General features: G+C 27.3%; 47 protein-coding genes and 3 tRNA genes (1 of these 50 running past the window's edge). 26 read left to right on the forward strand and 24 right to left on the reverse strand.

Going from position 1 to position 57,671, the window contains the following annotated elements; all coding sequences use genetic code 11:
* From U880_RS0103600 to trxB, 4 genes are all read left to right on the forward strand, one after another.
* Positions 1 to 3,055 (forward strand): SpiroCoCo family coiled-coil protein (locus tag U880_RS0103600; protein WP_024654785.1); only part of this gene is annotated, 3,055 nt, incomplete at its 5' end.
* Between the two features lie 10 nt (positions 3,056 to 3,065).
* Positions 3,066 to 4,613 carry a phenylalanine--tRNA ligase subunit alpha gene (pheS, locus tag U880_RS0103605; RefSeq protein WP_024654786.1) on the forward strand — a complete coding sequence of 516 codons (1,548 nt, stop codon included), beginning with the start codon at positions 3,066 to 3,068 and terminating at the stop codon, positions 4,611 to 4,613.
* Entirely contained in the window at positions 4,606 to 6,300 is a 1,695-nt protein-coding gene (pheT, locus tag U880_RS0103610) for a phenylalanine--tRNA ligase subunit beta (protein WP_024654787.1), read from the forward strand. The genes pheS and pheT overlap by 8 nt, the downstream gene beginning before the upstream one ends.
* An 89-nt stretch (positions 6,301 to 6,389) precedes the next feature.
* Entirely contained in the window at positions 6,390 to 7,367 is a 978-nt protein-coding gene (trxB, locus tag U880_RS0103615; RefSeq protein WP_024654788.1) for a thioredoxin-disulfide reductase, read from the forward strand.
* A 28-nt stretch (positions 7,368 to 7,395) separates the two neighbouring features.
* Here the strand turns inward: trxB and rlmB are convergent, their stop codons facing one another.
* The 4 genes from rlmB to grpE are packed head-to-tail and all read right to left on the reverse strand — an operon-like array spanning position 7,396 to position 11,719.
* The gene (gene rlmB / locus U880_RS0103620) at positions 7,396 to 8,130 is read right to left on the reverse strand and encodes a 23S rRNA (guanosine(2251)-2'-O)-methyltransferase RlmB (protein WP_024654789.1); all 735 of its coding nucleotides are present in this window, start codon (positions 8,128 to 8,130) and stop codon (positions 7,396 to 7,398) included.
* Position 8,131: 1 nt separating this feature from the next.
* Positions 8,132 to 9,232: a molecular chaperone DnaJ gene (dnaJ, locus tag U880_RS0103625; RefSeq protein WP_024654790.1), complete on the reverse strand. Its 1,101-nt coding sequence runs from the start codon at positions 9,230 to 9,232 to the stop codon at positions 8,132 to 8,134.
* On the reverse strand, positions 9,232 to 11,130 hold the full coding sequence (gene dnaK / locus U880_RS0103630; protein ID WP_024654791.1) for a molecular chaperone DnaK: 1,899 nt from the start codon (positions 11,128 to 11,130) through the stop codon (positions 9,232 to 9,234). Before dnaK ends, dnaJ begins: the two co-directional genes overlap by 1 nt.
* 34 nt (positions 11,131 to 11,164) lie before the next feature.
* Entirely contained in the window at positions 11,165 to 11,719 is a 555-nt protein-coding gene (gene grpE, locus U880_RS0103635; RefSeq protein WP_024654792.1) for a nucleotide exchange factor GrpE, read from the reverse strand.
* Between the two features lie 382 nt (positions 11,720 to 12,101).
* Here grpE and nadE point away from each other — a divergent pair, with 382 nt between their 5' ends.
* Together nadE and U880_RS0103645 are read left to right on the forward strand one after the other, a co-directional pair.
* Positions 12,102 to 13,652 (forward strand): NAD(+) synthase, encoded by a 1,551-nt coding sequence (nadE, locus tag U880_RS0103640; protein WP_024654793.1) that lies wholly within the window; start codon positions 12,102 to 12,104, stop codon positions 13,650 to 13,652.
* Positions 13,645 to 15,228: a SpoIIE family protein phosphatase gene (locus tag U880_RS0103645; RefSeq protein ID WP_024654794.1), complete on the forward strand. Its 1,584-nt coding sequence runs from the start codon at positions 13,645 to 13,647 to the stop codon at positions 15,226 to 15,228. The genes nadE and U880_RS0103645 overlap by 8 nt, the downstream gene beginning before the upstream one ends.
* Before the next feature lie 150 nt (positions 15,229 to 15,378).
* On the opposite strand, the gene U880_RS0103650 is transcribed toward U880_RS0103645, so the two are convergent.
* Positions 15,379 to 15,834: a hypothetical protein gene (locus U880_RS0103650; RefSeq protein WP_024654795.1), complete on the reverse strand. Its 456-nt coding sequence runs from the start codon at positions 15,832 to 15,834 to the stop codon at positions 15,379 to 15,381.
* Between the two features lie 116 nt (positions 15,835 to 15,950).
* On the opposite strand from U880_RS0103650, the gene U880_RS0103655 reads away from it, so the two are divergent.
* On the forward strand, positions 15,951 to 17,750 hold the full coding sequence (locus U880_RS0103655) for a hypothetical protein (RefSeq protein WP_024654796.1): 1,800 nt from the start codon (positions 15,951 to 15,953) through the stop codon (positions 17,748 to 17,750).
* The gene (locus U880_RS0103660) at positions 17,743 to 18,534 is read left to right on the forward strand and encodes a type III pantothenate kinase (protein WP_024654797.1); all 792 of its coding nucleotides are present in this window, start codon (positions 17,743 to 17,745) and stop codon (positions 18,532 to 18,534) included. The genes U880_RS0103655 and U880_RS0103660 overlap by 8 nt, the downstream gene beginning before the upstream one ends.
* Here U880_RS0103660 and U880_RS0103665 read toward each other — a convergent pair.
* From U880_RS0103665 to U880_RS0103675, 3 genes are read right to left on the reverse strand one after another with little or no spacing between them, the layout of a single operon-like run.
* Positions 18,512 to 19,342, reverse strand: coding sequence for a TIGR02757 family protein (locus U880_RS0103665; RefSeq protein WP_024654798.1), 831 nt, complete (start codon positions 19,340 to 19,342; stop codon positions 18,512 to 18,514). The genes U880_RS0103660 and U880_RS0103665 overlap by 23 nt on opposite strands.
* The gene (locus U880_RS0103670) at positions 19,323 to 19,934 is read right to left on the reverse strand and encodes a glucosaminidase domain-containing protein (RefSeq protein ID WP_024654799.1); all 612 of its coding nucleotides are present in this window, start codon (positions 19,932 to 19,934) and stop codon (positions 19,323 to 19,325) included. The genes U880_RS0103665 and U880_RS0103670 overlap by 20 nt, the downstream gene beginning before the upstream one ends.
* A gap of 2 nt (positions 19,935 to 19,936) precedes the next feature.
* A complete protein-coding gene (locus U880_RS0103675) occupies positions 19,937 to 21,226 on the reverse strand; it encodes a hypothetical protein (protein WP_024654800.1) in 1,290 nt (429 codons plus the stop codon).
* A 160-nt stretch (positions 21,227 to 21,386) separates the two neighbouring features.
* Between U880_RS0103675 and U880_RS0103680 the strand changes: the two genes are divergently transcribed.
* Genes U880_RS0103680 through U880_RS0103695 form a run of 4 tightly spaced genes read left to right on the forward strand, consistent with a single transcriptional unit; the run spans position 21,387 to position 26,528 of the window.
* Positions 21,387 to 22,145, forward strand: a complete 759-nt coding sequence (locus U880_RS0103680; protein ID WP_024654801.1) for an MBL fold metallo-hydrolase — start codon at positions 21,387 to 21,389, stop codon at positions 22,143 to 22,145.
* 14 nt (positions 22,146 to 22,159) lie between these two features.
* Entirely contained in the window at positions 22,160 to 22,921 is a 762-nt protein-coding gene (gene xth, locus U880_RS0103685) for an exodeoxyribonuclease III (RefSeq protein WP_024654802.1), read from the forward strand.
* Between the two features lie 23 nt (positions 22,922 to 22,944).
* Positions 22,945 to 23,706 carry a hypothetical protein gene (locus tag U880_RS0103690; protein WP_024654803.1) on the forward strand — a complete coding sequence of 254 codons (762 nt, stop codon included), beginning with the start codon at positions 22,945 to 22,947 and terminating at the stop codon, positions 23,704 to 23,706.
* A complete protein-coding gene (locus tag U880_RS0103695; protein WP_024654804.1) occupies positions 23,703 to 26,528 on the forward strand; it encodes a M16 family metallopeptidase in 2,826 nt (941 codons plus the stop codon). Before U880_RS0103690 ends, U880_RS0103695 begins: the two co-directional genes overlap by 4 nt.
* A 22-nt stretch (positions 26,529 to 26,550) precedes the next feature.
* Here the strand turns inward: U880_RS0103695 and U880_RS0103700 are convergent, their stop codons facing one another.
* From U880_RS0103700 to fusA, 8 genes are all read right to left on the reverse strand, one after another.
* Complete coding sequence (locus U880_RS0103700; protein WP_024654805.1) at positions 26,551 to 27,987, reverse strand: hypothetical protein; 1,437 nt, start codon at positions 27,985 to 27,987, stop codon at positions 26,551 to 26,553.
* A gap of 58 nt (positions 27,988 to 28,045) precedes the next feature.
* Positions 28,046 to 28,118, reverse strand: a tRNA-Glu gene (locus tag U880_RS0103705).
* Positions 28,119 to 28,125: 7 nt separating this feature from the next.
* Positions 28,126 to 28,198: transfer RNA gene (locus U880_RS0103710), tRNA-Lys, on the reverse strand.
* A 92-nt stretch (positions 28,199 to 28,290) separates the two neighbouring features.
* Positions 28,291 to 28,364, reverse strand: a tRNA-Lys gene (locus tag U880_RS0103715).
* Between the two features lie 48 nt (positions 28,365 to 28,412).
* The gene (locus U880_RS0103720) at positions 28,413 to 29,060 is read right to left on the reverse strand and encodes a tetratricopeptide repeat protein (protein ID WP_024654806.1); all 648 of its coding nucleotides are present in this window, start codon (positions 29,058 to 29,060) and stop codon (positions 28,413 to 28,415) included.
* Complete coding sequence (locus U880_RS0103725; RefSeq protein ID WP_024654807.1) at positions 29,050 to 29,415, reverse strand: bactofilin family protein; 366 nt, start codon at positions 29,413 to 29,415, stop codon at positions 29,050 to 29,052. The genes U880_RS0103720 and U880_RS0103725 overlap by 11 nt, the downstream gene beginning before the upstream one ends.
* Positions 29,416 to 29,503: 88 nt before the next feature.
* On the reverse strand, positions 29,504 to 30,199 hold the full coding sequence (locus tag U880_RS0103730; RefSeq protein ID WP_012538287.1) for a Bax inhibitor-1/YccA family protein: 696 nt from the start codon (positions 30,197 to 30,199) through the stop codon (positions 29,504 to 29,506).
* Between the two features lie 12 nt (positions 30,200 to 30,211).
* Positions 30,212 to 32,293, reverse strand: a complete 2,082-nt coding sequence (gene fusA / locus U880_RS0103735) for an elongation factor G (RefSeq protein ID WP_024654808.1) — start codon at positions 32,291 to 32,293, stop codon at positions 30,212 to 30,214.
* Between the two features lie 558 nt (positions 32,294 to 32,851).
* Between fusA and U880_RS0103740 the strand changes: the two genes are divergently transcribed.
* From U880_RS0103740 to U880_RS0103765, 6 genes are all read left to right on the forward strand, one after another.
* Positions 32,852 to 33,079, forward strand: a complete 228-nt coding sequence (locus U880_RS0103740; protein ID WP_014696373.1) for a KTSC domain-containing protein — start codon at positions 32,852 to 32,854, stop codon at positions 33,077 to 33,079.
* Between the two features lie 204 nt (positions 33,080 to 33,283).
* Positions 33,284 to 34,372, forward strand: a complete 1,089-nt coding sequence (locus U880_RS0103745; RefSeq protein ID WP_024654809.1) for a hypothetical protein — start codon at positions 33,284 to 33,286, stop codon at positions 34,370 to 34,372.
* 124 nt (positions 34,373 to 34,496) lie between these two features.
* Positions 34,497 to 35,030 carry a hypothetical protein gene (locus tag U880_RS0103750; protein WP_024654810.1) on the forward strand — a complete coding sequence of 178 codons (534 nt, stop codon included), beginning with the start codon at positions 34,497 to 34,499 and terminating at the stop codon, positions 35,028 to 35,030.
* Positions 35,031 to 35,115: 85 nt separating this feature from the next.
* Positions 35,116 to 35,751 (forward strand): hypothetical protein, encoded by a 636-nt coding sequence (locus U880_RS0103755; RefSeq protein WP_024654811.1) that lies wholly within the window; start codon positions 35,116 to 35,118, stop codon positions 35,749 to 35,751.
* A 168-nt stretch (positions 35,752 to 35,919) separates the two neighbouring features.
* Complete coding sequence (locus U880_RS0103760) at positions 35,920 to 37,140, forward strand: ribose-phosphate pyrophosphokinase (protein WP_024654812.1); 1,221 nt, start codon at positions 35,920 to 35,922, stop codon at positions 37,138 to 37,140.
* A gap of 4 nt (positions 37,141 to 37,144) precedes the next feature.
* Entirely contained in the window at positions 37,145 to 38,509 is a 1,365-nt protein-coding gene (locus tag U880_RS0103765) for an FGGY-family carbohydrate kinase (protein ID WP_024654813.1), read from the forward strand.
* On the opposite strand, the gene U880_RS0103770 is transcribed toward U880_RS0103765, so the two are convergent.
* Genes U880_RS0103770 through U880_RS0103795 form a run of 6 tightly spaced genes read right to left on the reverse strand, consistent with a single transcriptional unit; the run spans position 38,492 to position 43,749 of the window.
* On the reverse strand, positions 38,492 to 39,196 hold the full coding sequence (locus U880_RS0103770) for an SPOR domain-containing protein (RefSeq protein ID WP_024654814.1): 705 nt from the start codon (positions 39,194 to 39,196) through the stop codon (positions 38,492 to 38,494). The two genes, U880_RS0103765 and U880_RS0103770, sit on opposite strands and share 18 nt — an antisense overlap.
* Positions 39,196 to 39,792 carry a dephospho-CoA kinase gene (coaE, locus tag U880_RS0103775; RefSeq protein WP_024654815.1) on the reverse strand — a complete coding sequence of 199 codons (597 nt, stop codon included), beginning with the start codon at positions 39,790 to 39,792 and terminating at the stop codon, positions 39,196 to 39,198. The genes U880_RS0103770 and coaE overlap by 1 nt, the downstream gene beginning before the upstream one ends.
* Positions 39,771 to 42,539, reverse strand: coding sequence for a DNA polymerase I (gene polA, locus U880_RS0103780; RefSeq protein ID WP_024654816.1), 2,769 nt, complete (start codon positions 42,537 to 42,539; stop codon positions 39,771 to 39,773). The genes coaE and polA overlap by 22 nt, the downstream gene beginning before the upstream one ends.
* Positions 42,536 to 42,940, reverse strand: coding sequence for a hypothetical protein (locus tag U880_RS0103785; protein ID WP_024654817.1), 405 nt, complete (start codon positions 42,938 to 42,940; stop codon positions 42,536 to 42,538). The genes polA and U880_RS0103785 overlap by 4 nt, the downstream gene beginning before the upstream one ends.
* Positions 42,930 to 43,358 (reverse strand): flagellar export chaperone FliS, encoded by a 429-nt coding sequence (gene fliS / locus U880_RS0103790; RefSeq protein WP_024654818.1) that lies wholly within the window; start codon positions 43,356 to 43,358, stop codon positions 42,930 to 42,932. The genes U880_RS0103785 and fliS overlap by 11 nt, the downstream gene beginning before the upstream one ends.
* Positions 43,359 to 43,368: 10 nt before the next feature.
* Positions 43,369 to 43,749: a response regulator gene (locus tag U880_RS0103795; protein ID WP_024654819.1), complete on the reverse strand. Its 381-nt coding sequence runs from the start codon at positions 43,747 to 43,749 to the stop codon at positions 43,369 to 43,371.
* Between the two features lie 191 nt (positions 43,750 to 43,940).
* On the opposite strand from U880_RS0103795, the gene ligA reads away from it, so the two are divergent.
* Positions 43,941 to 45,956: an NAD-dependent DNA ligase LigA gene (ligA, locus tag U880_RS0103800; protein ID WP_024654820.1), complete on the forward strand. Its 2,016-nt coding sequence runs from the start codon at positions 43,941 to 43,943 to the stop codon at positions 45,954 to 45,956.
* 2 nt (positions 45,957 to 45,958) lie between these two features.
* Here ligA and U880_RS0103805 read toward each other — a convergent pair whose 3' ends face one another.
* Positions 45,959 to 48,370, reverse strand: coding sequence for a hypothetical protein (locus tag U880_RS0103805; protein ID WP_024654821.1), 2,412 nt, complete (start codon positions 48,368 to 48,370; stop codon positions 45,959 to 45,961).
* 304 nt (positions 48,371 to 48,674) lie between these two features.
* On the opposite strand from U880_RS0103805, the gene U880_RS0103810 reads away from it, so the two are divergent.
* From U880_RS0103810 to crr, 6 genes are all read left to right on the forward strand, one after another.
* Positions 48,675 to 50,543, forward strand: coding sequence for a hypothetical protein (locus tag U880_RS0103810; RefSeq protein WP_024654822.1), 1,869 nt, complete (start codon positions 48,675 to 48,677; stop codon positions 50,541 to 50,543).
* Complete coding sequence (locus U880_RS0103815) at positions 50,530 to 50,994, forward strand: hypothetical protein (protein ID WP_024654823.1); 465 nt, start codon at positions 50,530 to 50,532, stop codon at positions 50,992 to 50,994. The genes U880_RS0103810 and U880_RS0103815 overlap by 14 nt, the downstream gene beginning before the upstream one ends.
* Complete coding sequence (locus U880_RS0103820; RefSeq protein ID WP_024654824.1) at positions 50,987 to 51,847, forward strand: FAD binding domain-containing protein; 861 nt, start codon at positions 50,987 to 50,989, stop codon at positions 51,845 to 51,847. Before U880_RS0103815 ends, U880_RS0103820 begins: the two co-directional genes overlap by 8 nt.
* A gap of 159 nt (positions 51,848 to 52,006) precedes the next feature.
* Positions 52,007 to 52,267, forward strand: coding sequence for an HPr family phosphocarrier protein (locus U880_RS0103825; RefSeq protein WP_024654825.1), 261 nt, complete (start codon positions 52,007 to 52,009; stop codon positions 52,265 to 52,267).
* A 15-nt stretch (positions 52,268 to 52,282) separates the two neighbouring features.
* Positions 52,283 to 54,004: a phosphoenolpyruvate--protein phosphotransferase gene (gene ptsP / locus U880_RS0103830; protein WP_024654826.1), complete on the forward strand. Its 1,722-nt coding sequence runs from the start codon at positions 52,283 to 52,285 to the stop codon at positions 54,002 to 54,004.
* A 3-nt stretch (positions 54,005 to 54,007) separates the two neighbouring features.
* On the forward strand, positions 54,008 to 54,577 hold the full coding sequence (gene crr / locus U880_RS0103835) for a PTS glucose transporter subunit IIA (RefSeq protein ID WP_024654827.1): 570 nt from the start codon (positions 54,008 to 54,010) through the stop codon (positions 54,575 to 54,577).
* A 35-nt stretch (positions 54,578 to 54,612) separates the two neighbouring features.
* Here crr and htpG read toward each other — a convergent pair whose 3' ends face one another.
* Positions 54,613 to 56,460 (reverse strand): molecular chaperone HtpG, encoded by a 1,848-nt coding sequence (htpG, locus tag U880_RS0103840; protein ID WP_024654828.1) that lies wholly within the window; start codon positions 56,458 to 56,460, stop codon positions 54,613 to 54,615.
* A 115-nt stretch (positions 56,461 to 56,575) separates the two neighbouring features.
* Here htpG and gnd point away from each other — a divergent pair, with 115 nt between their 5' ends.
* Positions 56,576 to 57,671: the 5' portion of a decarboxylating NADP(+)-dependent phosphogluconate dehydrogenase gene (gene gnd / locus U880_RS0103845; RefSeq protein ID WP_024654829.1), read on the forward strand. It continues 299 nt past the right edge of the window; the window shows 1,096 of its 1,395 coding nt (coding positions 1-1,096); it begins with the start codon at positions 56,576 to 56,578; its stop codon lies beyond the right edge, outside the window.

Here is a 57,671-nt window from a genome sequence, read left to right on the forward strand (position 1 = left end):
GGTTGAAGAGTTAATATCAAATAAATATACTGAACTTGAAGACAAATATAATGAGAAACATTTACTTATAGAGAGAAAGATAGATGATAAGGCTAATGAGGTTGAAGAGTTAATATCAAATAAATATACTGAACTTGAAGACAAATATAATGAGAAACATTTACTTATAGAGAGAAAGATAGATGATAAGGCTAATGAGGTTGAAGAGTTAATATCAAATAAATATACTGAACTTGAAGACAAATATAATGAGAAACATTTATTTATAGAGAGAAAGATAGATGATAAGACTAATGTGGTTGAAGAGTTAATATCAAATAAATATACTGAACTTGAAGGCAAATATAATGAGAAACATTCACTTATAGAGAGAAAGATAGATGATAAGACTAATGTGGTTGAAGAGTTAATATCAAATAAATATACTGAACTTGAAGGCAAATATAGTGAGAAACATTCACTTATAGAGAGGAAGATAGATGATAAGGCTAATGAGGTTGAAGAGTTAATATCAAGTAAATATATTGAACTTGAAGATAAGTATAATGAGAAACATTCACTTATAGAGAGGAAGATAGATGATAAGACTAATGTGGTTGAAGAGTTAATATCAAATAAATATGCTGAACTTGATAGTAAATATTCAAATATGCATTTTGATGTAAAAAATAAATTAAATACGTTTATTTATGAGTTAAATTTGAAACTTGCAAATTCAAGTGAAAAAGTGGATAGAGATATTAAGAAACAGTTAGATAATCTTACTGAACTTAAATTGAGTTTAAGTAATATTGAGGGGGATGTGTTAAAACTTAAAGAAGATTCATATCATAATATTTCATCTCATCTTAAACTTCTGGAGGAAGATTTTTTTAAAGACTTAAAGGAGAGAGGTGATAACTTAAGAAGTTCTTTGGAGAATTTTGTAACATCTTCAGATCAAAGGATTGAAAGTTTAGAAAGAGAAATAATTAAAAACCTGGAAGATAAAGAAAATCTTATAAGGGATTTTAGAATAGAAATTGAACAAGAATTTATTTTGAATAAGGAAAATTTTTATTTAGAATTTAGTAAAGAGTTTGATGTTAAAAAAAGAGATATAGAGAATAAAATAGTTTTGATGGAAACCAATTTTACAAATAGGGTAGATGAATTTATTGGACTTATAGATAATCGTCAAAGTAATGTTGATTCTTGGTTTGTAAAAGTTAAGGATGATATGTTAAATTGGCAAAAGAATACTTATAAAGAATTTGAAGAGAGATCAGGTATTACAGAAGAAAGTTTAAATCAGATTAAAAATGATATTGATATTATTGAGAATGATTTAGCAATTGTTAAAAGTAATGTAACTCAACAAACCAAAGAAACCTTTGAGAATTTGCATACGGATATTAAGGATTTTGAAGATCGAACTTATTTTAATTTAAAAAATATTTCAAATGAGGTTCAAGGTAAAGTTTTAAATATTGAAAATACTATGAATTTTAAGATTAGTTCTATAAATGAAAAGATCAATTTGAGTACTGAAGAACTTGCAACACAAATTGAGATTAAGTTTTTAAGTCAACAAAAAGATCTTGAAGATAAAATTTTTGATATTAATGAAAAATTAAAATATGAATACAATTTAGTGATTTCTAAGATTGAGAGAGAAAAACAAAGTGTTGTGGATAATTTTTTGAATGATAAAGAAAGCTTTGAATCTCAGATTAAATTGATACAGAATGATGTTTCAAAGCTTTCTGAACAAGTGAATACGTATAGATCTGACATTGAGGGTATTATTAGAGAGAGTTATGATTCTTTTTCTAGTACTATGCAAGAAGAGTATAGTGCTTTTGAAAATGAAATTAAGAATAATTTAAATTATTCAGAAGAAGAAATAAGAACTTTGAGAAATAATTTGCAGATTCAAGTTAATAATATAGAAACAGAATTTAAGGATAGATATGATTTGATAAGTAAAGGTGTTGATGAAAATATATCAGAACTTAAACTTAAAGCTTTAAACTATGATAATGAATTTAATAATTTTGTAAGTGAAACCAAGAATAATTTAACTACATATAAAACCAATTTGATGAAAGAACTTGATGGTCGTTACAATGTTATTAATACTAAGATTGAAAATTTTGAGAGACTTGAAGCGGAGCTTGAAAAAAATTATGAGTTAATTAAGGAAGTCTATCATTTTAAAAATAAATTAGAAGAGTTACGAAAAACTTTAATGGATGAAATAGATCTTGTGAAGAAATATAGGGGTGATTTTGAAAGTGTTACTAGAGAAATTGAAGATGTTAAAATTAGAACATCAGATATTATTGAAGTATTCAATGATTTAAAGACGCATCAAATGGATATTAAAGGAATTAAGAAAGATTTTGTTGAATTCCTTGAATTTTATACTTCTTTTAAAGAAAGGTATAAGAAATTTACAGAGTCTTATGATGAGATTCAGATTTATAAAACTAAACTGAAGGAGATTAAGGACGATCAAAATACTATTCTTGATAATTATGATAGGATTGGTAATAAAGATACTATATTGAAGTCTACGCTAGAATCTGTTGATAGAAATTTTGATTTAATAAGTGAAATAGAAACCAAAATGAATGTGTTATTTAAAGAAAGTTCTGGACTTACACATAGTATTGGGGAATTAAAAGACATTGTGTCAGAATTATTAGCTAATAAAGATTTATCACAGGAAGCTTTAAGTAATGTTCAAAATCTTAAAGAGATGTTGTTGGAGATTGAGGATAAGTTAGAATACATTCAAAATGTAAGAGAAAAAGTTGCAAAATCTGAAACTAGATTAGAAAATTTAAATGTTGCTGCTGAGGAGAGAATTAAGACCCTTGGCATTCTTGTTAAAACAGAATCTAAGTATAAAGATAATATTGGTCTTAATAATGCAACAGTTAGGGATTCTGTTATTAAACTTATGCGACAGGGATGGAGTGCTTTGGAAATTTCGAGAGCTACTAAATTATCTGTTGGAGAAGTTGAGCTTATTTTGGAACTTGGGATTGTTAGCAAAAGTGATGATTAAGGAATAGTTTGTGGGGAATATATTTGATATAGCTAAAGCATTGCATCCTCTTGAAGTAAGAGTGATTTTGAATTATAAAGAGGAAGATTCGATTTTTGCATTGAGACTTTCTAAAGACTTAAATTATAATGAAGGGCAGTCAAATAAAGTGGTTGAATGGCTCTTGTCTAAAGGCATACTTAAGGAAACTTTTAGAAAACTTAATGTGTTTTATCGTTTAACTGAGAAAGGTATTGATGCTTTAAATAATGGTTTGATTGAAGAGAGAATAGTTACTCTTATATCTCAAAAAATGGTTTTAGTTGCCAATTTGGCATCAGAGTTACAAATTGATCTTAGAGATGTGGGTAAGGCATTTGGTAATTTATCTAGAGAGGGTGTTTTATCTTTAGGAGCAAATAAAGAAATTATTGTTAAAAATTTAGAGTGTGCTAGTTATAAAATGGTTAGAACATTGCTTGAGAGAGCTAGAGATAAAGATTTATTGGAAGATGCTTTATCACAAGATGAATTATTAATTATTTCCAATTATTCAAAAAAGAAAGGCGCTAGTGATGTGCTCTTTAAAATCATAGAAAAATTGGACTTAAGATTTGAATTTACTAAGTTTGGACTAGAGATAAAATCTTATCTTAAAAAAAATGATTTAACGGGTAATGAAATTGTAAAATTAACACCTGAAATGCTAAAGAATAAGTCTTATGAAAATAAAAATTTTAGGGCTTATAACATTCATGTGTCATCAAATAAAACTTTTATTGGACGTGCAAATCCTTATTCAGAGTATATAGCTAGAGTGAAGGATAAGCTTGTAAGTCTTGGTTTTGAAGAGTTTGATGGTCCTTTGGTTGAGAGTGAATTTTTTAATAATGATGCTCTTTTTATGCCACAATTTCATCCTGCACGTGATATAAGAGATGTTTATTATATTAAGGAACCAAATTCGTTAAAGTCTTTGCCTGAGCCTTATTTTTCTAATGTGAAAGCTGTTCATGAAAATGGGTATATTACAGGGTCAAGAGGTTGGAAATATAATTTTAGTGAGAGTATTTCAAAAAGATTAGTTTTAAGAACACAAGGTACAGTTCTCTCGGCGAAACAATTAATTAATGCAAAAAATCCTGGTAAATATTTTGGAATTGTTAGATGTTTTAGATATGATCAGGTTGATGCTACTCATGGAGCTGATTTTTATCAAACAGAAGGAATTGTTATTGGAGATGTTAATATTAAAACTTTACTAGGTCTTCTTGAAATTTTTGCTAAGGAGTTGGCTGGAGCTACTGATTTTAAATATGTTCCTGCATATTTTCCATTTACAGAACCTTCAATTGAAGTTCATGTTAAGCATCCTATTCTTGGTTGGTTTGAACTGGGTGGAAGTGGTATTTTTAGACCAGAGGTTACAAAACCTTTTGGAATTGATGTTCCTGTTATTGCTTGGGGTATTGGAATTGATAGAATGGCGTTGATGCATTTAGGATTAAGTGATTTAAGGGAACTTTTTACTCATAGTATTGGTGATGTTGCGTTAAGGCGAGGAAAGAGCAATGCCTAAGGTTGAAATTTATAAAAGTATTTTATTAGAAAAAATAGGAAAAGATTTGACGAATTATGAGCTTGAATCTATTATTGAGACGGCTAAAGCTGAGATTTGTGAAATTGATATGGTTAAAGATAAGATAAAAATTGAATTTAATGATACAAATAGACCTGATTTGTGGTCTTCTGCAGGACTTGCACGTCATATTAAGACATATCTTTCTGGTAATGTGCCTTCATTTGATTTTTTTTCAATGACAGATAATTTGCAAAAATTTTATGGTGAAATTTTTGTCAGTCCTGAAGTGTTTGGGATTAGGCCTTTTATTTTTGGATTTTTGGCAAAAGGGTTGATTTGTGATGAGCGTATGCTTGAGATTTTAATTCAGTTACAAGAGAAACTTTCTCATAATTATGGGCAAAAACGCAGAAGGGTTGCAATGGGAATGTATTCATCAAATTTGATTCATTTTCCTATAAATTATGTTACATGTAGTTCTGATTATAAATTTGTTCCTTTAGGTATGGATATTGAGATGTCCATTAAAGAAATAAATGAAAGACATCCAAAAGGAATAGAATATTCGTCAATTTTTGCAAATATTGATCAATATTCTTTATTGTTGGATTATAAGAACAATGTACTCTCTTATCCTCCTATAATTAATTCACGTGATATTGGAACTTTAAAAGTAGGTGATACTAATTTATTTATTGAGGTTACAGGAACTGATCTTGAAGCTACTTTGTTGTCTTTATCAATTGTTGCTTGTGATTTGTATGATATGGGGTTTGAAATTTTGCCCGTAAAGACTGTTTTTCCTAAAGAAACTTTATTTGGGAAAGAAATAATTTGTCCTTATTACTTTCAAAATAGTTTAGAGATTAATGTTGATAGTGTTAATAAACTACTTGGAAGTAATTTTACGGCAAATGATATATGCTTTGATTTGAAAAAATTAGGAATTTCAGCTTATTTTGAAGAATCAGATAAATTTTATATTATTCCTCCTGTTTATAGGAATGATTTTCTGCATGAAGTAGATGTTATCGAAGAGGTGATGATAGGAAAGGGACTAGATAATTTTAAGTCAGAGCTTCCCAAAGATTTTACTATAGGAAAATTAAGTCCAATAGAAGAATTTTCAAGAAGTGTTAGAAATTTAATGATAGGAATGGGATTTCAGGAGATGATTTATAATTATCTGGGTTCTAAGGTAGATTTTATTGAAAAGATGAATATTAAAGGTTCTGAACTTTTAAGTGTCTCTAATCCAATGACTGAAAGTTATGAGTATATTAGAGGTTCAATAATACCTGATTTGCTTAAATCTGAGAGCATTAGTTCAAATTTTCCTTATCCCCATAAGATTTTTGAGATTGGTAAGGTAGCTTTAAAAGATTTAGTTAGTGATGAGGGTACTGTTACTTATGATAATTTGGCTTTTTTAATGGCCGATAGGGAATTTTCATTTAATGAAATTAATTCTTTAGTTTCATCTCTTTTTTATTATTTGAATATTGGATTTAAATTAAAAGAATCAAGTAAAAATCTTTATATAGATGGCAGAGGTGCTGATATTTTAATAAAAGACGTTGTTTTAGGCAGTTTTGGAGAAGTGTCACCTTACATATTAAGTAATTTTGGAATTATGGTTCCATGTTGTGTCTTAGAGATTAATATTAATGGTCTTTTGAATTAGTGTCAGTATATCTTGATGTGATTGAATTAGTTAAGATATTTAGGAATTTTTTTTATATCGTTTAAAGTTAAATTGAGTTAAGAGGTTTTATGTTAAATTTTGAAGTATTAGATATAAAGAAATTTAATAAGGAGATTATAAGAACAGAGGTAGATTTTGTTGAAGATGTGATTATTGTTGGATCAGGCCCTGCAGGACTTACTGCTGGAATTTATACTGTTATGAGTGGATATAAGACAAGTATTTTGGAAGGCCCTGAACCTGGAGGACAGCTGACAACAACCACAGAAGTTTATAATTATCCGGGATTTAAAAATGGTATAAATGGAAGAGAGTTGATGTTAAATATGAAGGAGCAAGCGATCAATTTAGGTGCTACTACTTATCTTGAAACTGTAAGATCTATAAATAAAAGAGGTGATATTTTTTGTCTCTATACGGATAATTATATCTATAGGAGCAAATCTATTGTTATTGCAGCAGGCTCTATACCTAAAAAGTTAGATACTCTTAAAAATTTAGATTTATTTTGGAATAGAGGTATTTCTGTTTGTGCAATTTGTGATGGGCACCTATTTAAGGGAAAAACTGTTGCTGTAATTGGTGGAGGTAATACGGCTATTTCAGAAGCTATTTATTTAAGTAAACTAGCAGAAAAGGTGTATGTTATTGTGAGAAAGAATTATATGAAAGCTATTGATATGTTACAAAAAAGTGTTGCAACATTATCTAATGTTAATATTTTATATAATTGTGAGGCTAGAGAGGTTAGTGGGACAAATATTGTCTCTAAAATTCATATTATGGATAATGAGCATAATTCTGCTTTTGAATTAAATGTAGATGGGATATTTATAGCCATTGGTTATAAACCAAATACGGAGTTTGTAAAAGGATTTTTGGAATTAGATGATGATGGATATATTTCTACTCAAGATATTGTGAAAACGAGTGTTAATGGAGTATTCTCATGTGGTGATGTTAGCAATAAGCTTTATGCACAAGCCATTACGGCTGCTGCTGAAGGGTTTTTGGCTTCTGTTGAAGTTAGAAATTTTTTAGGATGAGTGAGTTTATTTGATTGGATAGAATGAACTAAAGCAAGTTGAGTTGTCTTTTTATTTCAAATATTAAAATTCCTGTTGAAACTGATACATTAAGAGAATCTATTTTTCCCTTAGTTGGTATTTTAATTAAAAAATCAGAATTATTTTTTAGTAAGTTGTGTATTCCTTTGCCTTCATTGCCCATAATTAATGCAATTTTGTTGTCAGTTATTTTAGTGTTATTTATTGCTTGTCCTTTTATATCACTGGCATATATCCAAAATCCCTGTTTTTTTAAACATCTAATTACATTGTTTATATTTGGAACTGTTAATTTGTTGACATATTGACTTGCTCCAGAGCTTGTGCGTAAGACAGTTGCATTGTCTTTTACGCTTTTTCTCTGGTTAGTAATTACAAGATCAATATTGAATTGTTCCGCTGTTCTAAGAATTGCTCCAAAATTTTGAGGATCTTCTATACTATCAAGTATTAAAATAAATATGTTATTTTTATGTTGAAATTCTTTTAAGTATTCTTCTAAGTTTTTATTTTTATTTATTGTATTATAATCTTTTAGATTTTGTAATTTTAATGCAAAACCCCTATGATTATTATTGCCAAGTATCTTTGTAAGATCATTTATTTTAATGACCTTAATGTTATATTGTCTTGCTAATTGTTCAATACATATAGATTTTGGACTTGTTTTTGAAATATATAGTTCAAGTCCTTTATTATTTTTGATGCTTTCAATTATTGAATTAGCATGTGTAATATACATATTAAATTTTATTTAAGGTAACCTCATCAATGTCTTTGATTTCCTTGCTTAGAGTTTCTAGTAGTTTAATAGCATTATTATTTAGATTTTTAGGAGTTTTGACCTTAATGATCAAAATGAGATTTCCAAATTTTTCTGTATGTAGTATTGGCATCCCTTCGTTTTTGACAATGATTTGTTCATCATTTTCTGTTCCTTTTGGAATTTTTATTGAAATCTTTTTCTTTGCTATTGTTTGTATTTTAATTTCTTTTCCAAGTGCTGCTTGAGTAAAGCTTAGTGGTAGAGTTGCGTATAGGTCTTTTCCATTTCTTTTAAAAATGTTATGAGGTTTGATTGATACTTTTATATAGAGGTCTCCGTATTGTTGACTATCGGGATTTATGCTTCCTTTTCCTCTCATTTTAATTTGTTGGGAGTCATCAATTCCTGCTGGAATTTTGAGTTCAAGAGTTTCTTTATGTTTAACCCCTCCAGCTCCTTTGCATGATTTGCAAGGATTTGATATTATTTTTCCATTTCCATAACATTTTGGACATGTGGTTGTTACTCTGAAAAACCCCCCTCCTTGCATTACTCGGCCATTACCATTACACATGTTACATATTGAAGGAGATGTTCCTTTTTCAGATTTTTTACCTAAACATGATTCACATAATATGTTTCTTGATATGTTAATGTTATTTTTGTATCCTAAGTAGGCATCTTCAAGAGATATTTCAATTTGATATGTTATGTCTTGACCTCTCTCTTGATATCTGCTTTTGTCTTGCCCACGTTTTCCAGTGAAAAATGAATCAAAAATATCTCCAAAATCTTCAAAAATGTCAGAAAATCCACTAAATCCGCTAGAAAATCCACTAAATCCTGATGCTCCTCCTTCAAATGCTGTGTGTCCAAATCGATCATATTGGGCACGCTTATTGTCATCACTTAAAACCTCATAAGCTTCTGTTGCTTCTTTAAATATGGATTCAGCTTCTTTATTATCTTTATTTTTATCAGGATGATATTTAATTGCTATTTTTCTATATGCTTTTTTTATTTCATCTTTTGAGGCTCCTTTTGAGAGCCCCAAAATTTCATAATAATCTCTTTTCACTATTTTTTGTCCTCATCAACAACTTCGTAATCAGCTTCTTTGCTTTCACTACCTGAATTGTTTTGAGCATTGTTTTGATTTGGTGAACTTGCTTGAGCATCTTTGTACATCATTTCAGCTATTTTATAAGAAGCTTGTTGTAGTTCTTCTGTTTTTGATTTAAGTAAAGATATGTCTGAACCTTCTAATGCATCTTTAAGTTCCTTTATTTTGTTTTCAATAGCTTCTTTATCTTGACTTGTTATTTTTTCTCCATATTCTTTTAAAGATTTTTCTGTTTGGTAGATTAGGGAATTAGCTATGTTTTTTGCTTCTATTCCTTCTTTTAATTTTTTATCTTCCTCAGCATGATTTTCAGCATCTCTGACCATTCTTTCAATTTCTTCTTCAGATAGTCCTGATGATGATTCAATTCTAATTTTTTGTTCTTTACCAGTTCCCATATCTTTAGCAGAAACGTGAACTATTCCATTAGCATCAATGTCGAAGCTAACTTCTATTTGTGGAACACCTCTTGGAGCTGCTGGTATTCCATCAAGAATAAAGTTGCCTAGTACCCTGTTTTGTGATGCCATTTCTCGTTCACCTTGTAAAACTTTAATATCTACAGAAGTTTGATTATCTGCTGCTGTTGAGAATACTTGACTTTTTTTTGTAGGAATTGTGGTGTTTCTTTCGATTAATTTTGTCATAACACCACCAAGTGTTTCAATTCCTAGTGATAGAGGTGTAACATCAAGGAGTACCATATCTTTAGCTTCTCCTGTAAGTATTCCACCTTGAATAGCAGCACCTATTGCCACAGCTTCATCAGGATTTACACCTTTATTTGGTTCTTGTCCAAATATTTCTTTTACGATTTTTTGGATAGCTGGTATTCTTGTAGAACCTCCAACAAGTATTACCTCATTAATATCAGAAGCTTTAAGCCCAGCGTCTTTAATGGCTTTGAGGCATGGTTCTTTTGTTTTTTGAACCAAGTGATCTACCATTTGTTCAAATTTTGCTCTTGTAAGGGTATATTGTAAATGTTTAGGACCATTTGCATCGGCTGTGATAAATGGAAGATTTATTGATGCTTCCTGGGCACCTGAGAGTTCTATTTTTGCTTTTTCTGCTGCTTCTTTAAGTCTTTGAAGTGCCATTTTATCGTTTGATAAATCAATAGCACTATCTTTTTTAAATTCAGTAATTAGATATTTAATGATTTCATCATCGAAGTTATCTCCTCCAAGATGGGTATCTCCGTTTGTTGATTTAACTTCAAAAACGCCATCTCCAAGCTCAAGAATTGAGATATCAAATGTTCCACCACCTAGGTCATAAACAGCAACGATTTCTTCATGTTTTTTTTCAATTCCATAAGCAAGAGCTGCAGCTGTTGGTTCATTAACAATTCTCTTAACATCAAGACCTGCAATTTTTCCAGCGTCTTTTGTTGCTTGTCTTTGTGCATCATTGAAATATGCTGGTACAGTAATTACAGCTTCAGTAACTTTTTCTCCCAAATAGGCCTCGGCTGTTTCTTTCATTTTTGTTAGAGTTGCTGCTGATATTTCTGGTGGGGACATTTGTTTTTTGATATTGGAGATATTTACACGTGCATCACCGTTTTGTCCTTTTTCTACTTTATAAGGAACCATTTTGATTTCGCTTGCAACTTCTTCAAATCTTCTTCCCATAAATCTTTTTATTGAATATATTGTATTTTCAGGATTTGTAACCATTTGGTTTTTTGCTACTTGTCCTACAAGTCGCTCACCTTTGTTTGTATAAGCTACAATTGATGGAGTAGTTCTTCCTCCTTCTGAATTTTGTATAACAACAGGTTTTCCATGTTCCATTATGGCTACACATGAATTTGTTGTTCCAAGATCAATTCCTATAATCTTTCCCATATAAGGCCTCCTTTTGTTATTTTTTGATTTCTAATTAATTTTTACTTTGTGCAACTTTAACTTTTGCAGTTCTTAATACTCGATCATTGTAGCAGTATCCTTTTTGATATACTTCTACAATTTGAGGATTTATAATTTGTTCTTTTTCTTCTATACTTATTGCTTCATGTTGACTTGGATCAAATTCCTCTCCTGGTTTTCCAAATTTTTTTAGATTATATTTTTTGTCAAAGCTTGAGAGTATTTCATTTTCAATCATACTAATTCCTGATAATAGGGTATCAAAGTCTTTTGACTGTTTTGATGAATCTATTGCTCTCTCTAAATTATCAAGGAAATTAATTATGTCTTTCATTATGTTTTCATTTGCAAATTTAATAAAATTTTCTTTATCTTTTTCAAGTCTTTTTCTAAAATTTTCAAATTCTGCTTGTTTTCTTAAATATAAATCTTTTAGATTTGAAATTTCATTTTCAAGTTCAATAATCTTTTTCTCCATGTTAGGATTATCTTCACTGTGGAGTGTTTCATTTTCATTTTCTTTTTCTTTAATTTTGTCGGGGTCTTCACATTTTTCCTTTTCGTCCACTTTAGCCTCCTTGTATAAAGCATTTTATCTATAAAAAAAATATTTTACAAATTTTTTCTTTATGAAAATTTTTTTAAGTTTGATTCATTTTAATTATCTTTAAAAGGGTTTATGTTGACTATAAAACTATATTAGTATAATATTGACACATATTTTAAGCTTAATAAATTCTTATGTGTATTTTTTTGTCAAAATAAAAAAATGTTTTAGTTGTTTTTTAAAAAATACAATTGACGTTACTGCTAAGAGATATGTATTGTTTAGTGAATTATTATAATTTTAATCTAGTTTTTTCTATATTAAAGATTAAAATTTATAAATTTATTTTATGTGTTTTAGGGTTTTCTTGTAATTTTTTCTGTTATTGCTTATCATTTACTTTGTGAAAATATGTGTAGCTCAGATAAAGTGTCGAATTTTTAGATTTAATGAAATTTTAAATGAATTTAAGGTAAATTATGAGTATGCTATTCAAAATAAGGTTGATATTTTAGTTTTTCCTTTTATTTTTGTTGAAGGTATTGAATATGAAAATTTATTTTATAGACCTGAATACGTTAAAAAAATTTTGTATTGTATTGATTTTATAAAAGGACAAGTTGATGCTAGACTTTGTGTTGTATTTGGACATTATAATTTTTATGATGGCAAATTATTTGATTGTATATCTGTGGTAAGTGATCATCAGTATATTTTGACAACTAGGGAAGTTAATGTCCCAGTATTATTTAGTTATAAGGGTCAAAATATTGCTGTTTTAAATTTAGATGATGAACTCTTATTTCATAAGCCTCAGTACAAATTTTGTAATTCTTTTAGTAACATTGATTATCTTTTAATTCCATCAAAATCTTATTTTACTTGTGAGAAAAATAATTTAAGACTTGAGTTTTTTAAAGATGTAGCTATAAAAAATAATTTGGAAATTGCTTATGCCAATTTATATGGCATTTATGATTCTATAGTATTTGATGGTTTGAGTTTTTTTATTAGTAAATATGGCAAAATCAAACAAGCTAAAGAATTTGAATATGATATTTTATTTAATGAAGAATTTTATGATTTAGAGTTTGATTGTAAATCCAAAATTTTTGATAAACTTCTTGGAGCATTGGTTATTAGCTTGAGAGAGTATGTTGCGCTTGCAGGTTTTGAAAAAGTTCATTTGGGTGTTTCTGGTGGTATTGATTCTGCTCTTGTTGCTTATATTGCATGTACAGCTTTAGGTGCTAATAGAGTTGTAGGTATTTCTATGCCTAGTAGATTTTCATCAAAAGGCTCTGTGTTGGATGCAGAGAAACTTGCTAATGAATTGGGATTTGAATTAATTCATATGCCAATTGAGAGCATGTTTCAATTTTCTTTGGATTATCTTGATGGGTATTTAAATACAAAGGGAGTTACTGAAGAGAATCTTCAAGCTAGACTTAGAGGATTATTTTTAATGGCTTATAGTAATGCAAATAGATCTTTACTTTTGAATACTGGTAATAAGAGTGAAATTGCTGTTGGTTATTGTACGCTTTATGGTGATTCTTGTGGTGGAATTTCTTTGATTGGAGATTTATTTAAGCTAGATGTTTATAATCTTGCAAGATATGTGAATAAAAAAGAAGGCAGGGAAGTTATTTCTAGTAATATCCTTTTAAAAGAACCGTCTGCAGAACTTAGAGCTGATCAAAAAGACAGTGATTCCCTTCCTACGTATGAAGTTCTTGATAGTATATTAAGTAAGTACCTACTTGAGAATGAGCCTTTGGAATTGCTTTACAAGTCTTTTGGGAAAGAGGTGGTTGTAAAGGTTTTAGATCTTTATTCTGGGAGTGAGTATAAGAGAAGGAAAGGTCCTATTATAGTTAAGGTTTCCAAAAAAGCGTTTGGTAGCGATGTTTTTCTTCCTATTTCAAGAGTTGCGTTGATTGAGGATGAATAGTAATAATGTTATTAATATATTAAATGAATTTGGTTTAAAAATAGAAGAGATTTTTTTACTTATCAATACTTATTCTTATGCACTCTATAAAGAAACTCCTAGATATTTTTATGATGATATTACTAATTATCTTGAATTAACTTTAGATATTGCTAATAAATTTCAGGGAGAGTGTGCGGATTCTAAAGATTTAAAGTTGGGTAAATTTATGCTTAGAAGCATGAAGTGCGATTTAATGTCTTATTTATATTTGTCTTTAGAATTAATAGATAATTCTATGCATTATAGTGGAATTGGAGATGCTGGTATTGCTTTTTTTAAGGCCATTTCTTGTAAAATTTTATCGGTAATATCTTATATAGAGATTGAGTTTGAAAATATGGTTTTCTCTTCTTCTCTTAAAAATAGAAAAGATGCAAATAAGGATGGTAATCAATTATTAATTTTTTCTTGTGAGAGTGCTTATAGTGAAAAACTTGTCAATTATTTGATTTTAAGGGACTACATTGTTATGGCTGCAAATACTGTAGATTTATTTAGTCATTTACTCTGTGATAATTTTTATGATTTGATTATTCTTGATTTAAATTCGGATGAAAATATTCAGATGATTTTGGATTTACTTAGAAATATTAAGAGTAATAGTTTTTATGAAATGGTTCCTGTTATTGTTATTTCTCAGATAACTAGAAAAGATATTATTCAAACTTTTATTGAAGAACAAGTTGATGATTATTTCTTTAAAAGTTTGGATTTATTGGTATTGGATATTAGAATAACTAGTTTTCTTAAAAAGAAAAAGGTGATAGAACAAGGACAAAAATATTTAGATCTTGTTTTGCATGGTAGAGAATGTGTTGAGAGTGAGCTTATTGAGGCTGGAAATTACATTGAAAATTTATTGCCCAAGAAAATCCAAAACGAATTTTTTCATTCTAATTGGATCTTTGTTCCATCAAAAAGAATAGGGGGTGATTTTTTTAATTATTATTTTGTTAATGATGATAATTTAATAATCTATTTAATAGATATTTCTGGGCATGGAGTGGGTTCTGCACTCTTATCTCTTAATGTTTCAAGTGTTATTAATTCTTATGTTATGAATAATAAAGACATTAGTCCTTATAAGGTATTAAATTATGTTAATACTTATTTTGTGAAATTCAGGAGTGATATGTTTATTACTCTATGGTATGGTGTCTTAAATGTAAAGACTAAAAATTTAAGATTTGCATCAGCAGGAGCACCTCCTGCTGTTGTTTTGACTGAAAAAGGTAATATTTATCTTAAGACTAAAGGTGCAATTCTTGGAATTGAAGAAGTGTATCCTTGCAAAGAGAGTGAATGTTATTTGGATAAATTTTCACATTTGTTACTTTTTAGTGATGGTGTTTATGAGATTGAAAATAATCAGGATATAATAATGTCTATTGATGATTTTTATAAAATATTAAAAGAAAATACATTGAATCTAGATAGTTTTATTTTAGAGCGTTTGTATAATAAAATGTTAAATTTGTCAAAATATAATGCATTTAGAGATGATTTTTCTATTTTAGAGTTTATTATTCATTAGTAAATATTTTGGCTTATTAGAGAGTTAAATGCAGCATATACTTTTAATTGTTGTTTTGTATTGAACTTTAATCATTAACTGGGATGATATAATTTCTATTTTTATAGAAATTATGTGTATTTGGCTTTAAGTTATTTATAATAAGATTTATTATTTGTTTTTGGTTTTCTGTTTTTGTGTATTTTTTATAGATGTTTTTTTGTCTTGTGTGATGCTTGAATTGTCGATAGATTTTAAGAGTTTATTTAATGTCCAGCTTGAAAATTTAATATAAAGTTTTTTTATAGGGTTTTTTGTATTTTTAAGTAATATCTTGAAAGATTCTATATTCATTATAGTTATTATTTCTTTTAAAGTTTTTGGCAAATTGTTAAAAATTTTAGACCCAACTTTATGTCCTTCTACAATGAAGGTTTGAAGCATTATTTGTTCTTTCTTTTGTAGTCTCCTCATGTATAACTTTAGTATTTTTTCTTGTGAATTCATTATTTCTGCATTAATTTGTTCTTGTTTTTTTGATATTTTTTTTGTTGATTCTATAATAGGCTTTTTAGGAAGAGATTTGTAAGGGTTTGTTCCTGGAATATAATTTTTTGGAATTTTCATCTATCTTGTTACTCCTATTTTATATTTACTGTGTGCTTTTATTAATTTTATTAAGTTTTTTGCTTTTATACAACCAATATTGATATTTTAATTCTTTATTATTAATATTGAATGATATGAAGCGATATTTGAGTTTGAGTTTTTTTTACTTGTTAATTGGTATTTTATTTTTATTTGTAATCGTATTTATTCAATTTAGAAACTTGAGTTTAAATATATTTTTATTAAATGATTTAAAATTTTTTGTTAATAATAAGGTTGAAGATAGTCATTATGTTTTAGATAATCTTGTTTTTAATATAAGAGGCATTAAGATAAATTTATCTAGATCTCATCCTATTATTATTCCTGAAAATAGTCTTAAGCTATATCCAATTTCTTATAAAGTACAAGGTAATTCAATTTATGTTTATTTTGAAAATAATATTTTTTTATTATTTGTATTTGATTCAAATAATAATTTTCAGATTAGTTCCAATCTTTCTAAAAAATTTTTAATAAGTTATGAAATTGAGAGTGATTATAAAATTTTATTTGACAAAAATATGATTGTTAATGATTCTACAAATAACCATTTTGATGTTTCTTTAGGCAAACATAGTAAACTAAAAGAGAGGGAAATGTTAATTGCTCCTCAAGAGGTTTTTCAAATTGGAAATTTGGTTGTAAAGCCTCAAATTGCAAATGAAGTAGTTTCTAAAGATATTCCTTTGAATATGAATTTTTCTGCTGTATATTCATTAATTAAGAAGATAAGTAAAAAAAATTTTGATTCAGTATTAATGAAATTTAGAGATAAAGTTTATGATGCATGGGGTAGCAGTTCGAATTTTAGCATTAAAAAGGGTGGATGGCGTAAGGGTAATGTATATTCTTTTGATGAGGATATATTTATTTATTATTTGGCAGAATCTATAACAAGGCATAATTATGAGGATATATTTTTAAAACTTAAACCTTTAATCAGTCTTAATGAGGATAGTTTAACTTATTTAAGTGCAAGTTATTATGTTGATGCTGAAAAAATAGATAGGTTTTTTCATTATCTCTCTGTGAATAAAACTTTTATTAATTCTCTTGAGCCAGATAAACTTTTAAAATATTTAAAGGAAGATGCGTACCTTTTAGAAAAGATTTTTTTGTCTGAAAATGTTTCTATTTTAAATGAATCGTTAAATATTTTAAGGACTCCAGAAGTAATATTGAGCTCTGGGTTTGGTTTAACACAAGCCTATAATATTCTCTCTAATTATATTACATTCTTGCAGTTTGATAATGATAGTTCTATATTGGATAAGTTGAGAGAAGAGTTAATAAAATTTGTGTCTACATTGTTTTTTGTAACTAATAATGGAGAAGCTTATGTTTCTGAGAATAAGAAGGATGTGTCTTGGGATATTGAATATACACTTAAGATTGCTGGGTTACTTAAAAGACTTGCTTCTAAGTTAAATTCTAATTTAATATTGGAGTTTGCTTGTAATGCTATTTATTATTCTTTGATGAAGCCTGATGGTAATAAGATTCCATATGAGAATTATTATGCTGATATTGTTGATAATGATTATATTCCAAAATTTAATTTATTTCCCAATCTTGGAATTGGACATTGGATATATAGTTCATCAAAGATTATAAATTTTAATTTTTCTCAGTCTTTTTATTCTATTAAATTTGATCGTGATTTAAATTCTCCTGGATATTTCTTTTTTAAAGGTGTTGAACGTCCTACTTTAGTTAGATTTAGAAATATTAATTGGTTTACAGATATTCAATTTTATATATATTCTGATGGATGGAGATATTATGCTGGAGATAAGACATTGGTTTTAAAAATAACACCCAAAAAACTCGATGATACAAAAATTTTTTTAAGATTTGATAATATAATGGAATTTAGGAATATTGATGAGTAAAATTGTTGATTCAGCTCAGTTAGTTGTTGATATTGGGAATACAAGTATATCTTTTGCGTTATATGATATTGGAGGTATGCAAATGTTTTTTAAACTTAAAACAAAACTTGATTTAAGTTTAAGAGAGCTTTGTAACTTTCTTAAAAGCAAATTTAACTTTAGGGTTAATAAAGTATTTGTAAGTAGTGTTGTACCCGTTATCGATAAAGTGTTTATTGATGCAATTATTTCTCTTTATAATGTGACTCCTCTATTTATTAGTTTTGATTTAACTTATGATTTAAGTTTTGAGTTTTATAGTGGCCGTAAGTTTATCCTAGGATCAGATGTTTTTGCAAATCTTGTTGGAGCTATTGAATATTATAATATTAATGATGCTTTGGTGGCAGATCTTGGCACGGCTTGTACTATTTTTGCAGTTAGTAGAAAAGATGGCATACTTGGAGGTTTAATTAATGGTGGACCTTTCACAAGTTTGACTGCATTAGTTGAGAATGCATATCTTTTAAAGGATTTTGATCTTGTAGTGCCTCAAAAATTATTGGGTTTGTCAACTATTGATAGTGTCAATAGTGGTGTAATTTATCAGTATAAGTATTTAATAGAAGGTGTTTATCATGATCTTGTTCGTAATTATGATAGAGAATTTAAATTAATAATTACGGGGGGAAATTCTCATTTGATTTTACCTTTAATAAGTGTGGATTTTATCTTTAATTTATATTTGACGCTTGAAGGCATTAGAATTTTGGGAAATGCTTTTAAAGAAAATCATTTGTCTTAAAATTAAAAATGTTTGTAAATAGTTCTTTTTTGGTGAAGCTTTTGTTTATTCCAAATCTAGTTAATGAGAAATCATATTTTACAGGATCATCTTTGTTTTGTTCTAAAAAATATTTTGTAACTTCTATTGCTCTTTTAAGACTTACATTTTTTGTATTTTGAAGATTAAACAGTTTTGCTGAAATATCTCTCATATGAGTATCCATTGGAATTATTAAATTTGATGGATTAATTTTATTCCAAATTCCCAAATCAACATTGTCTTTTCTTATCATCCATCTTAAGAATAAAAATAGTCTTTTACAAGCGCTTCCTTTTGATGGTTTGGGAAGTATCATTCCAAATGGTTCTCTATTAACGTTTTCCATTTGTGTTATGAGATCGTCTAAGCTTGCTATAAAGTTTTTGTTTTTTTTATAGATGTTATGAAATAGATTTTCAATTGATAGATATTTTTCTTTTATTGTTTTAATAGACATTAATAATTTAACAATGTCTTCTGTTGTAAAAAACCTGTATGTAAAGTCTTTATATATTTCATTTAAATCTTTTCTTGTAAATGTCTTGAGTGTTTCTGAAGGTTTTTTACCAAGTGGTTTTAAAATGTACTCAATTGCTGATAGTATTCTCTCAACTCTTCCTAATGCTAGTGATGAGCTAATCAAACCTACAAGTTCAATGTCTTCTTTTTCTGTATATTTATATAAAAATTCTAATGGGTCTGGATGAACAAATTCTCGTTTATTATATTTACTGTATATAAATTCTAATATTTCTGATATGTTATTCTTATTTTTTTGAATTTTCAAATTCTAACAATCCTAACAATATTTTTTTTAATTTTTTATCATAAAGTTTGTCTGTTGCCCATTTTCCAGTAAGATCATATATTGTTGGGGCAGATCCTCTTTTAACGAAATAAAATCTAGGATCAACCATGTTTGAGTTTATATCTTGACTTGAGGCATAGGCTTTTAAATGTTGAATGTGTGCTCTTATTCCTTCTTTCATATTAGAAAAAGAATTTCCCTTTGTAAAATTGTCAGTGGCTCCTATGCCTGAAAAATTATGTTGTTCTTTTGATACTATCCCATTAAATTTCAAAATACCTGTTTCAAGTAACATTTGGGCATAGGCAATATCGTAATTTATTCCTTCAATTATAGCTTCTTCTATATAAATTTGTGCAATTGTTTTGACATATTCTGCTTCAAGATAAGGATTCATTTTTAATGTATATTTTACAATATCCTCTACTTGACTTTTCCCTTTACTTAATAAAAAAGGAATATATTTTTCTTTTTGTGTTGATGTGTTTATTTCAATTATTTCTTCGGTGCAGTAACTCTTTACTGTTAATAATATTTGCGATATTACTAACAGTATAAATTTCTTTTGCATTTTTAATGTCCTTTATCTTCAATAAATTGATCAATTTCATTTATCATGAAATCAAATCTTGGTAATGTTAATTCTTGATTTTTAAATAGATTGAAACTTGATAAATAACTTCTACTAAAAATGAAATCAGAAATCTCACCAATATGATCCATGTTGATTATTTTTATAAAGGATATATCCGATTCTGTTTGTTGCCATTCATTTTCATCTTGTTTGAGTAACAATTGTAACGTTTTGATTTTAAATTTTTGAGGTTTACCCCCAATATTTATATATTTTTTTATTTGTTGATTTTGATTTATGATGTCATTTGCAATGTTTACCTGATTTCCCATTGTAACTAAGACCAATTGATTTATATCCATTCTTGAATCTAAAAATTTTAGTTTTTGACTTGATTTTACAAGTTCTATCACATTTTGAATTTCTGTAATATCGGATGTTTTGTCTTTTCTTTTACTGAAAATTTTGATGGGTTCTACCAAATGTTTAATCATTGAGTTTGAAATATGGGTTAGTAAAGTTGTATTGTTATTTTTAATAAAGTTATAGGTGTTTATATGTTTGTATACTGGAGAATATAGATATACAATATTTCCTTTTTTAACTAGTCTGTTTACAAATGTTTTAAACATTGCGTCATGAGAATAAGGGGGTAGAATAATGAGGATACTGTCATATAGTTTTTGATTGTTGCTAATGGGTGCATCTTTATATACGTTTTCATATGTTGGAAGGTAATTCATTTCATTTATAAAAAAAGGATTAAAATCATAATAAAAAAAAGGATTTTGACGTTTAAGTCCTAGTGTGAGGTTAATTGGATACCAAACTGATAGATTTAAGTTATTTTTGTGATCTTTGATTTTTGTAAATCCTATTTTATAGTTTGCATTTATGTCTTTTGGATAGTTGATGAAAAAACTGAGATATGAAAATATTGTTGCTATAAATACTATTATTATTGATGGTATTACTATCATTATTTTAAAGGGAATAGTGAAAATTATTCTTTTAAATTTATTGTTTTGTTTCTTTTGTTTTTGTCTTCTGAGAATGATTGTTTTTATGGTTTTAATAGTAGTCGTTATTAAGAAAAATAGGAATATGGAACCGGTATATAACATTAATGGTCTTGCTTCTATAAGATATAATGTAATTATGAAAAAGGTTCCTGGAAAGATGATGAAATAATCTTCGTAAGAAAATTCTTTTTTAAAATTAAATAAATTTATTATTAAAAATATACTAAAACTTAATAAAAATATTGTTTCATAAGATTGTTCGTACATAAAAAATATTTTTTCCTTAACTAATTATAAGCATAAAAACTTTATTTACAAAATAATTTATTGATTTGAATTGAGCTTTTAATGATATAACCAGGTTTTTTCTTTTATCGTTTAATTTTATTATGATATAATTGGGGTTCTTAAGGGGTAATGGTAATACATGTTAGGAATATTTTTAGGAACTGGTGCATCAAGTGGTGTTCCTATGTTGAACTGTGATTGTAGAGTATGTAATTCAGATTGTTGTAAAAATAAAAGACTTAGAAGTGCATTTTTGTTAAGTTTGTGTGGTCTTAACTTATTGATTGATACTGGACCTGATATTAGAACACAGCTTTTAAGGGAAAATATTTTGAAATTGGATTTGGTATTATATACTCATGAACATTATGATCATATTATGGGACTTGATGATATTAAATTTTATACAAGGTGCGCTCCTTTACCTATTTATGCCCGAGAGACTACTATGCATCATATTAAAAATGCATTTCCACATAATTTTTCATCAAGAATGTCTATCAGTGGAAAAGCCAATATTCTTCCTAGATTAGCAGTTGATTTTGAGCAAATTTTTTTTAAAGGAATAAAGATAATCCCAATTCCTTTACTACATGGAGATATAATTAGTTTAGGATATAGAATAAATAATTTAGCATATCTTACTGATGTTAAGTCTATTCCGGAGATTTCTTATAGTTATTTAGAGGGATTAGATGTATTGGTAATAGATGCTTTGAGAATTAAACCTCATCCAGGTCATTTAAATTTTGATGATGCTATTCTTGAAGTTAAGAAGATCAATCCTAAAATTGCTTATTTCACTCATATTGCACATGATATCATGCATGATGAATTTGATTATTTGAGGAGGGATAATATTTATTTAGCTTATGATGGCTTACAAATTTATATTTAGATTGGTATATGATGATTAATTTGATTTCTTGGAATGTTAATGGAATAAGAGCTGTTTCTAATAAGGGTTTTCTTAATTTTATTGCAGAATATAGCCCTGATATTTTGTGTTTGCAGGAAACCAAGGCTTTAAAAGAACAGTTACCTAAGGAACTTGTTGATATTGAGGGATATTATTCATATTTTTCAAAATCCATAATCAGAGGTTATAGTGGTGTTGCTATTTATTCAAAAATTGAACCTATTAAATTGGAAAATATGAATATTGAAATATTTGATAGAGAAGGAAGATGCATTATTGCTCATTATCATGATTTTATTCTGATTAATGCATATTTTCCTAATTCACAGTCTTTAAGAAAGAGACTTAATTATAAGCTTGAATTTTTGATGAGTCTTGAATCTATTGCAAATTCATTTGTAACTTCTGGAAAAAATCTTATTGTTTGTGGGGATTTTAATATTGCACATACGGAAATTGATTTGTCCAATCCTAAAACTAGCAGAGAATCTGCTGGTTTTTATATTGAAGAAACCAATTGGATGGATAATTTTTTAAATAGAGGTTATGTGGATACTTTTAGAATGTTTAATAAGGAGCCAGGCAATTATACTTGGTGGGATTATAAAACAAGGGCTAGGGAACGTAATGTAGGGTGGAGAATTGATTATTTTGTTATAAATAAGGCCTTTCAATCTAAAGTAAAAGATGCTTTAATTTTAAATAAGGTAATGGGTAGTGATCATTGTCCTGTTTTTTTAAAATTAAAGCAATAGATTAATATTTATGGGAGTTATGTATGAGTCGGTATTTTGTAATGGTTTTGTTTTTGTGTATTCATAATCTGATTTTTGGAATAAAGTTGATTGATTTAGAAAATATTGATTTTTATCGCAGTCTTGAGAAGCAAGATTTGTTATTTATAATTCATTTATTAGAACGTGAAAAATATTTAAATCAAAAGGATGAACTTTTTACATATATTGATTTAGCTAATCAGGCTTTGATTGAGAAAGGTATACAGGTTTTAGATGGCAATGATAAATTGGATGATATGCAACTTATTAATCCTTTGCAGCGAGATAATCTGGATAATTATAATAGTTCAAAGTTTGTCTTGAAAGCATCTAAGGCGTTAAATATTTTTGTGTTTTTTGATGATCTTGATGGGTTTTTAAAAACATTAGATGGTCGTAGAGTAGGTGTTAGTGATGGTAATTTTGTTATCTTAGAGCAGGTTTTTTTTAAAGGTTATAATGATGTTGCAAGTGAACATGCTACTATTGAAATTTATGAAAAAAGTATTCTAAGTCCTGATTTTAATAAACTTATTTTAGACAAGTTGGGATTCTTTGTTTATGTTGGGGAATTAAATAAGAAAATTTATTTTAATGATATTGCAAAATTGTCTAAGGGGGAACTTTTATTTTTATTTTATGAATTGTTTCCTATTTCTAGATTAAAGGGTATAAAGGATTGGTATGATTTTGGATTTACGTCTATTATTAGAGAAATTAAAAAAGTTTATAATATAAGAATTAATTCAAGGAAATTAAAATGAGATGTAAACATGTTAATAATATTAATATATTAAAAGTTGTTTTTTTTGTTTTGGGTTTTATTATTTTATCTTGTTCATCTTCTAAGTTAAGTTTGGATAAAAACTTAGTAAATGGTCAACTTAAAAATGGACTTAGATATTATGTTTATAAGAATCAAGTTCCAAGTAAATTTGTTCATATGGGAATTTTGTTTAATGTTGGTTCTTTAAACGAAGAAGAAAATGAAAGGGGTTTAGCTCATTATCTTGAACATATGGCTTTTAAAGGTACAGAGGATTATCCTGGTAGTGAAGATATTTTGGAAATTCTCAAAAAATTTGGAATGAAATTTGGAGCTGATCTTAATGCTTATACTACTTTTAATAAAACTTACTATTATCTTGATTTGCCAGATGGTGGCCAGGAGAGTGAAGTTGATGAAGCTTTAAATGTATTGAAAAATTGGGCTTTTCAAATTAAGTTTGATGACTTAGAAATAGATAAAGAACGTAATGTTATTATTGAAGAAAAAAAATATAGAGATGATTATTCTTTTAGAATGTTCAAAAAAATGTTTGAGGTTGTTGGAGGTAATAGTAGATATTCTATTCGATTTCCTATTGGTCTTGAAGAGAGGATTTTATCTTTTAAATCAGAGGACTTTAAAAGATTTTATAATAAGTGGTATAGACCAGATTTGACCAGTGTCATTATTGTTGGAGATATTGATCCAAGAGACATTGAAGAGAAGATAAAGAAATTATTTGCATCCTTTAAGGAACCATTAGATGATCCTGAAAAAGTTGTAATAAATTTAGATACTGTAATTGATGAGAAGTTTGTAAGTATAGATGATGATGAAACCTTATTTCCTAGTATTAGTTTTGTTTGTAAAGAAGAAACCAAAGGAAGTGTTGTTACTGTTGAGGATCTTAAGAGATATATCGAGAAAATTTTCTTAAATAGGCTTTTTATAAATAGATTTTATGAATTAAAGGTTATTGGGACAAATTATTTTAGATCATTTGATAAATTTGATTCGAATTATAAATCAGATAATAATTATGTTTTGATTAAAAATATTTCTTTAACTATCGATTCAGAACATTTTAAAGAAGCTTTTGAAGGTTTTTTTTATGAAATTGAGAGAATTAGGAGGTTTGGTTTTACAAAAGGAGAGATTGATAAAATTAAGTCTGAAATGATAACTTCTTATACCTTGAGTAAAGATAATCTTAAGAAACAAAAGTCTTCCAGAATTGCAGATCGTTTGGTGGATGTTGCTTCGTCGAATTTTCAGTTGATTGATGATAATGAATATTTTGACATTGCTATTAAATATTTGAATAATATTAGCCTGGATACAATATCAGCTCTTGCTAGTAGTGAGGCAGTTATAGATGATATGACTGTTATTTATAAGTATTCTAAAAAATTGCATTCTAATTTAACTTTTGAAGAGTTGCAAAAATTTCGTGAGATTGCTTTAAATAAAGAAATTCAACCTTATGATGATGTGTCAATTCAGGGTGAATTTTTCAAAAAATCTTTAAAAAGCAAAAATATTGTTGATGAAAAAGAATTTATAAATGAAATTTCATCTTTTACTTTGGAGAATGGAGTTGAAGTTTACTTTAAACATAATGAAAATAAGAAAAATGTAGTTGACTTTACTGCAGTTTCTTGGGGTGGTTTACTCAGTGAGGATGCTGAGTTGATTCCTGTTTTATCTTTAGCTCCAAGAATAGTTTCTAAGTCAGGATATGGGGATTATTCTAATCTTCAAATTGAAAAATATTTATCAAATAAATTGGTAGAATTGATACCATCGGTTTCTGAGCGAACTTCACATATTGATGGTAGTGCTGAGACTAAGGATCTTGAAACTTTATTTAAGCTTATATATTTTACATTTAATGAAGCCAAGATAGATGATGTTGTTTTGCAGACTACTATTGATGATATGAGTTCAACAATTAAGGCTAGAAAAAATAGTTCTGATTATCTTTTTTCTAATGCTATTAATAAATTTTATAATAATGATGATTATCGTTTAAGAGATATTCAAGAATCTGATTTGCAAAATATATCAAAAAATATTCTTTTAGATTTTTATAAAAAGAGATTTACTTATGCAGACAATTTTAAATTTATTTTTGTGGGAGATATTGACTTAGATACAATAAAAAAATTGTCAAGTAAATATTTAGGTAATTTAAATTCTAAAAAGCTGGATGAATTTAGAGATCTAGATTATTCGTATAAGAAAAATACGAAGAGAATAGTTGTTAGAAGAAAAGCGGATGCTGTAAGTAGTGCTGTACATGTTGTATATCCTTTCACGTTTAATTATACACCTGAAGATGGTATAAATTATAGGGCTTTAGCATCTCTTTTAAGTGAAGGTCTTGTTAAGGCTATTAGAAGAGAACAGTCTAGTGTTTATGGAATAAATGCGTCTTTTAATTACTATTTTAGAAAGCATTCTGATTCAGATGGTTTTATTATTGTATCTTTTACAGTTGAACCTAAGGCTTTAGATAGTGTTTTAAAATCTGTTAATGAATATATTTTGGAGAGACAAAAAATAGATTTTGTAGATACTGATTTTGATTATATTAAGAAAAATATTATTAAAAATAATAATATTAGTTCTGAGTCCAATGGTTATTGGATTTCAGTGATATTAAGTTCGGTTTTTTGGTATGATTCTGTTATAGATACTTTTAGTAATAAATTTATTGATGATAATTTAAGTAAAGATAGAATAAATATGTTATTTAAGAAGATCGATTTTAAGAAAGGAACGGAGATTGTATTAATTCCAAGTAATGATGATTAATTTTCATTATATTGTTTTGTTTTTAATTGATTTTGTCTTTAAAAAGGATTAATAGTTCTCCCGGTATTAATCCTTTTGTTTGCCATAATAATTTTTCTAATTTTATGGCCCATTTTTCATATTCTTTAAATTCAGTTTTAGAGAAGTAATTAGTGTTAATTAAATAATTTGCGATATTTTCTTTTGGAAGCGCAGTTGTGTATGCATAAAATTCATTAATTACTAAGTAATTGAATGTGACATCATAACCGATGTTATCTAAAAAATTAATCCAAGATTTTTTGTTGTTTGGTGAAATATGTTTATTCCAAAAGTTAACAATTGCTTTATTGAAATTGTTGTCTGTAAAAAAATACATGTGTAGCATTTCATGCATAAAGATTCTCATTTGGTCTGTTTTTGACATAATTTCATCTTCAGAATAAGTTGCAAATGCAATATTTTTTGATTTGCTTTTAATTTTTATTGTGTTGTTTTCAAGATATGCTAATTTGTTGGCTATAATTAAGTTTTTTAAAATTATTTCTTCTTTATTTAATTTAATATTTAATTTTTGTGCTTCATTAAAAAACGTGATTATGTCTTGAAGTCTATAATCATGACCACCCCATCCTATTTTATTTTCTAGTTCAGTATTTGATAATAATTTTCCTCTAAATTCTTTTTTTTCGAGAAAGAATGCCATTCTTTTTAACATTAAGGCTTGATCGTGCAATGTTTTAAATTTTATTATGTATATATTAGGATTTGCTATGAAATTAAAGAATTCAAAAGAATCTCTTCTGTAATTTTTTTTTGTATAGTTGAAAATGAGTTTTAAGTCAGCATTTATTGGTTTATTTATTTCATAATAATCATTCATATTAATATATCCAATTTCATTAATTTGAATCATATTGTCGTTTTTAGTAGATTTTATTTCATCATTGTGATTTTCTAGTGATGTGTACTTGATGAGATTTGATAGTACTATTTTTTGTGATTCTTTTTTTGAATATAAATTTGTTATTATGGGATTTAATATTGTTTTTTTTGATTTAAAGCCTATTATTGGAAACATGTTTTTATTGAGATTAAAGCTAATAGAATATCCATCCTTGTCAATGAATATTTTAAATTTTTGGGGATCTGTTTTTGTTATTTGTATATTGGATTTTTTTATTTCGATGTTATTAAAATTGATAGATTTAATATTATTTATTTTGATTTCTAAGCTCATTGTTTGCTCTTGATTAATGATTGTTGGGATATTGTATGAGTAACTTTTGTTTTGGGTGTTAATTTTGATATTTGCATTTTTATTGCTCTTGATATTTAATGTGAGATGATCTATTTTTTCGTTATTACAGTATACTATTTTTTTATCATTGTTGATGGTTATGCATTTCTTTTTATTATTAGTTTCGTTGCTCGCATAAAGGCTTGTAAAGAAGATTAACATCATTAAAATTCTTTTCATTACGTACTCTATTATAATGAAAAGAATGTGATAAATGAAAATTTAAGCAAATTTTTTACATCCTCTAGGGGAATCGAACCCCTGTTGCCAGGATGAAAACCTGGAGTCCTAGGCCACTAGACGAAGAGGACAAAAAATTGAGCTCAGTAGGACTCGAACCTACGACTCTCGCCTTAAAAGGGCGATGCTCTACCAACTGAGCTATGAGCCCGAAAATAAAATCAAGTCTATCAAATCTAATTGTATCATTTATCTTAAACAATGTCAACACCCTTAGGATGAACAAAACCATCATTATTTTAATGAGCTGCACAGGACTCGAACCTGTAACCGGCGGGTTAAGAATCCGCTGCTCTAACCACCTGAGCTAGCAGCCCGTCATTTATATGAACTAATAAATAGAATAAATACTTCAAGACATAATGTCAAGAATTGTGATTATTTTTTTCTATCTTTTGTAGTAGATTTTTTGCTTCTAAATGATTAGGATTTAATGTCAACAGTTTTGTTAAAGTTTCTTTTGCTAGAATTTTATTCTTAGCATTAATTCTTGACTTTGCAAGTTTTAATAGTATATTTTGATTGTTTGGGAAAAATCTTAAAGCGTTTTCATATGCAAAATCAGCTTCATTATATCTCTCAAGTTTATAAAAAGAATCTGCAGTTAAGATATATACTTTAGCTATTCGAGCTCCATTGGCGTCAAGCCCGATATATTTTTGAAAATGTTTGAGAGCTTTTTTATATTGTCCTTGAAAAAAGTAAGCTTCTCCTAATGCTTGAATTATTCTTGAATCATGTTTTTTTATTTCAAGTCCTTTAATAGATTCTAGTTCAGCTTTTTTATATTCTCCTGTTGCTATTAAGCTCCATATGAGTATTACTCTTGCATCTAAATTATTTGGATTATTTTTTATTTCATTTTGAGTATTTATAATTGCTTCTTGAAATTTGCCTTGCCTGTAGAGTAAAAGGGAATCTTCTTTTACTTGTGCTTGTATTTTGATTGTTAGGCATAAAAGTAGCAAGCAAAGGATTATTCTTAATTTTGAGTCAAAATGTTTATTTGTCATTTTGCCATTTTTCCTCCATTTCACAATTTCCGTTAAATGAGGCTCCTGCTTCTATGAATAGTTCTTTTGTTGTTATGTTGCCAATTAATTTACCAGTTTTATAAATTTTGATTGTCTCTAAAGCCTCTACATTCCCTTTCATTGTACCATGATTGAGAAAATTATTACATTTAATTTCTGCTTCCACATGGGCTTTTTCTCTTAGATATATTGAACTTGTAGAATTTATGAATCCTTTGAGTATGCCATCAATGATTATCGGTTTACTACTTTCTATATATCCTTCAAAGTTAAAATTACTCTTTATGACATTTTGGGTGCCGTTTTCTTCAAATTCTAGGGTGTCTATGCTCAATGTTTCTCCTAAAAATGAATGCTTATTTTTATTTTAAGCATTCATTTTTTATTTTACATTTAAATTTTAGCTTGTTGATTTTTAGATTTTAATCTCTTCTTTGTCCCAAAAATCTTAGTAAGTATAAAAATAAATTTATGAAATCTAGGTAAAGTTTTAAAGAAGCTACTACTGCCATTCTATTTTTGATTTCAGTACCATCTTCTAACATATTATCCATTTTAGAAATATTTTGAACATCATAGGCTGTTAATCCTGTAAATAAAATGACACCTAAAATTGAGATTAAAAAATTAAGACCTGAACTTCTGAAGAACATGTTAAGTATAGATGCGATGATGATGCCCCATAATCCCATCATAAAATAGCTACCCATTTTTGTAAGATCTGTACTTGTTGTGTGTCCATAAAATGACATTGCAAGGAAGGTTAAAGAAGTAATTCCAAATGTATAAAATATTGAACCTTGAGTATATATCATAAATATAGAAGATAATGTTACTCCTGTTAAAGCTGAGTACATGAGAAAAAGAGCTGTTGCTGTCCCACTTGATATCCTATTAATTGCACCACTTATTGCATAAACAAAGCCGAATTGTATAAGTATTATGGCTATATATGACATTGGATTTGTAAATATTATGGCTCTAATTATTGCATTTTCAGATGTTGTGTATGCAAATATTGCAGATATTAAAAGCCCAACTGACATTAATCCAAAAACATGAGCCAAAAATTTATTTTTTATTTTTATTTCTTGTTTATCTTGCGTTAATTCAAGCATTATGATTCCTCCTTATTTGTTGTTTTGTTCGTTAAATTTTTTACATAGTTCATTAAATGTTGCATTTGGAACTTTGCCATATCTTAAAAATTCCATTGAAAACTCAGCTTTTCCTTGTGTAGATGATCTTAAAACAGTTGAAAATCCAAACATTTCACTTAACGGTACTTCGGCTTCGACCTTTGAGAAAGTGCCTTCTTCAGAAGACCCTAAAATTATTCCTCTTCTTTGATTGAGTAGGCCAAACATATTTCCTTGGAATTCTGTTGGGCCTTCAAGAGTTACTTTCATGATTGGTTCTAGTATTGTAGGTTTTGCCTTATTATAAGCTTCTCTAAATGCTCCAATTGCTGCTAATTGAAATGCAATATCTGATGAATCAACAATATGGTATTGTCCATCATTAATTGTAATTTTGATTCCAACAATTGGGAATCCAATTAAGGTTCCCTTTTCCATAGCCTTTTGGAATCCTTTATCACATGATGGAATATATTCTGTTGGAATTACTCCACCTTTTATAAGATTGACAAATTCGTAAGTTTGTTCTTCTGTATCAAGTGGTTCCATAAATCCGGCAACTCTTCCAAACTGCCCTGCACCGCCTGATTGTTTTTTATGAGTATAATTAAATTCTGCTTTTTCTGTAATAGTTTCTCTATATGCTACTTGGGGCATTCCTGTTTCAACTTCGGCTTTAAATTCTCGTTTCATTCTCTCAATATAGACTTCTAAGTGTAATTCACCCATTCCTTGTATTATTGTTTCTTTTGATTCACTATCTACATAAGTTTTAAATGTAGGATCTTCTTTAGTAAATCGTCCAAGAGCTTTAGCCATATTGTCAGCTGATTTTTTATCTTTGGGTTTGATTGATAGAGATATTACTGGTTCTGGGATATACATTGATGTCATTGAGTAATTAATAGAAGGGTCACAGAATGTATCTCCTGATGCGCATTCTATCCCAAATAAAGCCACAATATCGCCACTGCTTCCAAATTCAATGTCCTCAGTATTATTGGCATGCATTCTAATGAGTCTTCCAACTTTAAACTTTTTAGAAGTTCTTGAATTTATTAATTCTTGTCCTTTTTTTAAAACTCCTTGATATATTCTGACATAAGTTAATTGTCCATATTGTCCGTCTTCTAGTTTAAAAGCTAATGCTACAGTTGGTAATGTTTCGTCAGTTTTAAGTTGAATTTCTTTTTCATTTGCATTTAAGTCAAGTGCTACGTTTTGAATATCATGAGGCGAAGGTAAAAATTTATTTACAGCATCAAGTAAAAGCTGTACTCCTTTGTTTTTATATGCAGAACCCATAAATACTGGACAAAGTTTTAAAGATAAAGTTCCTGTCCTAATTGCTTCGTATATTGTCTCAAGAGCCACATTTTTTCCTTCCATATGTAGTTCCATAAGTTCATCATTAAAATCAGATAAAGCATCAAGCATTATTTTGCGCTTTTCTTCAGCTTTATTTAACAATTCAGCAGGAATTTCTTTTTCTATAATTTCTGTTCCATCTTTACCTTCAAAGTAATAGGCTTTCATCACAACAAGATCAACAACTCCCATGTGCTTATCTTCAAGTCCAATTGGAATTTGCATTAAAACTGAATTTAAACCAAGTTTATCTTTAAGTTGATCTTTTACATTACTAGGATTTGCCCCAGTCTTATCACATTTATTCACGAAAGCAAGTCGTGGTACATTATATCTTTTTAATTGTCTATCAACTGTAATTGATTGAGATTGGACTCCTGCAACGGAATCAAGAACAAGTATTGCTCCATCTAAAACTCTAAGTGAGCGTTCAACTTCAATTGTGAAATCAACGTGACCTGGAGTATCAATAATATTGATTGGATGATTTTTCCATTCAACATGAGTTGCGGCTGATGCAATTGTGATACCTCGTTCTTTTTCAAGTTCCATTGAATCCATTGTTGCTCCAACACCATCTTTTCCCTTAACTTCATGAATAGCGTGAATTTTGTTACAATAAAATAGAATACGTTCTGTGAGTGTGGTTTTCCCTGAGTCGATATGAGCACTAATACCTATGTTGCGCAATTTTTTGTAGTCCATGGAATATTTCCTCCTGAGCGTGTATTACTTAGAACATTAATTGTCTTTAGTATTCTACATGATTTTTTTAGAAAAGTCTATTTTAAACTCTTTAAGTTGTCTTTGGCTTGAGAGAGTTTTATTTTAAGAAAAGATAAATAACTTTAATTGAAGTATAAATTAGGTATGTTTCTATTCTTAATTGATTTTATTTGACAAAAGTTTTCATATTAACATTTATAATATTTGTCTAATACATAAATGTATAAGCTATGAAAGTGTTAATGTTATTTATTAGTTATTATAAGATTTTTGATGTTAAGAATTATTTTGTTTTATTTTTTTGTTAGGTATTATATCTTTTGCATTATTTTATAAAAGTTGTTTTGTAAAGAAAGTTTGTTATATTGAGATTTGCTTGACTAAGTTGTGTTAAACATATACATTTAATTATAAGGAATATATCATTTAGTAAATTTTGATTTTATTGATTAAAAATACTTAACATTATTTAATGAATTTACTCTTTCTTTACTTTATATTTTATACTCCTAAGAATAACTATTGGAGGATATAAGTTTGAATACTTTAACAATATCTCATGAATTGAGTAAGATATGTCAGGTTGATTATGATTCTGCTTTGTCTGAACTTTCTGTATTTTTTAAAGACGGAAGAGCTTATAAGTATTTTAAAATTGAGCCAAGACACTTTAACATAATATCTAAACTTGTACAAGAAAAAAAATCAGTTGGGAAATATTTAACTGAACACATATTTAACAAGTATGATCAAGAAAGGCTTTAGATTTTAAATTTATTTTTTAATTGGCTAAGAAGGATTGTTATTAAAATCCTTCTTAGTATAGAAATCTTTTTTTCGTTTATGTTACTTTATAATTTATTTAAAGAAGGGAGGATTGTATTTGCGTTTTTTTGTGATAAAGTTTATCATGTAGTTTAAGTTATTTGGTGGCCTATTGTTTATTTTATTTTATGGGGGCTGTAAGAGATGAGGAAAAAATTAATTTTTATAACATTATTATTAGTTTCACTTTTTAGTACATCTTATGCCAAAGTTATATATTTTTCAGCAGGATTTAGTACACAAATTAGTCTTGAATCACTTTCTTTTTTTGGGCAAAAAACAGGTACAATATTGGATAAATTGATGAGTTCTGAATTGTTTCCTATATTGAAAAATATTAGGGTTAATTTGTTTAATCAGATAAAAGAATTTGAAAATAGTGCACATAAGTTGCATAATTCTTTTCAAAAAAATTTATCTCTTTTTATTCAACTGTATAAGAAAAGGAAAAGTGGAAGTGGTTCACAGGTAGGAGATATGGATGATTCTGACCTTGATGGGTTTGGACCACTTTTAAATAGTACTCATAATTTGAGATCATTTGTATTTGAATTGAGCAAATTACATCGCAACGGTACTTTTAGAAAGTTAGGTGAAAGTGGCTCGCATTTGAAAGAGCTTATAGTGGATTTGGAAAACACAGCAAAACAGGCCCTTAGTCTTAAGGATTCTTTGTTTGCTCAATTAAATGAATTTGGAGTCTATAATCAAGATGACTTGATGAAAATATGGAATGAAATTTCCACTCCTGGAACTAATTTGAATGATGCTTTGAGGCAGAAAGTTTCACCTTTGTTTAGTAGCGGATTTCAAGGTTATTTTCAAGTTGGACTTCCTATTTTTCAAAGTAATTTTTATTATGGTTTCGAACTTGGATTTGGGATGAATCTTGGAAGGCTTATTGTTCCGCATTTAAGACTTTTAGAATCTTCTTATCCTGTTAAGTTGGGAATGGGCATTATGCCAAGATTGTTTGTTAAATATGATATTTACTATTTGGCAGCTACTCTGTTTTCAGGTTTTGGTGACAGATCTTTAGTTGTAGATCCTATTTATGTAGGAAATTTAACAAGTAAGAATAAGATAACCAATCCTTTTAGTGTTATTGAAACGGGTCTTAGATTAAGGTTGGCTTTTCTTAATTTTGAATCATCAGTATTATTTTCTATTAATGATTTCAAGTATAGAGACTTAAGAGTTGGGCTTGGGTTTGAAATACCAATAGTTATTTAGATAATAGCATCATTATTTATGGGTATAAATAGATATGTAGATATTTTTTATTGATGATATATGTCTATATGTTGCTATCTATGTTATTAATTTAGCTTTTTAAGTTAGTGTTAGGTTTTTTTATATGTATAAGGGGTTGTTCCTTTGTTTACTTTATTTTGTGTTGTCTTGTAAAACTTTTGATAAAGATTATCAAACTATAGCAGGTGAGTATTATAAGCTTGCAAAGTTAAATGAAGAACTTGGTAATAATCAAACATCTGTTGAGCTTTATGAACAAGCTATTAAATTTGATTCTAATATAAATGCTGCTTCTGGTTACAATTTTATTTTGGCTTACGTTAATTTAAAGAGGTATGAAGAGGCCGAATTAAAGCTTGAATCTTTATTGGAGAATGATAAAGATAATATTTTGTTAATTAATTTGAAAGCCTATTTATTTTTTAAGAAAGATAATTTGGAGGAGTCTTTAAAATTATATTTAAAGACCTTAGAAATAGCGCCTGCTAATCAAGAAGCGTTATTTAATGTTTTTTATATTTATCATTTAAATAAAGACATGGAAAATGCGAAGAAATATATCTTAAAGTATCAAGAATTCAAATATTCAGTGCCTTCTAATGCTAGTGATATAGTTTCTTCTATTTTAAAGGATTAGGGTTAGAGATCTTTTTTACTACTTTTGATGTCTATATTCCATGATCTTAATGTGTAAATTCATTTAGATATTTTGGAGGGTTAATATCATGAAAATAAAATTTTTGTTTGTAAGTTTGTGGATATTTGTTACATTAAATGTTTTTTCAAGTGTTGATTTTGAGCTTAATTTTGGTTTTGGTTTTGATTTTCCAGTTAGCACCATTGCAAATTTTTATAAGACAGCTTTGGATGTTGGTAGAGAACTTGAAAGCACTATGTCTATTTTAAAGAAAGCTGAGATTGTTAGGAATTTTGCAGATATGGTTAATATTTCTAAATCAGGTTTAACCTATGGAGGATACGTTCAAATGGGAGCAAAATTTGATGATTTTTGTTCACTTGGTTTTGAACTTGGACTTGATTTTAATGTATTTAGAAGTATTAATAGTAAAGGACGATTGCATAATCTGCTTTCATTTGTTTCAGCTATTGAACCTAAATTTTATACAAGATTAGATTTCTTTATAGGAGCTGTTACATTTTTTACTGGTCCTAGGGCTAATATTGCTACTGCTATTCAAGATTCTATTTTAGCTGAATTTGGAATGTTTGGTTGGGATTTGGGAGCAAGAGCTACATGTGCTTTTTTGACAATTGAGGGATATTATTGTTGGAATATTCAGAATAATAAATTTTCTGATTTTAAATTTGGTGTAGGTCTTGAGTTTGGCGTTATTTAGGGCATTATATAGTCAATTCTTGTTTTTTAATAAATATTGATAGAATTTGGGTATTTTTTGTTTGTAATGGAGATTGTTATTTTTGGAAATTTTTGTAAACTTGTATGAATTATTTATATTAATGTACAATAAAATAAAGATTTTCTGTTTGAATAGGGAGTTTTAACATTGAGCTTGCTTATGAAAAAATCAATAGGAATTATTGCATGTCCTGGGGGACGGGTATTTGCAGAAAAAATAATGGCAGAACTTAATACAATATTTTTAGATGCTGAGAATAAAGTTATTGAACAAATTTCGCAAACTTCTAATTGTTCAAAGGAAGATGTTTTGAAATTTGAAGGAATTTTATCTCCTTTTTTAGAGGGACTTGAATTTTCTAATTTAAGGTTTGATGAGACTATGGAAATTCCTGTAAATTTTATTAAATTTGCTAATGGTGAGTTTAAGTCAGAGATTTTAAAAACCATCAGAAATAAAGATATTTTTATTGTGCAAGATGTTTCTAATACTTATCCAGTTACTGTGAATAATAATGAAGAAGTAGTGATGACGGTTAATGATCATTTGATGAATTTGATGACCACAATAGACGCTTGCATGCAGGCTAAGGCCAATTCTGTTAGTGTTATTGTTCCTTCTTATCCTTATTCAAGGCAAGATAAAAAACATTCACGAGAAGGGCTAACGGCAAGTCTTTTTGGAAGATTTTTGGAAGAGTTGGGAATAAAACATATTTTAACATTGGATATTCATTCAAAGGCTATTGAAAATGTCTTTAGAAAGTCGTATTTTGAAAATTTAAATGCGTCTTATGAAATTTTTGATGCTTTAGCTGAACTGATTGATATTAGAGATTCCAACTTAGTAGTTGTATCTCCTGATACAGGAGCTGTTAATCGAAATAAGTTTTTTGCATCTAATCTTAAAAGACCCTTGGCTTTGCTTTATAAAGAGAGAGATTACTCAAAAGTAACGCATAATGTTAATGATTCGAATATTTCTGTTACTAAATTGTTGGGAGATGTTGAGGGTAAGAATGTTTTTATGAGTGATGATATTTTGGCTACTGGTGGTACTTTTATTAAAGCAGTGAAATTGTTAAAAAGTATGGGGGCTAAAAAAATTATATGTGCAGTAAGTCTACCATTTTTTAATGGAGATGCCGTTAGGTATTTTGATAAAGCCTATGAGGAAGGTTATTTTTATAAGATAATTGGGACAAATGCTGTTTATCATGATGATAAACTTCTTAGTAAACCTTGGTACTATGAAGCTAATGTTGCACATCTTTTTGCAGGTGCAATTTTTGCAATTCATAATAGAGTTAGTTTGCAAAAAATTCTTGATAGAAGCCATGACATTCAAAATTTAATTTCTAAGAGTTAATTTTATGAATGTACTCAGTATTGATATTGGTACTAGTACTTTAAAATCTGCTTTAATCAATTCTCATTATGGGATTTTAGAGTGTCTTGATATAAATTATTTTGATTATTTTAGTGTAGATTTTGAAAATTTTGATTATAAAATATGGCTCTTTGCTTTAAAGAAAATAATGTCTCATTTTATGTATAGAAAAATTGATTGTATTTCTATTAGTGGTATCTCTCCATGTTTAATAGCTCTTGATTCAAATTTAATTCCTTTAGAGGTGTTGCATTGGAATTCTTCTAAAGTAGTTAAAAATTATAAAGGAAAATCAACTTTTTTGCCCTTTGTTCTTAGTACATTTGAGAGAGGAATTTATGATAAAGTTAGATATTTCGTTTCATGCTTTGAATATTTAATTTATTTACTTACAGGTAATTTGGTTACAAGCTATCCCAGTTTGTCTTATATTCCTTTTATTTGGAATAATATTGAAATTAAAGAATATAATCTTGATACAAGTAAATTTCCTCCTTTTTTAAGAATGGGAGAAATTGTTGGGCAGGTTACTAAGCGTGCTAGTATTGAATTTGGTATTAATAGTGGCATTAATGTAATTAATGCTGGAATTGATTATTTAAGTGTTCTTATTGGAAGTGGAGCTTTTTTTTCTGGAATAGTATCAAATAGAATGGGTACTAGCGAAGGTTTTAATTTTGTCTCAGATACGTATTTATTAGATTTTTCTTTAATATATCCTTATTTCTTAGATAATTTGTTTATTATTGGAAGAATAGTTCCTTCTGGATATTTATTGCAATTGCTTAAAGATAGATTGTTTGAGAAGAAAAAATCATTTGGAGAATTTCTTGGCAAAATTGCTGCAATATATAGTCCAAGTAATATTTATTTTTATTTAAACAAAAAAGAACTTTTTTGTGATCATATTTTAATAGATCCACAAATAAAGAATAATTTAAATGAAGGCATTGTGGGAAAGTTAGATGATCCTTTACAGATAGGAATTGCAATTCTTGAGTCTTCTTATTTTTCGTTTTATAATAGAATACTTCATCTTAAGTCTTGTAAAAGGGATATTTTAGATATTTTTGTGAGTGGCTCTAATTCAGATAATTTATTTTTAAATAAGCTTAAAGCTAATATTATTGGGCAAGATTTAAAAATTTTTGAATTTAAACATTCTGAGATTGTTGGTAATGCAATTTTAGCCTTTTGTTGTTTAAAAGAATTTGACAATCTAGAGGATGCATTTAAAAAACTTGTTAAAATAAAACATATTGTGTCCTTTAATGCCAGTATGCATGATATTTATTTGGAAAAATATCATAATTATGTTTCTAATTTTAATTTATTTGTTAATAGTTAATATGTAAGCATCCTTAAAGTCATTTGAATTTGATATTTTTTGAAGATCAATCTTTGCTTCTGATATAGTTTTATATGGTCCAGATCTGACTCTATAGGTATCTTTGTCATTTATTGTTGCTGAATATATTTTTGCATTTATTTTGTATTTCATCAGTTCTTGAATATTATTGTCAGCAGTAATTGGATCTGAGAGCGATGCAAATTGTATATAATATTCTTTTTGAGGATCATATTTGTTTTCAAGTTTGTTATAATTTTGTTTTTTTTTAATTTCTTGACTTGCCTTTGCATTAATTTTTTTTGGCTTGAGTGTTTTTGCTTGTGTTTGTGTTTTTTTAGGTACATTTTGATTTACAATTTGTGCTTCTTTTTTATGAATTATTTTTTTATTATTTTGATTCATATCATTGTTTAAATTTGTGCTTTCTTTATTAGTTTTTGTAAGGTCAATTATGATTTCATTTGGTTTGTCAGTTATTGACAGAGTATCTTCATTATTTTCATTTTCTGTAGATTTTTCATTTTTCGTTTCTTGCAAAATAATATTTTTGCCTGCAATGTCAGAGGCCAAATTTTTATTTGGGAAAAAAATAATTATTCCAAGAAATATAATTGCACAAACAGTTACAATTGAAGTTAATGCTACTAAGAATCCTTTATTATTATTGTTATTGCCATCTCTCATTATGTTACCTCTCTCATCTTAGCCCTAATTTTTCTTTTTAAATATTCATAACTCTTATTGTTAATTATATTTATTATTTTTGAATTTATAATATTTTTATTGAAAAAAATATCTTTTTGCCATTTAAGTATGTTTATAATTAAGTTGTCATCAATATTGCGATTTAATTTTAACCTATTTTTTATTATCTCATCATTTGCTTTTATTATAAATATGTGTTTACAAAATTTTGCAAGGTCTAGTTTAAAAAGTAGTGCGGCATTAATTATAATTTTGTCAGACTTATTTGTTAATATTATTTGTTCTATTTGTTGATATATGATGGGATGTGTTATTTTTTCTAATATTTGTAGCTTTTCTTTATCATAAAAGACTATATTGCGAAGTTTTATTCTGTCTATTTCATTTATATTATTTAATATTTTATTGCCAAATGTTTTAATTATTGTATCTTTTTTTTCTTCTAAAATGATATGACCTATTTTATCTGCATTAATTTCATAAAAATCATATTCGTTACTAATGATTTTTGACACAGTGTCTTTTCCGGTTGATATTCTACCAGTTATTCCAATTATTGATGAATGTCTCCCCATGATTTTCCAGTCTCAATATTTGTTTTTAAAGGAATCTTTAGAGGATAAGCATTTTCCATCATTTCTTTTATTATTATTTGTGCCTTTTCACATTCTTCTTCTGGTGATTCAATTAGCATTTCATCGTGTACTTGTAAGAGTATTTTTGATTTTAGATTGTTATTTTTAAATTCGTTATATACTTTAATCATTGCGATTTTCATTATATCAGATGCACTTCCTTGAATTATGCTATTTATTGCCATTCGTTCAGCACTTGTTCTTTCTAAATAATTTTGACTATTAATTTCTCTTATATATCTTCTTCTCTTTAAAAGGGTTTCACTGTATCCATTTTGCTTTACAAAATCTATTTGATTTTGTATAAAAGTTTTTATTTTAGAATAAAGATTAAAATATGAATCGATGAAATTTTGTGCTTCCTTTCTTGTAATGGATAGTTCTTGTGAAAGTCTAAAAGCTGACATTCTATAAATTATTCCAAAATTAATTGATTTTGCTATTCTTCTCATTGAAGGTGTTATATTGGTTTCATCTACCTTAAAGAGTTTTGATGCTGTTTGTATGTGAATATCTTTTTTATGAGTAAAAGCTTCAATTAGTGATTCATCTTCTGAGAGATGTGCTAATATTACAAGTTCTATTTGTGAATAATCTGCAGATATGAAAATATTGCCTTTCATAGGTTTGAATGCTGCTCTTATTTTTCTTCCTCTTTCATCTTTGATTGGTATGTTTTGTAGATTGGGTGCAGTACTTGAAATTCGTCCCGTTGCTGTTTTTGTTTGCATAAAGTTCGTATGTATTTTGTTTGTTTTTTCGTTTATAAATTCTATTAAATTATCGGTATATGTATTTTTTAGTTTTGCAAGTTGTCTGTAGTTTATGAGTTTTTCTATAGATTCATGCTGATCTTTTATTGTTTCTAGCACCTTGATGTCTGTCGAATCTTGCTTGACATTTTTTGGTACTATAATATTTAATTTTTCAAATAAAACCGTATGTAATTGTTTGCTTGAATTTAGATTAAATTTAATGCCTATACTTTGTATTACTTCATTCTCAATTGTTTTTAATTCTTGTTCAAGTTCATGGCCATATTGTGTTAAGTAGTTGCTGTCAAGGTAAATGCCATTTTCTTCCATTTCTATAATGACATTGCTAAATGGCATTTCTATGTTTCTCATTAGGCTTTCAAGGTTGTCTTCTTTGAGCTTTTTTCTCAAGATATTAAATAATCTTAAGGTAATGTCAGCATCCTCAGCAGCATAGTTGGATGCTATTTCAAGTGGTATATCTTTAAGAGTACCATGTTGTGGTACTATTTCGTCGTATTTAATGTTTTTATGCATTAGATATTTTGCTGCTAAAAAGTCAAGAGATACTTTTGTGTTTGGATCAATAACATATGCTGCTATCATTGTATCGAAATATGCAGATATGACATTAAATCCATGTCTTTTTAGTACTTTGTAATCAAATTTATAATTTTGACCAATTAATTTTGGTTGTGATTTAAAAAATTCATTAAATTTTTGTATTATGTATTCTTTTTCAATGGAATTTTTTTCTTTTGTTTCTATGGGAATATAGTAACTTTCAAATTCTTGAAATGAAACTGAAATTCCAATTATATTTGATTCGTAAATATTAATAGAAGTTGTTTCTGTGTCTATTGCTATATAGCTTGCTTTTTTTAGTTGTTCTATTAGTAAGTCCAGTTCTTCTTTTTTTAATATTGTTTTATATTTGACATTTTCTTCTTGTATTGTCTTAAGAGTATTTGCATATAATGTTGTTGATTGTAAATCTTTTGTATTTTCTTTATTTGATTGTGTTGTATTGATATCAAAGATTGATTGTTGCATGGAATTTATAATATTTTTTTTCTTTAATATAGATTTGTAAGATTTAATGAGGGTTGTTGCAGAATATTCTTCAAATAGTGAAATAATATCTTCTTTTAAATTTTCTAGTTTAAATGTTTCAAGTGATGGTAATTCTAGATCTTCTACAAGACTTATAAGTTCATAACTTAAAAAAGCATTTTCTTTTTCTCTTAGTAAGATTTCTTTGTATTTATTATTTATTAAAGATAAGTTTTTATATATTCCATTTAATGTGTGAAATTCATTCAATAATTTAGCAGCACCTTTTTGTCCAATTCCTTTAATTCCTGGAATGTTGTCAGTAGGGTCTCCAACAATGGATAAATAGTCTTTGATTTGAGATTTATTTATTCCAAATTTTTTTATAACATAATCATTGTTCATTTCTAAAAAGCTGCTATTTTCAATTTTAAATATTTTGGTTTGATTTGATATTAATTGTAATAAATCTTTGTCTGGAGAGATAATATAAGTTAAGTAATTGTTTTGTTCTGCCTTTTTTGTGAAACTGGCTATAAGATCATCAGCTTCATATCCTTGTAGTTCAAACATTGGGATATTTGCTTTTATTAATCCTTCTTTTATCCAATGAATTTGTGGGATTAGGTTGTCTGGAGGAGCATCTCTTGTTGCTTTGTAATTTGGGTATTGTTGTTGTCTAAATGTTTGTGTTTCTGAATCAAAAGTGACAATTAGATTTTCTGGGTTTTTTTTCTTTATGATAAAGAAAAGAGTTTTAAAAAAACCAATAAATGCGTTGACATTTTCTCCTTTACTATTTGTTAAAGGATTGTTTTTCATAACGTAATAGTTTCTAAAAATTATATTTAATGCATCGATTAAGTAAATTTCTTTCATATTATAACATCTAGTAAAATTGGTTCTTTATAATTAAATGAACTTTTAAAAAATTGTATTTTTGGTATTGCTTTTTTTTTAGCAAATATCTTTTTTAAGATTTTATCTGTATTTTTATATTGAGTGTGTATTATTTCTTTTAATGACAAAGTATCTTTGATTAATTTTTTAATTTCTTCTTGTATTTGTTCTTGTTTTGTTAACCATGAGTTTATGGTTGTATAATAGTTGTTGATTGAATTTAGAATTAGATCTTTTTTAGGATTTGTGATTTCTAATATATCTATTATTCCTTGAGTGATTTTTGTATTTTCGAATTCTAAGATAGCTTTTAATTTTTTTAGTTCAAGTATTAGATCTTGTAAATATTTTTTTAAGATGATATTTGTATTATCCGACAACATTGATTCCTAATTTCTTTTTAATGATAATATTATTATTATTATCTTTTTTAAGCAATGCTTTCCAAGCTGTGTGAAGATTTTTAAGGTGCTTTAAGACTTCTTGGATATTATCTATATTTTTTTCTAATGTAACACTTTCTAATGTTTTATTTAAAAAGGAGTATATTGATAATAGGTTATTTGAAATATCCCCACCATCTTCAAAATTTAGTGTAGACATTAATTCTATGATAATATCTTGTGCATGATAAACTTTTTCATCAGCTTTTGTTGTGCTTTTTGGGTCTTCATTTTTATAAAATTCTTTAGCAACTTCTAAATCTTGTATTGCTTTTTCGTAGAGCATTACTAATATTGATATTGAACTTGATGTGTTGACTTGTGTTTTTTTGTAAATATCTTCTTTTCTTAGCAAGGATTTTCTCCTAATTTAATATTTTTATTTGTTCTGCTATCTGTTCTTCTCTGAAAGGTTTTGTAATATATCCTTTTGCTCCAAGTTGTAGAGCTTTTGCAATAAGTTCTTGTTTCCCAAGTGCTGTTACCATTAATATATTTAGTTTGCGTTCAAACTTTTTGTTAAGTTCATTTATTTTTTCAAGTGCTGTAATTCCATCCATGCCCATCATAGTTATATCAAGAGTTATTAGATGAAGTGTTTCTTGTTGTTTAAATTCTTGAATAGCCTGGATACCATCTTCTGCTTCTAAGAACTCACTGAATCCTAAATTTTTTAGTATTTTAATTAAATTTTTGCGCATAAAAATAGAATCATCAACTATTAAAGCTTTTTTATTTTCTTCCAATTTCCATACTCCTCCATTTAATTTTAACATAATAGGGTATTAAAAATCATTTAATAAAGAAAGATATAATCCATTTTATATTTACTCTAAATTTTTGGATGAATAGATTTATTACTCAGTAATCCATATGGAAATTTTATATTTTTTTGTAAAATTATATTGTGGTTTTTGTAATGGGGTTTATGTAAATTATGGGTAAAGATAAAGATATAAAAGCTGAAATTTTAAGTTTAAGGGATACCATTAAAAAATGGAATAGGGAATATTATGTTGATTCGTCACCCAGTGTGGGCGATGTTACCTATGATAAGGCTCTTTTACGACTTCAATATTTGGAGAATAGGTATCCTGAATATAAAACTTTAGATTCTCCTACGCTTAAATTTGGAAGTGATCTTTTAAATGGTTTTAAAGAGGTTGAACATTCTTATCCTGTATTGAGTTTAGATAAGGCCTATGATGTTAAAGAATTATCATTATGGGTTGATAAAATGGGGTTAGAGGGTTCTAATTTGGGATTTGATATGGGAATTTCAGTTGAACCTAAAATAGATGGATGTTCAATTGTTCTTTATTATAAAGATGGAATACTTGAGAAAGCTTTAACTAGGGGCGATGGTAGAGTTGGTAATAATGTTACTGAAAATGTGAGAACAATTAAAAATGTTCCTTTATGCATTGGAGAACAGGTTGAATTGGTATTGAGAGGTGAAATTTATATTACCAAAAAGGATTTTTTGAAAATAAATCATACATTAAATGATGCTTATATTAATGCTAGAAATTTGGCTTCAGGTATATTGAGAAGAGTAGATAGTAGAGAAGTTGTTAACTTTCCCTTAGATATTTTTGTTTATGATATTTTATATTCCAGTTTGGAATTAAATACTAATCATGATGCTTTTGATAAGCTTAAACATTTTGGGTTTAAACTTAATTCTTTTTGTAAGTTTTTTTATGGTAAAAACTTGGGAGAAAATATTATTGATTATGTCAAGGAGATAGAAGAAGGGAGGGAAAATTTTGAATATGAAATTGATGGTGTTGTTTTAAAGGTTGATGATTTTAGTTTAAGAGATGTTTTGGGATATACTTCTCATCATCCTAAATGGTCAATTGCTTATAAATTTGAGTCTTTGAGAGCTGTTAGTAAGGTAATTGATATAGTTGTTCAGGTTGGACGTAGTGGTAAGATTACTCCTGTTGCAAATATAGAGAAAGTACTTATTGCAGGAGCTTTTATTACCAGTGCAAGTTTACATAATCAGGATTATATAGATTCTATTGGGTTAAATGTTGAAGATGTTGTTGCAATTTCAAGGCGTGGCGATGTGATTCCTGCTGTTGAATTGGTTGTAGAAAAACTTTCTGTTGATAATTTTAAAATTCCAAATTATTGTCCTTCATGTAAAAAGTCTTTAATAAAAGAGGGTGCCCATCTTTTCTGTATTAATATACATTGCCCTTTGAAGATTATGGGACATATAAAGTATTTTTGTAGTAAAAAATGTATGAATATTGTGGGAATTTCAGAAAAAACAATTGAGTTTCTTTTTAATATGAATTTTATATCTTCAGAAATGGATCTTTATACATTTGATTTTGATAGGCTTATTGGTCTTAAGGGATTTAATTTTAAAAGGGTAAATAAGTTAAAGCGTTCTATTGAAGAGAGTAAAAATAGACCGTTTAGAAAATTACTTCTTGCTATGGGAATTAAGGATCTAGGAATTAATACAATATTATTGTTAATCAACAATAATTTAAATTCATTTGATGCAATTAGTTTGCTTTGTCAAGATAAAAAAAATGCTCTTGTTAAACTTTTAGATATTAAGGGGATAGGAGAAAGAATAGCTTTAAATATTATTAGAGCATTTAATAATAAGATTATCCTTGATAAATTTAACTTTTTTAAGGAATTAGGATTTAAGATGCAAGAAGATAGTATGAATTGTGTTGTAGATTCTTCTTTTTTATTTGGTAAAAAATTTTGTATAACAGGGTCTTTTGATGAATATTCCAGACATGTTCTTATTGATAAAATTACTAAAAAAGGTGCTATTTTTAACAGTTCAGTTAGTAGATATTTAGATTTTTTACTTGTTGGGAAAAGTCCTGGATTAAAATTAAAAAAAGCTAATAATTTGGGCATTAAAATCCTTAGTCTTTTTGATATTAAAAATTTGGTCAATTTAGATGATTAAACTTATTTTATTATTCTTACGTTTCTAAATTCCGATGCTAAATTTTTGTATAGAGTATTTATATCACTTGTATATTCTACTTTTATTAAATTTCGAAAAAATTTTTCTTTATGTTTTAGTGATGGATTAATAAAGTGAGTTTTGACATTATATTTTGGGATTAATTTATAAATTTCCTTTGCCCTATGTAAATTTTTTGTTGGTTCTATTTCAATATAATATCCATTGGGTTTTTTAAAATCAAATTCATTACTTTGGACTTTAAAATTATAGTTATTTAAATGTGTATCTGGATATATTTTAAATTCAGCGTTTTTTATTATGGCGTTTTTATTTGTTGTTTGTATATCTTGTGTATGGGAGCCTTGTGTTATTTGTTGTGATTTTCTGTTTTTGTATTTTGTTGAATCTTTTTTTACATATTTTGTCAAACCCTCTTTAAGTTTTAAAATATCATTTTCATTATTTTTCAATCTTTTATCTAATATATTGATTTGATCTTGTTTTTGTTGAATTATATTTTTATTTTCTTTGTATAATTCTTCATTTTCTTCAATCTTATTTTTTAATGAATTTATTATTTTTTCTATTGAAAGTAAGTTATTTTCAATATTTTTGAAGCTATTGTCATGATCATTTTTGAAGTTTGTTAATTCTTGGTGAAATGCTAATAGGGTTTCTCCATTATTATTGATTTTACTATCAAGGTCACCTAATAGTTGAGTATGATTATTAAGGGAATCTTTGTTGTTATTGATTTTACTATCAAGGTCACCTAATAGTTGAGTATGATTATTAAGGGAATCTTTGTTATTATTGATTTTACTATCAAGGTCACCTAATAGTTGAGTATGATTATTAAGGGAATCTTTGTTATTATTGATTTTACTATCAAGGTCACCTAATAGTTGAGTATGATTATTAAGGGAATCTTTGTTGTTATTGATTTTACTATCAAGGTCACCTAATAGTTGAGTATGATTATTAAGGGAATCTTTGTTGTTATTGATTTTATTATCAAGGTCACCTAATAGTTGAGTATGATTATTAAGGGAATCTTTGTTGTTATTGATTTTACTATCAAGGTCACCTAATAGTTGAGTATGATTATTAAGGGAATCTTTGTTATTATTGATTTTACTATCAAGGTCACCTAATAGTTGAGTATGATTATTAAGGGAATCTTTATTGTTATTGATTTTACTATCAAGGTCACCTAATAGTTGAGTATGATTATTAAGGGAATCTTTATTGTTATTGATTTTACTATCAAGTTCACCTAGTTTATGAATGTTGTTATTAATGGAATTTTTATTATTATTGATTTTGCTATCAAGTTCACTTAGTTTATGAATGTTGTTATTAATGGAATCTTTATTATTATTGATTTTGCTATCAAGTTCACCTAGTTTATGAATGTTGTTATTAATGGAATCTTTATTATTATTGATTTTGCTATCAAGTTCACCTAGTTTATGAATGTTGTTATTAATGGAATCTTTATTATTATTGATTTTGCTATCAAGTTCACCTAGTTTATGAATGTTGTTATTAATGGAATCTTTATTATTATTGATTTTGCTATCAAGTTCACCTAGTTTATGAATGTTGTTATTAATGGAATCTTTATTATTATTGATTTTATTATCAAGTTCATTTAGTATAGGATTTTCTGAGTTGAAATATTCTTGTTCTTGAATATATGTATCGTATGTATTTTCTGTGGGTGGGTAATTGTAACTTTCATTTGGTATATATTCTTTTTGATTGTCTTCATATCTTTGTTCATTGTAATCATTATAATCATTGTTTTTTGCTTGATAAGATCCTTGATAAGGATCATTTAGTAAATTTTCTTTTGTATTTATTAAATATTTTATTCTTTCAATTTCTTCTTTTAAACTTTTAATTAGCATTGCATATTCTTCATTCTTTCTTTTGATTGATTCTATATTTGTGTCGTTTAAAAGATTTTCTATGTTTGTTATTTTTTTTTCATAGTTTTTGATTCTAAGTTTTAAGATGTCTATATTTTTTATGAACCAATCATCATCCATATTGTTTTGTTCGAAATCGGAATCTTTTGTAAAAATGTTATTTCTTATTTGTCTGTTATTTGCTATTTGGATTTGTGATGAATCTTTGAAATTAAGTTTATTAGGTTTCTTTTTTAATGTGTTTATATCATTTTCTTTTGAAACTTGATTTTGTTTGAAATCAATGGTTTCTTCTTCATTATTTTGATTGTTAAAGTCTTCATTTAGATCTTCTCTAGGAATATAAATTTTTGAATGGTTGAACATGTAATCTTTAGTTATGTGTTGTTTTTGTTCTCCGAAAAGTAATGTACACGAGATCAACATAAAAATTTTATAGATCATTGAAGCTATTTTTTTATTTTTACCCATAAACATTAGACCTCATGAATATTATTTGATATTCATTTTAATTTTGATATTATCATAGTTTTTTAAATTGATCAAAAGAAAATAAGATTATTTATGTAATAATTATGAATTATTTTCGTAATTATTGTAGTTGTAAATTACAATTTAGTATTTAGTCCATATTGAGTTATATGTGAAATAACATAATTGAATTAATTTAATTATCAAGTCATATTTTAATTTACAATAGTAATTTTATTGGTATTGTGCCATAATGATACCAATAGAAGAGAAATTATGGATTTTAACTTCTCGTTTTGCTTAATTTTTTATGAAATTAGAAAATATGGATGAAGTTTGGGCTTTGCCAGTTTGTTGTAATATTAAAAATTCGATTATTGAAGATTTTAAGGTGTCAGATGAATATAAAAATCAAGTGTTTAATATAAGTTATAAAGATAATATTATCTTAAAATTTATTGATATCATTGATTATCATGAATTTAATTTAAAACTTTTTGATAATAATATAGCTTTTGAAGGGCAAGTGCCTTTAGTGTTATATTCTGATAACCTAGATACTTTATTAGAAGCAGAATCAAATGTTATTTTGGAATTAAGACCTATTGAACAAAATGATATTTGTTGTAGTTTGAACCTTAAAGAATCAGATGAATTTAAAGTTTATACTTCGCATTATGAATTTTCTGATTATTTCAATTGTTGTAGTGACTTTATTTTAGTGAAAGTATTCTTTAGTGATGATAATTTAATAATTGATGCTGATCTTGATAATATTGCATTGGTTAAGCAGATTATTAGTGATAGCTTTTGTATTTCTAAAGATAAGATTATTATTAATCCTATTAATAATAATTGTGTTAATATTTTATTTCCCATTGTTTTTAATGCTGTTATGCAAGGTATAGTTATTTCTAAAAAACTTGGTCTTAAGGTTAATGTTATTTATTATAAAAGGCATTTTTTAATAGCAGAATCTTTAAAGTTAAAATTTTCTGTTGTAAATTACTTGTCAACTGAAAATAGGCTTAATAAGATTATGTTAGAGCTTAAAATTAATAGACCGTTGAATTTTTTATATAAATTTTATTTTAATTATCTTAATAAGATTTTTAGTAATTTATTTTTTGATGTATTAGTACATATTGATCTTATATCTATTAATAGTAATTCTATTTTTTTTTGTGATAGTTATTTTTTATTTGGCATTTCTGCTTATAGTTTTATTTATTCGAATTTTTATAGTCTTGCGGCTAGTCTATCACTTGAACCTCTCAATTATTTGCTTGGTTATGTGAAGAGCGAATATAATATCTTTTTTAAGCTTTTTAATGAGATGGATTTAAAAAATTCTATTATGCGTAAGTCGTCTTCTATAAGTTTAAATAATGAATATAATATCTTAGATGTGAAGAGAAAAGGCGTAGGATTTGCCTTTTTAAATTTAGATTCTAATATAGATTTTGCTTTATTAGATATTGGTAATTTAACTATTTCTATGAATTTGTATAAAGATAAATTAGATGTATTTATTCCTTATAAAATTATAGATATTAATCTGGTGAATTATTTGAAGAATGTTTTAGCCAAAGCTTTTAATTTGTCTTATAGTTGTGTCAACTTTATTGTTGGTGATTCTTTTAAAGGTAATATTGGATTTTCTGGGTCCTTGTTAAAGGAGTCTTATCTTATTGAAAGAGCAATTTTAACTATAAAAGAAGAGCTTTCTAGTATAATTGATGATGAGGGAAAAAGAGAATATCCAGTTATAGTTAGTAGGGATTTTGTTGTAGATATAGATACAAAATTTTATGTTGCTTGTTCTCTTGAAGTTGATGTAATAATACATTCTTTTCATATTATATTTAGTAATGTTAATTTTTTTGTTGAAAATGGTAAATTTGATAAGCTTAGGGTAAATAGCAAACGTGCATTTTCCATTTTTGGTTTGGCAGTTGATTACGTTTTTGGAAATATTACTTATGATGTTATTGATTCTGTAGGACTTGAGTTTATTGAAGATGGTGAATTTATTTTTTCTTTTAGGGCATTATTTATTGCATCTGTTTCTGCAATTAAATCATCATTAATTCAAGCTTTTGATTTTGATATATGTAAAACACCTATTGAGCTTAAAAGTATTTTAGATGATTGGAGTGTAAAAATTGATACTAATTAGCTTTAATTTGAATGGAGAAAACCTTTCAAAGAGTATTGGACTTTCTTTGAGTACTAAAGAGCTTTTAATTAGTGTTTTTTATTCAGGTGAGAGAAATTTGATTGAAAGAATGAATAAAAGATTTTCATTAGTTCTTTTGGATTTAAAACCGGTGTATTCATCTTTAGTACCAGCTTTTATGTTAAATGGGCGTAGTATTATTACTGTTGAGGGCTTGGAGAATACAACCTTTTATAATACATTAATTAAAGTTTTATTGGAGAGTGATTTTGGATTTTGTGACAGTTGTTTTGCATCCAATGTATTATTATTTTATTATTTTTTAAAACGTAAGGTTATAATTAGGACTGATATTTTAGGATATTATAGTACATTAAAGTGTCATTGTCTTGATGTTAATACCTTTTTAGACCTTTATTTACGGTTGGAAGAATTAGAGAAAAATGAGTAGTGTGAAGGTGTATTATCCTGAAAATTTTAATGCGCTTGTTAGTTTATTTCAGGAAGGTTCAAAAAATTATATAATTTATAATGAAATTGATTTTCATAAAAATTCTGAAATTTTTATGAAAAATGACTTTGATAGCTTTTTTATAATAAATAATTTTGAAAAGTTTAATAAGATTTTTCTTAGAAGTAATTTTTTGGAAATAGGTCCATGTGTTACTTATGATGCGGTTTTGCAATTTGGAGAGAGAAATATTCCACGTTTATTTTATGAGTTTATTTCTATGTTAAACGATAGAATATGTCTAAATAGCATTAATATTGCTAATGGCTTTTATTATAAGAACACAATTTTTGATTTATATCCTTTATTGTTAAGTCTTGATGCTCAGATTGAATTTAAGAATATTTTGACTAAAAAGAACTATACTTATAATGCTTATAGCATTAATAGGGATGATTATATACAAAATCGTCATGCTTTGTTTTTAAGTAAATTAAAATTTCCAATTACAAATTTGTGGAATAAGAGTTTTTATAATAGAATATTTGACTATGCTTTTTCATTTAATTTTTTAGATGAGATAAATATTATTTTTATTTGCGTTTTGTTGAATGTTAAAAGGAATATTATAAGTGATTTTCTGATGAAAATATTTTATAATGACAAGGTTATTACTTTAAGAGATTTTCAAGTTTTACTTTTAAACAAAACTTTGCCTTTATCTTTAGTTGAGATTGAAGATTCTCTTAGAATGTTAGATAAGAGTATTCGTGATGTTAAAAATTTTAGTTTGGAAGAGAGAAGTTTGAAACTTATAAAAAATTTTTATTTTGATATATTGTTTAATTTTTAGTCTTAAAAAATTAGCATTATTAAAAATTGTTGGTTTTTGGGGTTAGTTTTAATAGAAAGGCAATAGAATTTAATTTATCAATTTGTTTTTATGCATTATAATATTTATTTGTTAGTAATTTAATCAAAAAATAATTATTCAAATAAGGGGCTTAAGCTTATGGTTAAAAAAGAGGCTACAATTAAGGCTGTTAATGGTTTACATGTTAGACCAGCATCAACATTTGTCAAAAAGGCTAAGGAGTATGCTAGTGATGTAACTATTGAAGCTGATGGAAAATCTGTTAGCGGCAAAAGTTTGTTTAGATTGCAAACTCTAGAGTTATCTTCTGGTAAGAAGCTTATGGTTTGTGCTGATGGTGATGATGAGGAGAGAGCTGTTAATGAACTTGTTGAACTTATTGAATCTTTTAAAGAATAAGTGTGGAAGGTTAATATGACTTTATCGGGGAAAAGAATATCTAAAGGGATAGGTATTGGAGAAGCACTTTTTATCAAGAAAGATTTTGATAAATTAATTGATAAATCAAAAATTACTTCTTCACAAATTGATGGTGAGATAAAAAAGTTTAATGATGCTAAGTTAAAGGCTATATCTGTGTTAAGAGACCTTACAAAAAAGGTTGTATCTCAGCTTGGAGCTGATAAGGAAGGCATTTTTGAAGGACAGATGTTAATTATTGAAGATGATGAGCTTTCTGAGTCTGTTATAAATTTTATTAAGAATGAAAATTGTGGTGCTGCTTATGCTGTTTATCTATCTTTTAAAGAATTGATAGCAAGTGTAGAAAGATATGCAGATGTTTATTTAAAAGAGAGAGCTTCTGATTTTAAAGACATTAGAAATAGACTTATTGCAAATATTTTAGATAAGGTAGTTGATCTTGCTGAGGTTAAGAGAGATGTGGTTTTAATTACTGAAGAATTAACACCTTCTGATACGATGCAGGTTGATTTAAGTTATGTTAAGGGTTTTGTCACCACGGTTGGTGGTGAAACTTCGCATGCTGCTATTTTAGCAAGAACAATGGGACTTCCAGCTCTTGTGATGTCACCTTTAGATATTGATAAAATCAAAGAGGGTGAACAGTTGATAATTGATGGACTCTCTTCAATAATTATTAGTAATCCTTCATCTAGTGAACTTGATAAATATGCTCATAAGATATTAAAACATAATGAACATGAGAAAGAGCTTTTTGAATTGAAAAATCAAGATGCAGTAACAAAAGATGGTATTAAAATATTTCTAAAGGCTAATATTGGAACTCCAACAGATATTTTTTATGTTAATAAATATGGACTTGATGGTATAGGGCTTTTTAGGACAGAATTTTTATATATGGAGTCTTTAAAGCCGCCTACAGAAGATGAGCAGTTTGAAGCTTATAAAAGAGTTGTTGAGAATATTGAAAAAAAAGGTGTTGTTACTATTCGTACTCTTGATATTGGAGGAGATAAAGAAATTCCATATTTTAATTTTCCAAAGGAAGAAAATCCTTTTCTAGGATATCGTGCTCTTAGAATGTATATGGATTATGAAAGTTTGATCCAAAGTCAATTTAATGCAATTTTTAGAGCTAGCCATTATGGCAAAGTAAGGATTATGGTTCCTATGCTTGCTAGGTATGAGGAGCTTGAAATAATTAATCATTTTGTAGATAAAGCCAAAACAAATTTAAAATCTAGGAACTTACCTTTTGATGAAAATTTAGAAGTTGGATGTATGATAGAAGTTCCTTCTGCTGCTTTATTAGCATCTGAACTTGCTGATAAATTGGATTTCTTTAGTATTGGTACCAATGATTTAACTCAGTATACTTTGGCTGTAGATAGGGGTAATCAGAAAATATCAAATTTATATGATAAATATAATCCTGCTGTTTTAAAATTGATCAAGAATGTTTTTGATGCTGGTGATAATGCTGGTATTGATGTTTCTGTTTGTGGTGAACTTGGAGGAGATGAAGCTGGAGCTTTAATTCTCATTGGACTTGGATTTAAATCTCTGAGTATGGTTCCTAGTGCTTCTCTTAGGATTAAGTATTTGCTTAGAAAATATACTATGTCTGATTTGAATGAGTTGGCAATTAAAGTTTTAAATAGCAAATCAGAATCAGAGACTTTAAAATTTTTAGATAAATATATAGGAGATTAACTTATGGGATTTTTAGGTTTTTTTAAAAAGGTGGCTACTTTAGATTTGATAGCTCCTGTTAGTGGAAAAGTTGTTTCAATTGACAAGGTTCCAGATGAGGCTTTTGCTGAAAAAATAGTTGGTGATGGAATTGCAATTATGCCTACTGGAAATGAACTTGTTGCACCTTGTGATGGGAGTATTGGTAAAATTTTTAAAACTAATCATGCATTTAGTCTTGAAACCAAAGAAGGAATTGAAATTTTTGTGCATTTTGGTATTAATACTCTTAATTTGAATGGTAAGGGATTTACAAGAGTTGCTGAGGAAGGTATGAGTGTTAAGCAGGGTGATGTTATTATTAGGCTTGATCTTGAGTATTTAAAAGCCCATGCAGAGTCAATAGTTACTCCTGTTGTTATTGCAAATTCTGATGAAGTTTCAAGCATTGAATATGTGTTTGGCAAGCTTGATGATGGTTCTGAATATTTTGTCTCTTCTACTACTACTTTAAATGAAGATATTGAGACTAAAATACTTCAAGCTAGTCCTGTTGAAGCGGGAAAAGATATAGTTCTTAGAGTTAAAAAGTAAGTTCGCAGACTCATGTGTCTGCGAACTTACTTTTATTATATATTGCTTTCTAACATTTCATTTATTATGTTTATAAATTGATTTGGATTTTTACTTGGCAGTCCTGAAGTTATTATTGCTTCTTCAAGAAGAATGATGCTTATTTTTTCTAAGGTTGTATCATCTAAATTTTTTAAATTTTTAATAATTTTATTGTTTGGATTAAGTTCAAGAATGGGTTTTGTTTCTTTAACTTCTTGTCCCATTGATATCATGATTTTTTGCATTTGATAAGTAGGATCAGTGCTGTCAATTATTATTGCTGATGGTTCTTGTATGAGAGTTGCTGATAATGAAACATCTTTAACATGATCTTTTAAGATTTCTTTTATTTTAGACAGTATGTCTTGAAATTCTTCTTCTATTTTTTTGAAATTTTCATCTTTTAATTCATCACTTGTTTCATTTTTATTTATTGCTTTTAATTTAATGCCCTCATATTCTGTTATGAAATTTAAAATAGCTTCGTCAATCTCATCATCCATAATGAGAGTTTCGTATCCTCTATCTTTATAAGCATTTACAATAGGGTTGATTTTAAGGATATTTTCTTTGCCTCCAGTTATGTAATATATGCTTTTTTGTTCTGCAGGCATTCTATCTTTATATTCTTTTAGTGATACAAATCCATTTACATTAGAAGATTTGAATCTAATTAGAGATATTAGTTTGTTTCTATTATCAAAATCTGAATAAACCCCTTCTTTTAAACATCTTCCAAATTCTTTAGAAAATTCATTGAATTTGGTGGAGTCGTTTTCACTTAATTTTTCAAGCTCACTAAGTATTTTTTTTACAGAAGATGCCTTTATTTTGGCTAATGTTTTATTTTGTTGTAAAATTTCCCTACTTACATTTAGGGGTAAGTCTTGGCAATCTATTATTCCTTTTATAAATCTTAAATAATTTGGAAGCAGACTATCAGCAGAATCTGAAATAAAAATTCTATTTATAAATAATTTTACGCCAGGTTTAGTATTTGGATAGTATAGGTCATAGGAAGCTTTGCTTGGAACATAAAAAAGATTTGTGTATTCAATACTTCCCTCGGCTTTTGTATGGATATGAATTAATGGATTCTCATAATCAAAAGTTAAATTTTTATAAAATTCATTGTATTCTTCATTAGAGATTTCATTTTTATTTTTTGTCCAAATAGCTGTTGTATCGTTTAATTTATCTTCTTTCTCTTCAAATCCCTCTTGTTTACCGTCCTTCATTATAGGTTCTCTATATTTAATAAAGATAGGGTAACTTATGTGATTTGAGTATTTTTTTATAATTTCTTGAATTTTCCATTTGTTAGCATATTCGGTTCCCTCTTCATTAAGGTGAAGTATTATTTCAGTTCCATTCTCATCTTTACTTGTTTCATTGATTTCATATCCTGTTTTGCCATCACTAGACCAAATATATGCAATATTGTCTAGAGCTTTTTTTGTTATAACCTCAACTTTGTCTGCCACAATAAAAGCACTGTAAAAACCAACACCAAATTGTCCAATTAGGCTTGCAGCTTTTTTTTCATCTTTTTTTAAGTTGTTAATAAATTCTTTAGTTCCTGATTTTGCAATTGTTCCGAGGTGATTAATTAAATCCTCTCTGTTCATTCCAATTCCATTATCTTTTATTGTGATGGATTTTTCATCAAAATTTATATCTATTCTGGGATCTAATTTTATATCTTTAAATTTTTCATCTGTGATGTTTAAAAATTTAAGTTTATCAATAGCATCAGAAGCATTTGATATTAATTCTCTTAAAAATATTTCTTTATGTGAGTAAAGAGAATGTATGATTAAATAAAGTAAATCATTGACTTCTGTATCAAATTGTTTTTTCATAGAATTCTCCTATCTTGTATTCGTTTAATCTTTACTTTTTTTATAATATAACATAATCTAAAAATAATGAATAAATAATTTTTTTATGAAAAAAATTACGATAGGGGATAATGCAATGGATATTGGTATTTATGGACTAGGAGTTATGGGTAGTAATTTGGCATTAAACATTGCCGATAATGGTTTTAATGTTTATGTTTATAATAGGGATAATGAAAAAACAGAAGTTTTTCTTGCAAATAATTCGCATAAAAAAATTAGTGGTGTAAGTGATATTGAGACTTTTATTGGAAGTTTAAAAAAACCCAGAAAGATTATTTTAATGGTATCAAATTCGGCTGTTGATGAAGTTATTGAGCAAATTTTACCTTTTGTTGAAAAATTCGATATTATTATTGATGGTGGCAATTCTTATTATAAAGATACTATAAGAAGAGAGCAAGAATTATCTTCTAGGGATATTTATTTTGTTGGGCTTGGAATTTCAGGTGGTGAGAGAGGCGCAAGATTTGGAGCTTCTTTTATGTATGGAGGAAATAAAAAAGCTTATGAATTAATAGAACCTATTTTAAATAAAATAGCTGCTAAGACTAATGAGGGGGATGTTTGTTCTGCTTATTTAGGCAAAGATGGAGTTGGACATTATGTAAAGATGGTTCATAATGGAATTGAATATGCCGATATGCAACTTATTGGTGAAGCATATTTTTTTATGAAGCGGGCTTTTAATTTAGATAATTTGAGAATTGCTGAAGTATTTGATAAGTGGTCAGAAGGTGAGCTATCTAGTTATTTGATAGAAATAACATCTAAAATTTTAAAATATAAAGAGAATAATGAATATTTAATTGATAAAATTTTAGATGTTGCAAATCAAAAAGGTACTGGAAAGTGGGTATCAATTGAAGCTTTGCATTTAAATGTACCAGCAAATTTGATTTTTGAATCTATGTTTGCAAGATCTTTGTCAGTATTGAAACATGAACGAGTAATTGCTAGTGATATCCTTAAAATGGATGTGGAGTGTGTTGAATTTGATCTGAGTGATTGGATTTTAGATCTCTATTATTCTCTTTTAGTTGCTAAAATATTAGCTTATTCTCAAGGATTTATGATTCTTAAGAATGCATCAGCTAATTATGTTTGGGATTTGAATTTAGGAAAAATTTCTTTAATTTGGAGAGAAGGTTGTATTATTAAGAGTGTTTTTT

Origin of the sequence: Borrelia hispanica CRI, from assembly GCF_000500065.1 — a bacterium.
Classification (GTDB): Bacteria; Spirochaetota; Spirochaetia; order Borreliales; family Borreliaceae; genus Borrelia; species Borrelia hispanica.

Excerpts from the sequence above, each read along its gene's own strand:
- pheT (WP_024654787.1), top strand. The coding sequence starts at position 4,606 with ATGCCTAAGGTTGAAATTTATAAAAGTATTTTATTAGAAAAAATAGGA.
- trxB (WP_024654788.1), top strand. The coding sequence starts at position 6,390 with ATGTTAAATTTTGAAGTATTAGATATAAAGAAATTTAATAAGGAGATT.
- rlmB (WP_024654789.1), bottom strand. The coding sequence starts at position 8,130 with ATGTATATTACACATGCTAATTCAATAATTGAAAGCATCAAAAATAAT.
- dnaK (WP_024654791.1), bottom strand. The coding sequence starts at position 11,130 with ATGGGAAAGATTATAGGAATTGATCTTGGAACAACAAATTCATGTGTA.
- U880_RS0103645 (WP_024654794.1), top strand. The coding sequence starts at position 13,645 with ATGAATAGTAATAATGTTATTAATATATTAAATGAATTTGGTTTAAAA.
- U880_RS0103650 (WP_024654795.1), bottom strand. The coding sequence starts at position 15,834 with ATGAAAATTCCAAAAAATTATATTCCAGGAACAAACCCTTACAAATCT.
- U880_RS0103655 (WP_024654796.1), top strand. The coding sequence starts at position 15,951 with ATGAAGCGATATTTGAGTTTGAGTTTTTTTTACTTGTTAATTGGTATT.
- U880_RS0103660 (WP_024654797.1), top strand. The coding sequence starts at position 17,743 with ATGAGTAAAATTGTTGATTCAGCTCAGTTAGTTGTTGATATTGGGAAT.
- U880_RS0103670 (WP_024654799.1), bottom strand. The coding sequence starts at position 19,934 with ATGCAAAAGAAATTTATACTGTTAGTAATATCGCAAATATTATTAACA.
- U880_RS0103675 (WP_024654800.1), bottom strand. The coding sequence starts at position 21,226 with ATGTACGAACAATCTTATGAAACAATATTTTTATTAAGTTTTAGTATA.
- U880_RS0103680 (WP_024654801.1), top strand. The coding sequence starts at position 21,387 with ATGTTAGGAATATTTTTAGGAACTGGTGCATCAAGTGGTGTTCCTATG.
- U880_RS0103690 (WP_024654803.1), top strand. The coding sequence starts at position 22,945 with ATGAGTCGGTATTTTGTAATGGTTTTGTTTTTGTGTATTCATAATCTG.
- U880_RS0103695 (WP_024654804.1), top strand. The coding sequence starts at position 23,703 with ATGAGATGTAAACATGTTAATAATATTAATATATTAAAAGTTGTTTTT.
- U880_RS0103700 (WP_024654805.1), bottom strand. The coding sequence starts at position 27,987 with ATGAAAAGAATTTTAATGATGTTAATCTTCTTTACAAGCCTTTATGCG.
- U880_RS0103720 (WP_024654806.1), bottom strand. The coding sequence starts at position 29,060 with ATGACAAATAAACATTTTGACTCAAAATTAAGAATAATCCTTTGCTTG.
- U880_RS0103730 (WP_012538287.1), bottom strand. The coding sequence starts at position 30,199 with ATGCTTGAATTAACGCAAGATAAACAAGAAATAAAAATAAAAAATAAA.
- fusA (WP_024654808.1), bottom strand. The coding sequence starts at position 32,293 with ATGGACTACAAAAAATTGCGCAACATAGGTATTAGTGCTCATATCGAC.
- U880_RS0103745 (WP_024654809.1), top strand. The coding sequence starts at position 33,284 with ATGAGGAAAAAATTAATTTTTATAACATTATTATTAGTTTCACTTTTT.
- U880_RS0103750 (WP_024654810.1), top strand. The coding sequence starts at position 34,497 with ATGTATAAGGGGTTGTTCCTTTGTTTACTTTATTTTGTGTTGTCTTGT.
- U880_RS0103765 (WP_024654813.1), top strand. The coding sequence starts at position 37,145 with ATGAATGTACTCAGTATTGATATTGGTACTAGTACTTTAAAATCTGCT.
- U880_RS0103770 (WP_024654814.1), bottom strand. The coding sequence starts at position 39,196 with ATGAGAGATGGCAATAACAATAATAATAAAGGATTCTTAGTAGCATTA.
- coaE (WP_024654815.1), bottom strand. The coding sequence starts at position 39,792 with ATGGGGAGACATTCATCAATAATTGGAATAACTGGTAGAATATCAACC.
- polA (WP_024654816.1), bottom strand. The coding sequence starts at position 42,539 with ATGAAAGAAATTTACTTAATCGATGCATTAAATATAATTTTTAGAAAC.
- ligA (WP_024654820.1), top strand. The coding sequence starts at position 43,941 with ATGGGTAAAGATAAAGATATAAAAGCTGAAATTTTAAGTTTAAGGGAT.
- U880_RS0103805 (WP_024654821.1), bottom strand. The coding sequence starts at position 48,370 with ATGTTTATGGGTAAAAATAAAAAAATAGCTTCAATGATCTATAAAATT.
- U880_RS0103810 (WP_024654822.1), top strand. The coding sequence starts at position 48,675 with ATGAAATTAGAAAATATGGATGAAGTTTGGGCTTTGCCAGTTTGTTGT.
- U880_RS0103820 (WP_024654824.1), top strand. The coding sequence starts at position 50,987 with ATGAGTAGTGTGAAGGTGTATTATCCTGAAAATTTTAATGCGCTTGTT.
- U880_RS0103825 (WP_024654825.1), top strand. The coding sequence starts at position 52,007 with ATGGTTAAAAAAGAGGCTACAATTAAGGCTGTTAATGGTTTACATGTT.
- ptsP (WP_024654826.1), top strand. The coding sequence starts at position 52,283 with ATGACTTTATCGGGGAAAAGAATATCTAAAGGGATAGGTATTGGAGAA.
- crr (WP_024654827.1), top strand. The coding sequence starts at position 54,008 with ATGGGATTTTTAGGTTTTTTTAAAAAGGTGGCTACTTTAGATTTGATA.
- htpG (WP_024654828.1), bottom strand. The coding sequence starts at position 56,460 with ATGAAAAAACAATTTGATACAGAAGTCAATGATTTACTTTATTTAATC.